Origin of the sequence: Phenylobacterium sp. RIFCSPHIGHO2_01_FULL_69_31 (genome assembly GCF_001824475.1) — a bacterium.
In the GTDB taxonomy this organism is placed as follows: Bacteria; Pseudomonadota; Alphaproteobacteria; order Caulobacterales; family Caulobacteraceae; genus Phenylobacterium.
Genome location: NZ_MHXN01000033.1, coordinates 54,787 through 108,864, shown reverse-complemented (window position 1 = coordinate 108,864; position 54,078 = coordinate 54,787). Strand labels below are relative to the sequence as shown.

The following is a 54,078-nucleotide window of genomic DNA, read 5'->3' as shown; positions in this document are numbered from 1 at the left end:
CCCCTCCCCCTACGGGTGAGGAGAAACCGCCGATCGCCTCAGCCCCCCAACAACCCCTAAGACACCCGCCTCACCGCCCGGTCGGCAGGTCCTTGAACGCCACGTCCTTGTCGACGCGGATGTCGCCCGGCAGGCCCAGGACCCGCTCGGCGATGATGTTCTTCAGGATCTCGTCCGTGCCGCCGGCGATCCGCAGGCCCGGCGCGCTCATCAGCGAGGCGTGGAACGCGCCCTGCAGCGGCGACAGGGCCGGGTCGTTGATGATCCCGTACTGATCCAGCAGCTCCACCGCCGCATTGCCCAGCTCCTGCATCTGCATGGCGCTGACCACCTTGCCGATCGAGCTCTCCGGCCCCGGCGTCTGGCCGCGGCTGAGCGCCGTCATGGTGCGGTTGCGGGTGTGCTCCAGGCCCTTGGTCTGCACGTACCAGTCGGCCAGCTTCTCGCGCACCGCCTGGTCCTTGAGGGCCGGCCGGCCGTCCATCCCGGTGATCCCGCGCGCGGCCTCCAGGAACTGGCTCCAGCCCGCCCCTGATGGCCCCCCCACCGCCAGCCGCTCGTTCATCAGCGTGACGAGGCTGACCTTCCAGCCGTCGTTCACCGCCCCAAGCCGCTGGCTGTCCTTCACCCGGACGTTCGTGAAGAACACTTCGTTGAAGCCCGACCCGCCCGACATCTGGTGGATCGGCCGCACCTCGATCCCCGGATCGCTCATGTCGACCCAGAACATGGTCATGCCCTTGTGCTTGGGCGCCTCGGGGTCGGTCCGGGTGACGACGATGCCGAAGCTCGAGAACTGCGCTCCCGTCGTCCACACCTTCTGGCCGTCGATGATCCAGTCGCCCGAACCGTCCGGCGCCCGCACTGCGCGGGTCCGCGCCGCCGCCACATCCGAACCGCCGGAGGGCTCGGAGAACAGTTGGCACCAGATCTCTTCGCCGCGCAGGGCCGGGCCCACGAACCGCTTCTTGGTCTCCTCGTCCGCGAACGCCATCACGGTCGGCACGCACATGCCAAGGCCGATCTGGAACGGGTTCGGCGGCACGGGATAGCGCGCCTCCTCGGCGTTGAAGATCACCTGCTGGATCGGGGTGCCGCCCGGCCCGCCCCAGGCCTTGGGCCAGGTGATCTGGGCATAGCCGGCGGCCGCCTTCTTGGCCTGCCAGGCCTTGGACGCGGCCATCGACGAGCCGCCGCCCTCCAGGTCGTCGGCCTCGCCCTCGCGGGTCTTCGGCGCGTTGGCTTCGAGCCAGGCGCGGACCTGGGCCCGATAGGCGGCTTCTTCGGGGGAGTCGTTGAAGTCCATTTCCGTATCTCCCTAGGCGGCCATGTTCTTGCGTTCGAGTTGGCTGACCAGCCGCTCCTTCCAGACCCGCGGCGCCCCGGCCACCAGGCCCAGCTGGCGCGAGCGACGGTAGTAGAGGTGGGCGTCCACTTCCCAGGTGAAGCCGATCCCGCCGTGGGTCTGGATGTTCTCCTTGGCCCCGAACCAGAACGCCTCGCTGGCCGCGATCCGCGCCGCGCTGGCCGCCACCGGCAGCTCCGGCGCATTGGTGTTCAGCGCCCAGGCCCCGTAGTAGGCGTTCGAGCGCGCCAGCTCATTCTTCACGTACATGTCGGCCAGCTTGTGCTTGATCGCCTGGTAGCTCGCGATGACCCGCCCGAACGCATAGCGCTCCAGCGCATAGGCCTTGGCCATTTCCAGGCAGCGGTCGGCGCCGCCGCATTGTTCGAACGCCAGCAGCACCGCCGCCCGGTCCGTCACCTGCTCCAGAAGGGAGAACCCTTCGCCCGCGGCGCCCAGCCGCTCGGCCGCGGCGCCGCTGAAAGTCAGCTTCGCCGCATCGCGCGTGGGATCCAGGGTCTGCAGCGGCTCGCGCGTCACGCCTTCCTTGGCCGACAGGTCGACCAGGAACAGGCCCGCCTGGCCGTTCTCCTTGGCCAACACCAGGGCGTGGGTGGCGATGTCGCCGTCAGTCACCGGCAGCTTCACGCCCGAGAGCTTGCCGCCGGACACGGTGGCCTGCAGCCCGGCCGCGGTCAGCACGCCCGGCCCTTCCGAGGTCGCCACGCAGCCGATGACCTCGCCCGCCGCGATCTTCGGCAGCAGCGCCGCCTTCTGCGCCTCGCTGCCCGCCAGCATCACCGCCTCGGCCAGGAAATAGACCGTCGAGGCGAAGGGGATCGGCGCGACCACCCGGCCCAGCTCCTCGGCGATGGCGCAGAGCTCGATGTGCCCCAGGCCCAGCCCGCCGTGTTCCTCCGGGATCGCCGCGCCCAGCCACCCCTGCCCGGCCACCGCCGTCCACAGGCCCTCGTCATAGGCCTTGGCCTCGTCGTCCAGCACCTTGCGCACCCGGCTCGTGGGGCAGTTCGCCTCCAGGAACTTGCGCGCCTCGTTCTTCAGGAACTTCTGGTCGTCGGAAAAATCGAAATTCATGGCCCTGTCCTGCCGGATTCCCGGTCTGGCGTTTCGCTCCGGCCAAGCATTGCGCGCCCTGGCCGGGCAAGAAAAGCGTGACCTCGCGTCAGGCAGGGGGCGGCCCGCGAAGCCCCGCGAGGTGCAGCGATCGTCGACGCGGGCTTTTCGGCCGTCCGGGCCCGGTTGGCTTGTCTAGGGCCGGTGCGCTCCGCCCTGTGGGGTGAGATTTGATTCCTGCTGCGTCCGCATCTGACGCAGCGGCGTGTTTCACTCCCGGCATGGACGCCACGCTGCCCGATATCGACGCCGCGGAAGCCATGCTGGCCAAGCTGGCCGCCATGGACTTCGCGCTCGCGCAGCACCTGCATACCTGCGCCATGAACACCGACGATGCGGCCGAAATGGTCGAGCTCTCGCGGGCCTACCAGCGCATCGCCCGCTCCACCCGCCAGAGCCTGGCGCTGCATGCCCGCATCAAGCGCGACCGCGGGCGTGACGCCCGCGAGAACCCGCCGCCGCCCGCGGCGCCGCCGCCGACGCCGCGCCGCGACCCACACCGCATCGCCGAGCGCCGGGACGCCCTGCGCGCGCCCGTGCAGCGGGTGATCTGGTCCGAGCACGAGCCATTGGACGCGGACGATCCGGACGAAGCCGGCTACTACTTCGACCTGCTGGAAGAGCGGCTGGCGCTCGGCGTCCGCGACAACACCTTCGGCCTCACGGTCGAGGACGGCGCCTGGACCGTCGAGCCCTTCGACGAGCATGTGGTCCGGGTCTGCCGGAGCCTTCGCCTTCCCGAAGTCGCCGCCCGCGCTTGGCGCGACCTGCCCGATCCGCCGCCCGAGGCCCTCCGGCCGGAGGACCCGGACGAGGACGCCGATGACGGCGATCGACCGGCCCGCCTGGATTCCGCCTGACCCGCGGCCAGGCCCGCCCCTCGCGACATCGATAGAGCGACCCGGCCCCCCTTCACCCGGGGTCGAACTGGTGCGCCTTGGAGAAACGGCCGGCCCTTCGGCCGCCTTGCCACAGCTCGGCGGCCTCTCCCGGCGACAGCAGTGGACGGGCCTTGATCACCGCATCGTCGTCCCCGGCGGCGAGGACGGTGTCGCCGACACGCAGCCGTCCGCCGGGCCCGACGTGATAGATCCTGTAACTCTGCAACGCTCCGGCCCCACGCGACACGCAACAACTGTTGCATGGGATAACATGGTTCTCTCCGCCGTCGAGCCCGGGCGCGGCGAAAGTTGCGCGCCGATGCCTTGGCGCCGCCTAAGTGGGACGCCTAGATGAGCGGATGCGCACCGACACGCCCCAGCCCATCCGCCTTTCCGAGTACCGTCCGCCCGCGTTCCTGGTGGACGAGATCCACCTGACCTTCGACCTGGCGCCCAATACCACCCGGGTGAAGGCCAAGCTCTCGGTGCGCCGCAACGGCGACCATACCGATCCGCTGGTGTTCAACGGCGAGCGTCTGAAGCCCCTCTCCGTGGCGATCGACGGCCGCACGCTGACCGCCGCCGAGCACACCATCGACGATGAGTTCCTGACCATCCCCGGCGCGCCGGACGCCTTCACCCTGGAGACCGAGGTCGAGATCGACCCGGAGAACAACAAGGCGCTGGAAGGCCTCTACATGTCCGGGGGCCGCTACTGCACCCAGTGCGAGTCCGAGGGCTTCCGCAAGATCACCTTCTGGCCCGACCGGCCGGACGTGCTGTCCAGGTACACGGTCCGCATCGAGGCCGACAAAAAGGTCCGCCACCTGCTGGCCAACGGCAACCTGATCGACAAGGGCGACCTGCCCGGCGGGCGCCACTTCGCGGTCTGGAACGACCCCTTCCCCAAGCCCAGCTACCTCTTCGCCCTGGTGGGCGGCGAACTGGACGTGCTGGAGGACACCCTCACCACCATGAGCGGGCGTGTCGTCGACCTGCGGATCTACGTCGACCCCGGCATGGCGCCGCGCGCCGCCTACGCCATGGACGCCCTGAAGCGCTCCATGAAGTGGGACGAGGAGGCCTACGGCCGCGAATACGACCTGGACCTCTTCATGATCGTGGCGGTCCGCGACTTCAACTTCGGGGCCATGGAGAACAAGGGGCTGAACGTCTTCAACTCCTCGCTCCTGCTGGCCGACCCGGCCACCGCCACCGACGTGGACTACGAGCGTATCGAGGCCGTGGTCGCCCACGAGTACTTCCACAACTGGACCGGCAACCGCATCACCTGCCGCGACTGGTTCCAGCTCTGCCTGAAGGAGGGCCTGACCGTCTTCCGCGAGCAGGGCTTCTGCGCCGACATGCGCGGCGAGGCCGTGGCCCGCATCAAGGCCGTGAAGGCCCTGCGCATGCGCCAGTTCGCCGAGGACCAGGGCCCCCTCGCCCACCCCGTGCGCCCTTCGGCCTACATGAAGATCGAGAACTTCTACACCGCGACGATCTACGAGAAGGGCTCCGAGGTCATCGGCATGCTGAAGACCCTGATCGGGGCCGAGGCGTTCCGAAAGGGGATGGACCTCTACTTCGACCGCTGGGACGGCCACGCCACCACCGTCGAGGCGTTCATCGAATGCTTCGCCGAGGTCTCGGGCCGCGACCTGTCGGACTTCTTCGCCTGGTACGAACAGGCGGGCACCCCCCGGGTCTCGGTGGCCGGCCGCTACGACGAGGCCGCCCGGTCGCTCGAACTGACCCTAACCCAGGCCAACCCGCCCACCAACGGCCAGCCCGACAAGCGGCCGGTGCCGATCCCGGTGACGGTGGGCCTGTTGGACCACGAAGGCCGCACCCTGGCCTTCGAGCGCGACGGCCAGGCCCTCGACGAGACGGTCATCGTCCTCGACAAGCCGGAGCTCAAGGTCACCCTCACCGGCGTCGACTCAAACCCGGTGGTCTCCGCCCTGCGCGGCTTCTCGGCCCCGGTGGTGCTGACGACCGACGCCGAGCCGAAGGCGCGCTACGTCCAGCTCGCCTCGGACCCCGACCTGTTCAACCGCTGGGAAGCCGGCCAGGATCTGGCCGCGGACTTGATCCTCAGCCGCGCGGCGGGCAAGCCGAACGAGGTGGGCGAGGAACGCTATGCCGAGGCCGTCGGCCGCGCCCTGGTGGACCAGGCGTCCGACCCCGCGTTCAAGGCCCTGCTGCTCGCCCTGCCGTCCGAGAACGACCTGGCGCTGCTGCGCAGCCCGGTGGACCCGGCCGCAATCCACGAGGCCCGGGACGCCCTTCGCCTGCGCCTGGCGCTCCACCTGGACGGCGAGCTGCGCCACATCCACACCGGCCTGCAGGACCTCGGCGAGTTCTCCCCCGACGCCGCCGGCGCCGGACGCCGGGCCCTGCGCAACGCGGCCCTGGAGCTGATGGCCGCCAACCCGCGAAGCGAGGTCGCCGACATCGCCCACGGCCACTACCGCGCCTCGGTGAACATGACCGACATGATCGGCGGCCTGAACGCGCTGATGCTGATCGGCGGGCCGCTGTACGATGAGGCCCTGGCCGACTTCTACAACCGCTGGAAAGCCGAGCCGCTGGTGATCGACAAGTGGTTCGCCGTCCAGGCGCGCGACCCCAGCGAAGAGGCGCTGGGCCGCATCCTCGGCCTGACCGCCCACCCGGCGTTCGACGTGCAGAACCCGAACCGCCTGCGGGCCCTGGTCTCCAGCTTCGCCAACTTCAATCCGGCCCGGTTCCACGACCCCAGCGGCGCCGGCTACCGGTTCCTGGCCGACCAGATCATCGCCGTGGACCGGTTCAACCCGATGACCGCCGCGCGCCTCGTGGACCCCCTCGGCGGCTGGAAGCGGCTCCGCCCGGACCTGGGCAAACTGATGAAGGCCGAGCTTGAACGGATTGTCGCGGTCGAGGGCTTGTCGAAGAACGTTTACGAATTGGCCACCCGCGCACTCGACTGATTGCGACGATTGCCCGCGATGACCGCGGGCGGCGGATCAGCTTAGACTTCCGCGTCGGTTCGGTGCGCCGGACGGCGGGAGACGGAGGGAGCGGCGGCCTTGGCCGGACGCGGGGGGCAGAATCTCGCAGGCGTGACGCCCGAAAGGCGCGGTCGCAGTCGCGTGCCCGGATCGCCCCGCTACTCGCGGCCGGCGATCCTCTCGGTCGTGGTCGCGCTGGGTCTGATGGGCGTCCTGGCGCTGCTGCGGATCTGGCTCTTCGCCCCGGGCCGGCTCGAGCTGGCCATCTGGCTGGTCTCCGCCATCGCCGCCGCCATCACCCTCGGCGTCCTGCTGATCCAGGAGATGCGCCGCGTCGACCGGGTGCAGGCCGCCCGGATCGATTCCGAGCAGCGCTTCCGCATGGCCGTGGAGGCCGCGCGCTGCGGCATCTGGGAATGGGACCTGGCGGCCGACAAGATCTTCATGTCCGAGGTCACCGCCTCGCTGTTCGGCTGGCGCAGCGGCCTGGTCGACGGCCAGCAGGTGCTGGACCGCGTGGCGCCCGGCCACCGCGACGACATGCGCGAGGCGCTGTCGACCGCCGCCATCTACGGCGACTTCGACGTCTCGTTCCGGGTGCCGCCGATCGCCGGCGCCCGTCCGGTCTGGATCGACTTCCGCGGCCGCGGCTTCGGCGACAGCCCCGAGGGCGGCTTCGCCCGGATCATCGGCGTCGCCCTGGACGTCACCGAGGAACGCCTGGCCCAGGCCCGGGCCCAGTCCGCCGAGAGCCGGCTGCGCGACGCCATCGAAAGCACCTCCGAGGCCTTCGTCCTCTGGGATCGCAACGGCCGTCTCGTGATGTGCAACAAGAACTTCCGCAGCTACTTCCAGCTCGACGCCGAGATCCTGAAGGCGGGCGTCGGCCGCGAGCAGGTCGAGCGCGCCGCCCGCCTGGCCATCCGCCAGGAGTATCCGGCGCCGGGCGGCCGCCGCGGCGTGCGCGAGGCCGAGCTGTCGGACGGCCGTTGGGTGCAGATCTCCGAGCGTCCCACCGCCGAGGGCGGCCTGGTCGTCACCGCGGCCGACATCACCGTGCTGAAGACCCAGGAAGAGGCCCGCCGGATCAAGGAGGAGGAGCTCCGCCGCGCGGTCATCAACCTGGAACAGAGCCAGGAACAGCTCTCCGAACTGGCTCGCAAGTACGAGGCCGAGAAGATCCGCGCCGAGGGCGCCAGCCAGGCCAAGAGCGAATTCCTGGCCAACATGAGCCACGAACTGCGCACGCCGCTGAACGCCATCAACGGCTTCTCCGAGATCATGGCCGGCGAGATGTACGGCCCGCTGGGCGACAGCCGCTACCGCGACTACTGCCGCGACATCCTCAGCTCCGGCCAGCACCTGCTGGCCCTGATCAACGACATCCTCGACATGTCCAAGATCGAGGCCGGCAAGCTGACCCTGCGGTTCGAGCCGGTCTGCCTGGAAGAGATCGCCGAGGACGCCCTGCGCCTGGTCCGCAACCGCGCCGAGGCGGCCGGCCTGAACCTCATCCTGGACTTCGTCGACCTGCCCGACGTCGAGGCCGACCACCGGGCCGTGAAGCAGGTGCTGCTGAACCTGCTCTCCAACGCCATCAAGTTCACCCCCCGCGGCGGGCGGGTGACCGTCCGCGGCGAGCGGCGCGACGACCCGCTGGGCGAGCGGGTGCGGATCAGCGTCCAGGACACGGGCATCGGCATCTCGCCCCAGGACCTGGAGCGGCTGGCCCGCCCCTTCGAACAGGTGGAGAGCCAGCACTCCAAGACCACCCAGGGCACCGGCCTCGGCCTGGCGCTCACCAAGTCCCTGGTCGAGATGCACGGCGGCCTGCTGGACCTGAAGAGCGCGCCCGGCCAGGGCACGGTCGCCAGCTTTGCGCTACCGGTCCGGCAGAGCGCCCCGGCGGTCCTGGCCGGCGCCGCCGCGGCCTAGGCGCGGTCGGGCCAGGGCCTGCCCCAGTTGTCTCCGCTCATCCGGCGGAAGGGTGGCGGCGAAATCCACCAGCCGCCGGTCCATGGCCTCCCGCACCTCGTGCTCCAGCCCCCGCGCCCGCGCCAGCCGAGCGACCGCGGCGTCCCTGTCGAAGGGCTCCTCCTCGAACGACCGCATCGCCTCGCGTGCCAGCCGCCGCGCCTCGCGCGCCTTGGGGCCATAGGTGCGGGCATGCTCCGGCCCGCCGTCGCGCCATGCCGCCTGGCGCTCGGGCGGCAGGGTCCTGATGGCCGCTGTGACCGGGTTACGCTGAACGGAGGCCGGCTCCATCGCCGCGGCCGCCGGCGGCGTCCTGGCTTTCTGCAGCTGCGCGCCGACGAAGGCGCCGCCGATGAACACGTTGAGCGCCACGGATGCGAACAGGGCGCCGAGCAGGATCCGACGGTCCATCAAGCGTCCTCGTCCAGATAGAGGCTGAAGTCGTCGTCGCTCACCGCCGTCACCAGAGCGTCCGCATCTGACGCAGCCGGGGTGGATGGTGAGGCATGGAACTGCGCGCCCGCCACAATCCCCGCCGCACAGGCGGCGGCCAGTCCCACGCCCATGCCCGCGGGCAGCAGCCAGTCGGCCCACCGCCGCGGGCGCGGACGTGGCGCGCCGGCAGCGATGCGCGCCGCAAGACCAGCCGAGCCGTGCGGCCGTTCGAACGTGTCCAACAGGGCGTCCAGATCCGCAGCGCGCGCCAGGACATCGCGCGTCCACGCGGGCCGGGACGCCATCACCTCGGATGCGGCCTCGCGCTCGACCTCGGGCCAGCGGGCGACGTCGCCGCCATAGGCCTCCGCAAGGGCCTCGAAACGATCAGGAGTCATCCCGTCCCTCCTTCAGGTCCGCCAGCGCCGCTCGCAAGGCCCGGCGGCCGCGACCCAGCAGGCTTTCCACCGCCTCGACGCTTATCCCCATCACCGCGGCAGTCTCGATGTTGCCGAGCTCTTGGTAGTGGCAGAGCACGACGGCCTCGCGCTGGCGTTCCGGCAAGGCCTGAAGCGCCTGGGCCACGCGGCGGCCTGTGTCCGACGCCTGGAGGCCACGATCCGGGCCTGGGCCCTCGTCCACCCGCTCCGGCGGCTCCGCGAAGGCCATCTCCCGCCGGCGCCGCAGTCGGTCATAGCAGAGATTCAGCGCCACGCGGTGCAGCCAGGTGTCGAAGCGGGCGGCGCCCGGCGTCCACTTCGGCGCGTGCTTCCAGACCCGCAGGAACGTCTCCTGGGCGACATCCTCGGCCTCGCCGCTGTCCCCCAGCATGCGGCCGGTCAAGGACAGCAGGCGCGGCAGCTTGCGCGCGACGAGGGCGCGCACCGCGGCGGGATCGCCCGCCGCGACACGCAACACGAGCTCCTCGTCGGGATCCCGCAAGCCTGACCTCGCCTGGGGCGGCGGCGGTCTTATTGAGCGCCGGGACCGCCACGCCGTTGCCGCATCATGGGCAACTCCTCCTTCGAGAGCCACCCATCCTTGTTGCTGTCCGCCATCTGGAAGCGGCGCTCGGTCATCGCGGTCAGCTCGGCCTCAGTGACAGCGCCGTCCTTGTTGAGGTCCATCCGCGTGACCATGCCGCCCCGTTGACCGCCCTTCCCACCCTTGTGCCCGGCGGTGTGTCCCGGCTTTGGGGCGGCGTCGACCTCGGCCTGGGTGATCTTGCCGTCCTTGTTCGCGTCCATGCGGGCGAACATGCGGGTGTGGCGTTCAGCGCCCGCCGCCTTGAACTCGGCGAGTGTCACCTTGCCGTCGCCGTTGGCGTCGGGGTTCGGCGGCTGGCGTTGGCCCATCGGCTGGGCGTGCACGGCGCTCGCCATCAGGGCGGCGGCGGCGGCGGCGAGAAGGATGCGGTTCATGTGTCCTCGGGAGTTCGACTACTGGGCCCCGAACTGTTCCACGCCGCGCGGCGCTCATTCCGTCGCTCAAGCTTTCACCACCGCCAGGTAGGCGGTCCGCGCCGCTGCCTGCGCCGCCTTCAACCGCGTCTGCAGCGCCTTGAGCGTCTTCGCTTCGCCGGCCCGGGCCAGGAGGGCCTGGAAGGCCTTGGGTTCCTGGCCGGGATCGGGATTGTCGTCGAGGGCCACCTTCAGGAGCTGGGTCAGGTTCTGCTGCAGCCGCCAGGCGCTCTGCAGGGCTTCCAGCGGCTCCGGCGCGGCCAGACCGGCGGCCCCGAGCGCCGCCAGCGCTTCGGCGGTGTTGGGCGACAGGGGCCCGCCGTCCGCGGCGTGGACGAGCTGCAGGAACTGGGCGGCGAACTCGATGTCGACCAGCCCGCCTGGCGAGAGCTTCAGGTCCCAGTCGCCCTTGGGCGGACGCTCCTCTTCCAGCAGCTTGCGCATGTCGCGCACGTCGCGCGCCGTCTTCTTCGGGTCGCGCGGCCGGCGCAGCGCCGCCTCGATGGCCGCCTGCGCGTCGGCGGCGAACGCGGGGGACGTGGCCCACGCGACCCGCGCGCGGGTGAGCGCCAGCAGCTCCCAGGTCTCGGCCTCGCCCTCGTAGTAGTGGTCGAACGCCGCGAAGCTCACCGCCACCGGTCCCTTGGTGCCGGACGGGCGAAGCTGCATATCCACTTCGTAGAGCTGCCCCTCGGCCGTGGGGCTCGACAGGGCTGCGATCAGCCGCTGGGTGAAGCGGCCATAGAACGCCGAGGCGTCCCAGCCCTTCACGGCGGAGGCGGCGGCCGGGTCGGTGGCGCGGTAGAGGGTCATCAGGTCCAGGTCGGACGAGGCGCTCATCTCCCGCGACCCGCACTTGCCCAGGGCGACCACCGCCACCTCGCCCGCAAACTCGCCACCGAGGCGGGTGGTCTCGGCCAGGGCGGCGGGCGCCAGGCTCTCGATGCACAGGTCCGCGAGGTCGGCGAAGGCGCGCCCAGCCGCCTCGGCGGTCGCCGCGCCGCTCATGACCTGGACGCCGACCCGGAAAGCCTGTTCGCGGTGGAGGCGGCGAACCACGTCCATGGCCGCCTCGAAGCCGCCGGCCCGGGCGACGGCACTTTGCATGTCCGCGCGCTCGGCGGCGATCTCGATCTCGCTGAAGAAGTCGGGGTCCACCATGGCGTCGATGGCCGCAGGGCGACGGGCCAGGGTGTTCGCCAGCTTCGGCGCGAAGGCCAGCACCTGGACCACCAGCTCGAACAGCTTCGGCTGGGCCAGGAACAGCGACTGCAGTTGCACCCCGCTGCTAATGCCGCCGAAGAAGTCGCAGAACCGGTTGAAAGCGACGTCCGGCGCGCCGGTGGCGTGCGCGGCCTCCAGCAGGCGCGGCGCCAAACGGGTGAACAGCTCGCGGCCGCGCTCGGTGCGGGTGGCCGCCACGTGGCCATGGTGCCACGCGCGGATGGTCTGCGACACGCGGGCCGGGTTGGAGAAGCCCATGCGGCCGATGGTGGCCAGCGTCTCCGGATCGTCGTCGACGCCGGTGAACACCAGGCTGCCGAAGCGCGACGACAGGGGCTCCTCGTCCGGGAAGAGTTCGGCGTAACGGGCGTTCACCGCCTTCAGGGTGCGGGTGATCTCGGCGTCGAAACTGCGGAGCGGCGCGGGGCCGGACAGCGCGGCCACCCGGCGGCGGTCGACGTCGGACTCGGGCAGCTTGTGGGTTTGCTCGTCTTCCAGCATCTGGATCCGATGCTCGACGGCGCGCAGGCGTCGGTAGGCGTCCGTGAGTTCCGCGGCGGTCGCCCGGGTGACGTGGCCGGCCTGCGCCAGGGCGGCAAGCGCGTCCAAGGTCCGGGAACTGCGCAGCTCCGGGTGGCGGCCGCCCAGGATCAGTTGCTGGGTCTGGACGTAGAACTCGATCTCGCGAATGCCGCCCCGGCCCAGCTTCAGGTCGACGCCCTTGGCCGACACCCGCTCGTCGACCTTGTGGGCGTGGATCTGGCGCTTGATCGAGTGGATGTCGGCGATGGCCGCGAAATCGAGATTCTTGCGCCAGATGTAGGGCGAGAGCTCGGCCAGGAAGCGCTCCGCCGCGGCCATGTCGCCGGCGCAGGCGCGGGCCTTGATGAAGGCGGCGCGCTCCCAGTTCTGGCCGACGGTCTCATAGTATTCGAGCGCGGCGGGCACCGGCACCGCCGGCGGCGTCGAGGACGGGTCGGGACGCAGCCGCAGGTCCATGCGGAAGACGTAGCCGTCGGGCGTCCGCGCCTGCATCAGGTCCGACACCCGCTGGGTCAGCCGCACCGCGAAGGCCTGCAGTTCGACGCCCTCGGCGACCACCTCGGCCAGCGGCTCCGGCTCGAAGAAGACCGAGACGTCGATGTCGCTGGAATAGTTCAGCTCGTAGGCGCCCTGCTTGCCCATGGCGATGCAGAACCAGCCCGGCACGGGCCCGCCGTCGCCCTCGCCGAGGCGGGCCAGGCGGCCGGCCTCCAGCTCGCCGCGCGCGGCCGAGGTCAGCGCCGCCGTCACCGCGGCGTCGGCGAAGCGGGTGAGCGCCGAGGTTACCTGGTCCAGGTCCCAGACCCCGCCCAGGTCGGCGAGGGCGGTCAGCAGGTGAAGCTCCTGCTTGAGCAGCCGCAGCGGAGCCTGGGCCGCTTCGGGCAGCACATCGGCCACGGCCGCGGTGCGGGCCAGGATGTCAGCCAGCCGGGCCTCGGGATCGTCCGCCAGCAGCGCGGCCAGGCGCTCGGGGTCGCGCCGGGCGAGACCCGCGAGATAGGGCGATGCGCCGAACACCGGCGCCAGCGCCGGCCACGCCTGATCCAGCTCTGGCGTCCAGATCCGGTTGGCCACGACGCCGCGCAGCCGTTCGGCAGCCTTGGCGTCGAGCAGGGGGCCGCAGGGCTGTAGGCGGGCGGCCAGGCGTTGCGTTCCGGTTCCGTCGGGACTCATGTCACCCATCATCAGGACGTCGGAGGGCCGCTGCAATGAACCGTCTCATCACGCTTCCCCATCTCGCTGCCGGAACCGACCTCGCCTTCCTGGCCCTGCGCCTCGGCGTGGGCGCGTTCCTAGTCTGGGGCGTCTGGGACAACATCACCAGCGCCGAGCACATGGCGACCTTCGTCAAGTTCCTGGATCAGTTCGGCTTTCCCATGCCCGAGCTGCTCGCCCCCTTCGATGTCTGGCTGCAACTCGGCATCGGCGTGCTGTTCATCCTGGGCCTGGCGACCCGCTGGGCCGGCCTGGCCTGCGCGCTGAACTTCGTCGTCGCCATCGTGATGGTCGATCATCTGCAGGGGTGGCGCGGATCATTCGGCTCGCAATGCCTGGTGCTCATCGGCCTGGTGCTGGCCACCCACGGGCCGGGGCGATTCTCGGTAGATCGCGTGCTGGAGCGCCGTTAGGCGCGGGGCAGGATGAAGGCCACGCGCAGGCCGGGGCCCATCTCGCCAACCTTTCCCGGCCCCTCGGACAGTTCCAGCCGCCCGCCGTGGGCCTCGGCCACGGCCGCCACCAGCGACAGGCCAAGGCCCGCCCCCGGCTCGTTGCGGCTGTTCTCCAGGCGGACGAAGCGCTGGATCACCCGTTCGCGGTCCTCGTCCGGCACGCCCGGTCCGGTATCGGTCACGGAGAACTCCACCTCGCCCGACGACCGACGCCGCACGCGCAGCATGATGGCGCCGCCCGCCGGCGTGTACTTCACGGCGTTGTCGAGGATGTTGGCCAGCGCCTGGGCCAGGAACTCGCGGTTGCCCCGGACGGTCAGGTCCTTGGCGATTTCGGCCGCATACTCGATGTCCTTCTCTTCGCAGAAGGGCTCGTAGAGTTCGCTGATGTCGGCGGCCAGGTCCGCCGGGTCGAAGAGGGTGGGGTTGGGTGCTTGGCCGGCGGCCTGCAGGCGGGCGATCGACAGCACCGCGCCGAAGGTCTTCAGCACCCCGTCCGTGTCCTCCAGCGCCTGGGCCAGGGCCTCCTCGGCGTTGCCCTTGCCCGCCTCCACATCAATGTAAGCGGTCTCAAGCCGCGCGCGCAGGCGGGTCAGCGGAGAGCGCAGGTCGTGGGCGATGGCGTCGCCGGCGTGCTTGTGCCCCTGCATGGAGCGTTCGAGCCGGTCCAGCATCTCGTTGACCCCCTGGGCGAGCTCGTCGAACTCGTCCCGCGCGCCCCGGACCCTGGCGCGCACGCCCTGTTCGCCGTTGCGGACGCGCTCGACGACGCTGATCAGGTCAACCATGGTCCGCGACACGTTGCGACTGACCAGCAAGCCGCCCGCCAGACCCAGCAGGACCACGAGGGCCACCGACGCCCAGAGGGCGCGGACCACCCGGGCCACATAGGCCTCGTCCTCGCCGGCGTCGGCGCCCACGAAAAGGATTTCTCCGCCGCGGAGCTTCTGCTGCAGGCCTCGCGCTGGATGCTTCACCTCCCGGCCCTGGGCGTCGACGTCCGTGACCTGGAAGGTGGCCCAGGCCGGCTCCCCGGCGAAGTCCTCCACCGGGCTCTCCTCGATGGAGCCGGAGATGCGCCGTCCGTCCTTGGTCAGCAGCAGATAGAGAAAGGGCTTCTCGCTGGCGGCGCGCTGAATCAGCGACTGGTTCACCGCATCGATTCCGGCGCGGTCGTAGACGTCGACCAACGAGCGCATCTCGCGCCGGATCTCTTGGTCGGTCCGACGTGTCGCTTCGCCGGCAGTCGCCACATAGATGTAGGCCAGGAAGGCGAACGCGGCGCTGGCGAACAGCAGCACGAACAGCAGCGTCAGCCGGAAGGGCGCCGTCCGGAAGATGCGCGGCATGCGCACGGCCACGCGCCGCGCTCCCTAAGCGTCGAGCCGGTAGCCCGCGCCGCGCACCGTCTGCAGCATCGGCCGGTCGAACCCTTTGTCGATCTTGGACCGCAGCCGGGAGATGTGGACGTCGATGACGTTGGTCTGCGGATCGAAATGGTAGTGCCAGACCTTCTCCAGCAGCATGGTGCGGGTCACCGACTGGCCGGCGTGGCGCATCATGAACTCCAGAAGCTGGAACTCCCGCGGCTGGAGGTCGATCTCCTTGCCGGAGCGGTGAACCGTCCTTGCGATCAGGTCCATCTCCAGCTCGCCCACCTTGAGCAGCGTCTGGACCGAGCCGGTGTCCCGCCGCCGGGCCAGGGCCTCGATGCGGGCGATCAACTCGGGGAAGGCGTAGGGCTTGACCAGGTAGTCGTCGCCGCCGGCCTGCAGGCCGTCCACCCGGTCGCCGACCTCGCCCAGGGCCGACAGGAACAGCACCGGCGTGCGATCGCCCTCGCGGCGCAGCGTGCCGACGAGGGTCAGGCCGTCCATCCTGGGCATCATGCGGTCGACGATCATCACGTCGAACTCGCCGTCCCGGGCGGCGGCGAGGCCCTCCTCGCCGTCCGCCCCGCGAACGCAGTCGTGGCCGGCCTCGGTCAGGCCGCGCGCCATGGCTTCGGCCGCTTCGAGATCGTCCTCGACAATCAGGATCCGCATGTGATTCCCGCCCTATCCGTGGCGGAAACTACCCCGAAACCTTGATCGGCAGGAAGGCGGTGCGGCCATTGCGGTACACGCCGACCAGCACGCTGGAGCGGCCCGCCTTCTTGGCCTCGTCGACGATGGCGGCCAGATCGGTCGGCTGCGCCACCGCCCGGCCGTTGGCCAGGGTGATGACGTCACCGCGGCGCAGGCCCTTCGTGCCCGCGTCGGAGGCCTGGTCGACGTTCTCCACAAGGGCGCCACGCACGGTGGCTGGCAGGTTCAGGCGATTGCGGGCCGTGTCGTCCAGCGGGCCGAGCGACATGCCGAGCACCGGCGCACCGGCGCCAGGCGCGGTCCCGGGGGCGCCCGGGCGGCCACCCGGACCGGTATTGTCATTGGCGGCCAGTTCGCGCTCGGACGGACGTACGCCAGAGCGGACATCCACGTTGCGGCGCTTGCCGTCGCGGATCACGTCCAGCCGCAGGTTCTCGCCGGCGCGCACGCGGGCCACCTGGCGGGTGAGGTCGGACGAGCTCTTCACGGCCACGCCGTTCACCGCCACGACCACATCGCCGATCTGGAGGCCGGCGCGTTGCGAGGGGCCGCCCGGCGAGATGTCGGCGACGATGGCGCCCCGCTGGTTCGCGAGGCCCTGGGCCTCCGCCATCTCGGTGGTGAAGTTCTGGATCGTGGCGCCGATATAGCCGCGCTCGATCTTGCCGCCGCTGATCAGCTGCTTGGTGACCGTCTCGGCCACTTCGGACGGGATGGCAAAGCCGATGCCCACCGAACCGCCGGACGGCGAGAAGATAGCGGTGTTCACGCCGATCACGCGGCCATAGACGTCGAACGTCGGGCCGCCCGAGTTGCCCCGGTTGATGGGCGCGTCGATCTGGATGTAGTCGACGAAGGTCTCGCCGATGTCGCGGCCATAGGCCGAGACGATCCCGGCCGTGGCCGTGCCGCCCAGGCCGAACGGGTTGCCCACAGTGATGACCCAGTCACCCACACGCGGCTTGCCCGCGTTCTCGAAGTTCACGAACGGGAACGGCCCGGCGCGGCCCTTCACCTTGAGCACCGCCAGGTCCGTGGCCTCGTCGCGGCCCACGACCTCGGCGTCGAGCTCGGTCTCGTCCTTCAGGACGACCTTGATGCTCTCGGCGTTCTCGACCACGTGGTTGTTCGTGACGATGTAGCCGTCGGCCGAGATGAAGAAGCCGGAGCCCGACGACTGCTGGGTCGGCAGGCGAGGCTGGCCGCGCTCGGTGCGCCCGCCCTGATCACCATCCTCCTCGTCGTCCTGACCGCCGCCGCGCGGTCCCGGCAGAACGAAGGGCAGGCCGGGAATCTGGCGCAGGGCGCTGGTATCCACCCGGCTGGTCACATTGATCGACACCACCGCAGGCGAGACGCGGTCGAAGATGTCGGCGAAGGACATAGGAGCGCCCGGCGGGGGCGCGAAGATGGGGACCGTCGAGGCCTTGATCAGGCCTCCGTTCGGCAATTGGGCGTGGGCGGAGGGAAGCTGTACGCCCGCCCCCGCAACCGCGGCGGCCATGACGCCGGCGCCGGCGACAGCGCCCAGGAGGTAACCGGTCTTCTTTGAAGTCATAAGCCTTCGTTTCCCTGCGCGACCCATTCGAGAATGCGGATCGCGCCCAAACAACCTAGGTCGGATGCACCGAAGTGCAACGCCCCTCAAGTTACGTTTAGGTCACGCCGAGCTCTCCTGTTCCAAACGCAGCAGAAAAGAAGGGCTCGCCCAAACGTCGGTGCGCGCTTTCGGCGTAGTCGGCCTCCACTCTCGCCTACCGCGCTCATGGCGCGGCTTCGCGTCCATTATTTGGCGGGATCGTGTCGGGGTGTTTCCCGCTCGTCCAGGCGACGCAAGCGTTCTGCTTCCAAGGGCGTGAGTTCTGCGTCCAATGTGCGCTTCCGCAGCCGGACGAACAGAAGCGCGACGCCGGCGGCCACCACCAGGAAGGGCACGCCCCACAGGGCGAGGTTGCCCGCCGAGAAGCGGGGCGTCAGCAGCACGAACTCGCCGTAGCGGTCGGTCAGGAACGCCTTGATCTGAGTCTCGCTCTTGCCCGCCTTGACCTGCTCGCGGACGATCTGCCGCAGGTCGCGGGCCAGCTCGGCCTCGCTGTCGTCAATCGACTCGTTTTGGCAGACCAGGCAGCGCACATCGCGGAAGATCTCGCGCGCCTGGGCTTCCTGCGCCGGGTCGGGCAGCCGTTCGGCCGGATCGGACGCCGCGGCGACGCAGGCCATGCCCGCCAGCGCCGCCAGGATGAGCCGCAGCCTCACGCCGCCCGCGCCTTCCGGCGACCGACGCCGAGGCGCAGGCGCCGGTCCGAGAGCGAGATCAGGCCGCCCACGGCCATGATCGCCGGCCCGAGGAAGATCAGGCTGGCCCAGGGGTTCCAGTACGCGCGGACGAGGTAGGTCCCGCCGTCGCGCCGCTCGCCCAGCACCACGTAGATGTGGCTCATCCCGCGGTAGCAGAGGCCGACCTCGGAGGTGGTCTGCCCGCCAACGGTGTAGAGCCGGCGTTCGGGCGCCGCCTCGCATACCGGCCGGCCGTTCCGGGTGACGGTGATCGCGCCGCGGTCAGCGTCGTAGTTCGGACCGGTCACCGGCCGAACGGCCTCGAGCGTGACGTGGTAGGCCCCGACGTCCAGGCTGCCGCCCACCGGCAAGGCCTCGGCAGCCTCGACCTTCCAGGTGGTCTCGAACACCGCGCCGAGCACGAAGACGCCCAGGCCCAGGTGCGCCAGCGTCATCCCCCAGGCGCCCCGCGGCAATCCGGTGAGTCGCCGCCAGCTCTCGGCCGCGGGCGCCCTGAAGGCCCGGGTGCGTTCCACGATCTCGGCCAGGGCCCCGGCGATCAGCCAGCCGCCCAGCGCCACGCCCAGCACCCCGAACGCCTTCTTGGGGTTGACGACGGCCAGCGCCAGCAGGCCCGTGGCCGCGGCGGCCAGGGCCGCGATCCAGAGCCGTTGGACGACGCCCTTGGCGTCCCCGCGCTTCCAGGCCAGCAGCGGCCCGGCCGGCAGCAGGATCAACAGCGCCGCCATCAGCGGGGTGAAGGTCAGGTTGAAGTAGGGCGGCCCGACCGAGATGGCCTCGCCGCTCATCGCCTCGCGGATCAGGGGATAGAGCGTGCCCAGGAGGACGGTGGCGGTCGCTGCGGCCAGCAGGATGTTGTTGAGCACCAGCGCGCTCTCCCGACTCACCGGGGCGAACATGCCGCCCTGCCCGAGGGTTGGCGCGCGCCAGGCAAAGAGGCTAAAGCCCAGCCCGGCCGTGACCGCCAGGATGATCAGCAGCAGGACGCCCCGGGTCGGGTCGACCGCGAAGGCGTGCACCGACGTCAGGACCCCGGAGCGCACGAGGAAGGCCCCCAGCATCGAGAAGGTGAACGCGGCCAGCGCCAGGAACACGGTCCAGCCCGCGAGCGCGCCCCGCTTCTCAGTGACCACCGCCGAATGCAGCAGGGCCGTGGCGATCAGCCAGGGCATGAAGCTGGCGTTCTCCACCGGGTCCCAGAACCACCAGCCGCCCCAGCCCAGCTCGTAGTAGGCCCAGAAGGCGCCGAGGGTGATGCCGACCGTCAGCATGCTCCACGCCGCCAGCGTCCAGGGACGCACCCAGCGCGACCAGGCCGCGTCGATCCGGCCTTCCACCAGGGCCGCCACTGCGAGCGAGAACACCACCGACATGCCGACATAGCCGGCGTAGAGGAACGGCGGGTGGACCGCGAGCGCCGGGTCCTGCAGCAGCGGATTTAGCGAGCGCCCCTCGGCGGGCGGCGTCAGGAGCCGCGCCAGCGGGTTGGATGCGAAGACCGTATAGGCCAGGAACACGGTCCCCAGCAGTCCCTGGGTCGCAACCGTCATCGCCCGCAGGCCGCGCGGCAGGTCGCGCCCCAGCCCCGCCACCGCGGCGCCGAACCCCGTCAAGGCGAGGCACCACAGCAGCATGGAGCCCTCGTGGCTGCCCCAGGTCCCGGCCACGCGGTACAGCAGCGGCTTGGCGGAATGGGAGTTGGCCGCCACGTTCTCGACCGAGAAGTCCGAGACCACGAAGGCGTGCATCAGGGCCGCGAAGGCTGCGGCAACGGCCAGGAAGGCCGCCAGCGCCGCCCCCTCGCCTGCGCCGGCCAGCGGCGCCGAGCGCCGGACGCGACCGGCCACCGACAGCAGGACCTGGGCGATCGAGAGCGCCAGCGCCAGGATCAGCGCAAAAGCGCCGGCTTCGGCGATCATGTGCCGCTCTGCGCCTTGCCGCCATAGGACGGCGGGGGCGCGCCCTCGCCCCGCCACTCGCCCTGTTCCTTGAGCGCGTCGGCGACTTCCTTGGGCATGTAGGTCTCGTCGTGCTTGGCCAGCACGCGCTTGGCTTCGAAGACGCCGTCGGCGCGATAGGCGCCCTCGGCGACGATCCCCTGCCCCTCGCGGAACAGATCGGGCAGGTCGCCCTGGTAGTGGACGCGATCGGACGAGACGTTGTCCTGGACCGTGAACTCCACCCGCCCGTCCGGATGCTTCACCACCGAGCCCGCGCTCACCAGCCCGCCGAGCTGGATGGCCCGCCCGGGCTCAGGCTTGGCCGCCGCGGCCTGCGAGGGCGTGTAGAACAGCGAGATCGAATCCCGCATCCCCCACAGGGTGAGGCCGACGGCGACGGCCACGACCGGCGCGATCACGGAGAGCAGGAGCAGGCGCGTGCGCGCCTTGCGGGACTTGGGCAGGAAGCTCATGGCATCGGCTCCGCGCGTGCGGCCTCGTCGAGTTGTTGCACCACCCGGCCGCGCCCGGCGTAGCGGGCCCGGGCGTTGGCGTAGGCGGCGTCGCGTTTGGCAGTATCGCCCAGGACGGCATAGGCGCGAACCAGGCGCACCCAGCCCTCAGGATCGTCGGGATTGGCCTCGAGCTTGGAGGCCAGGCTGGCCACCATGCCCTGGATCATGGCGAGCTGCTGCGGGTCGCGGGTCGCCGGGACCGGCTTGCCCGCCAGCTTGGCCAGTTCCGCTTCGACGGCGGCCCGGCGCTCGGGCTCTTCCGGCGGCAGGTCGGCCAGCAGCGCACGCAGGTCGGCGGCCGCCTCGTCGGTGCGCCCGGCGTCGGCTTTGGCGGAGGCAAGGAAGTAGCGCGCCGTGGGGCTCTTGGGGTCCAAGGCCAGCAGGCGGGAGAACGCGGCCTGCGCGTCGGCGTCGACCTTGCCCTGGGCTTCGAACACCTCAGCCTCGCCCAGCATCTGCCAGATGTCCGGCCGCTGCGGCGCCAGCTCGGCGGCCCGGCGCAGGGCGCGCACGGCGGCCACGGGGTTCTGCGAGGCCCCCTCGGCCAGGCCCAGCAGGCGGAAGCCCTCGGCCTCGCGCGGCCGCTCGGCGGTGGCTTGGCGCAAGACCGCGGCGATCTCGGGCGCGGTCAGGGTGGAGAGGTCGGAGCCACGCCATTTCTCCAGGCGGGCGGCGAATGGCTGATCGCCGAACCCGGGCGAGCCCAGCGACAGGTAGAGCCCCAGCGCCAGCGCGGGCGCCGCGGCCACCGCCAGCAGGACGGCGCGGCGGGCGCGGGGATCGGCGTTCCAGGCCTGTTGCGGCGCATCGGCGGCGGCCAGCAGGCGCCGCGCAGCCTCGGCATGAGCCGCCTTGCGCTCGGCCTCGCCCATCAGGCCGCGCTCGGCGAGCTCGTCGATCTCGGAAAGCTGGCGGCGATACAGGCCCGGCGCAGGGTCCGCGGCCTCGGCCTGGGCGGCGGCGCCGGCGGCGCGGAACAGGATCAGGCCCGCCGCAACGGCGGTGAGGACGCCGACCACAGCCCAGAAGACGAACATGGCCGGCGTTTAGCCGAAAGCGCGGCGGCGCGCGAGTGAGACTCTTTGGCCGCGGAGCGGCTAGGACCCGTCCGGATGCAGGGCCGCGTGCGCGCGGCGGCGGATGAGCTCGCCCGCCTTGCCGCCACGGATCAGCTGGTCCAGCAGGGCGGCGTGCTCGAGATAGGCCGAGGCGATGCCGACGTCCTCGACCTCGTCGGTCCGGATCAGGTCCAGCACCTCGTCGACATAGTGGTCGACATACTCGCCCAGGCGCTCGACCATCTTGTTGCGGGCGGAGGAGAAGCCCCCGTAGTTGGCCGTCGACCGCAGCTCGTCCGAGAACGACAGCAGGGTCACGGCGCGGTCCACCAGCCGCCGGTCCGGCGCGACGCCAAGGCGCGGGACCTGCCGGCGGATGCGGGGGTTGCGCGGCGGCTGCACCGGCAGCGCGTCCATGGTCGCCTTTTCGGCCTCGCGAAGACGCCCCTCCACCACGCCGGCCAGGCTCGCGCGCTGCTTGTGGACCCGATGGCCCCAGCCATGTTCGCGCTGCAGGTCGACGCAGGTCTCGATCTCCATGATCTGCTGGACGACGAGTTCGGCCAGTTTGGCGGCCGACCGTCCGGCCTGCGGTCCGGCGTCGGCCTTCAGGCCGGCGATCGTGGCGAGGGCAGCGTCGATGTCGGCGAGCAGCCCCTCGCCGAAGCCGGCCATCTCGGAATCGCCCAGGTACCGCTCGGTGGGCTTGTCCATGACCGCCGAAATCACCCGCAGCACCATCCACGGGTGGGCCATCTGGGCCGACAGCATCTCGAAGAAGCGCGGGCCCGCGTCATCGTCGGCGGTGACGGCGTCGCGGTAGGCCACACGCGCGCCGGCCGCGGTCTCCCCACCGGGGTGCGCCAGCCACTCCGGCAGCTTCTGGGTGGCGCGGCGCACGATCGGCGCGATCTCGAGGCAGGCTGCAAGCTGGTCGGCTCCGCCCGGCCGCGCCTGGTCGCAGATCTCCGCCGCGGCGCGGAAGTCCTTCTGTTCCCGGGCGCGCACGCCCGCGGCGGCCAGGACGGTCAGCCGATCCTCTGCCGCGGTCACCACATGGGCCGGCGTGTCGTGCTCGGCGGCGTCGCGCACCACCGTAATGTCCTCGGCGTCGTCCATGGCGCGCACGCCCCGCCAGACCAGGCCGAGGACCCGCGATGGGAACGTGAGCTTATGGGGATCGTCGCCGGCCCCGACGCACATCGGCGCGATCGGCTGGAGGACGGTGTTGCGGAGGTTCCGCTCGTAGACCTCGACCTCGACGAGCCGCTTGACCCCGCCGAGCGCGCTCTCGTCGCTGGTTTCCGCCAAGGCCTGACGCAGGCTTCCGACGACCTTGTCAGGCGCGGATTCCACCAGGGTGCGGACAATCGCGATCTTGCGCTCGGACAGCGCGGCCATGGACCTCAGGCTCCGGCAGAACGCCGTTAGGCGGAAAAGATGCCTCCGGGCCGGTTAAGGCTTTACGAAGTCAGGGCTTTTTACGCCTCGGCGCGCGGCAGTTCGACCGCGACCAATAGTCCGCCGAGCGGAGAATCGCCGAGCGTGAGCGAGCCGCGGTAGGCGCGCGCCAGCTCGTCGACGATGGAGAGGCCGAGGCCCGAGCCCGGCGCGTTCTCGTCCAGGCGTGCGCCGCGGCGGATCACCTCGTCGCGGCGGTCCGGCGGCAAGCCTGGCCCGTCGTCCTCGACCGTAAGGCGCAGGCGTTCCGGCCCGGCGGCCGCCGCGCGGACCCGGATCTTGCGATCGCCGAATTTGCCGGCGTTCTCCATGGCGTTGCCGGCGATCTCCATGAAGTCCTGCCGCTCGCCCAGGAAGTACAGCTCATCGGGCGCGTCCCAGTCGATCTGGACGCCCTTGGCCCGAAAGATGCGCTCCAGCGTCCGGGCCAGCTCGTCCAGCACCTCGGCGACCGAGGTCCGTTCACCCTGCCCCTGGCTGCGGGCGGCGGCGCGGGCGCGGCGCAGGTGATGGTCGACCTGCTGGCGCATCACGTCGGCCTGGCGGCTGACCACCTCGGCCAGGGGGCCTGGGCGCTGGCTCGCCTCGGTCATCATCACCGAGATCGGCGTCTTCAGAGCGTGCGCCAGGTTGCCGACGTGGGTGCGCTGGCGCTCCACGGTCTCCTGGTTATGGGCGACCAGGGCGTTCAGTTCGTCGGTCAGGGGCTTCAGCTCGGTTGGGTAGTCGGCCTGCAGGCGATCGACCTTGCCCCGCCGCACCTCGGCGACCTCCTGGCGCAGGCGGAACAGCGGCCTCAAGCCCACCTGCACCTGCACCACCACCGCCAGGATCAGCCCCAGCCCCAGCAGGGCGAAGGCGATGGCCGTGGTGGTGAAGAAGTTGCGCACGTCCCGGTCGATGGGGCGGCGGTCCTCGGCGGCGATGAACACCAGCGGCGCATCGCGGCCCGGCAGGCTGGTCCAGCGCGCCACGACCCGCAGCCGCTCGCCCGGCTGCACCCCCGGCGCGTCGAAAGCGATCGGCTTGCGCGGGTTGGCCCGCAGCCGGTCCGGCAGGTCGGCGGGGATCTTGAGCGAGGAGTCCCACAGGGATCGGGAGGGCACCAGGCTGCGCACCCCGCCCCCGGCCACGGGCTCGGCGATGTCCCAATAGCGCCCGGAGTAGGCGCGCAGCGCGCGCTGATCGGTGAGCGCAGGGGCCACCACGTCGCCGTCCTCGATGGTCGAACCCGAGATCAGGTTGTCGATGAGGTCCGAGAGACTGGCGTCGAACCGCCGCAGCGCCGCCTGCTGGAACAGCAGGGCCAGCACGACGGCCGCGATGACCAGGGCCGCGAAGCTCCAGCCGACGGCCAGCAGGGCCAGCCGGCGGGCGAGCGACGGACGGGTCAGGCCCGCCGGCAGCTTCACGAGCCGGCGTTCTCCGCGTCCACCTCGTCGGCGGGACAGATGAGGCGATAGCCGAGGCCGCGCACGGTCTCGATCCGATCCGGTCCGATCTTCTTGCGCACGCGGCCGATGAACACCTCGATGGTGTTGGAATCGCGGTCGAAGTCCTGGTCGTAGAGGTGCTCCACCAGCTCGGTGCGGCTGATCACCCGACCCTGGTGCATGATCATGTAATGCAGCAGGCGGTATTCCAGCGAGGTGAGCCGGAGCGGCTCGCCGTTCACGCTGGCGCGCGCGGCACGCGGATCCAAACGCAGACCGCCGCACGCCAGGTTAGGCGTCGCGTGGCCGGCCGACCGGCGCAGCAGGGCGCGCAGGCGGGCCAGCAGTTCCTCGGTATGGAACGGCTTGGTCAGGTAGTCGTCGGCGCCCGCGTCGAAGCCGGCCACTTTCTCGCTCCAGGCCCCGCGGGCGGTCAGGATCAGCACCGGCGTGGTCATGTTCTCCCGCCGCCAGCGCTCCAGCACCGAGACCCCGTCCACCTTGGGCAGGCCCAGGTCGAGGATGATGGCGTCATAGGGTTCGGTCTCGCCGAGGAACTGGGCCTCCTCGCCGTCGGGGGCGTGATCGACCGCATAGCCGGCGTCGCCGAGCGCCAGCTTCAGCTGCCGCGACAGGTCCGGATCGTCTTCAACAAGCAGGATGCGCACGTCCGCGTCCCTTCCTTCCTGGGAAACTTAAAAGAGCTCAGCCGCCCTGGCGACCGATCACCTGGCCCGACTCGGCGTCCACGACGAAGACCACCACCCGGCCGTTCTCCATCTGCCACTGGACATAGTAGGCGGGCCGGCCGCCGGCATCGCCCATGGTGCTGTTCAGGTGGCGGCCGGGATAGCGGGACGCAAGCATGCTCAGAACGCGCGACAGCGGCACCTGGCGCCGCGCCTGGTCCTGGCCGCCGCCGGTCAGCACCATCATGCCGCGGTCGCGCGCTTCCGCGACGACGGGCGTCGTCACGGTCGCAGCGAGCAGGGCGAGGGCGAAGAGGCGTTTCATGCAACCCGTCCTAGACGCAGGCGACTGAACCCGGCCTGAACGCCGGCATCAGGGTTCCTTAGCTTAAGCGCGGCGCTTCGGCGAATAGGGGCGCTTGGCCTTCTGCTCTTCGGCGAACGCTTCGAGCGCCGGATCGGCGCCTTCGGGCAGGGTGACCACCAGGCGGGCAAACAGGTCGCCGCGCTGGCCGCGCGCATCGGACAGGCCCCGGCCCTTCAGCCGCAGGCGCGTGCCGGTGTTTGCGCCCTTGGGCACCGAGACGTTCACCGGGCCGTCCGGCGTCGGCGCCTCGACCTTTCCGCCCAGCACGGCGTCGTAGAAGGTCACGGGGAGGTCCATGACGAGGGCGTCGTCCTCGCGGCGGTACAGCGGGTGCGGCTTGACGTTGATCTCGATGAACGCGTCGCCCGCGCCGGAGCGGCCTGGCGAGCCCTGGCCTTTCAGGCGCAGGGTCTGGCCCGTCTGGGCGCCCTTGGGGATGGTGACGTCGATCGTGCGGCCATCCGAGAAGGCGATACGCTGCTTGCCCCCGCGGATCGCATCCACGAGGTCGATCTCCAGCTTCGCCCGCACGTCGGCGCCCCGCTGGGAGAAGCCGCCGAAGCCGCCGCCAGCGCCGCCGGCGCGGCCGCCACGTCCACCGCCGCCGAACATCTCACCCAGAATGTCGCCGAGGTCGGCGCCCTCGAAGGTCTCGGTCCGGAAGCCGCCGCCCCGTTGGCCGAAGCCACCCCCCGGTCCGCCGCCCCAGGGGCCGCCGCCCGGGAAGCCCTGGGCCGTCTCGCGGCCATCGGCGTCAATCAGGCCGGCGTCGAACTTCTTGCGCTTCTCGGCGTCACCGACGATGTCGAACGCCGCGCTCACCTTCTTGAAACGTTCCTCGGCCGCCTTGTTGCCGGGGTTGGTGTCGGGGTGGTTTTCCTTCGCGAGCTTGCGAAAGGCCTTGCGGATCTCGTCCGCAGAGGCTGTCCGGGAAACGCCCAGCTCCTGATAGGGGTCGCGCGCCAAGCTCTTCAGAATCCTCGAAAGACCGTGCCTAGGGTGTGACTAGTAGATTGGGCCGGCGGTTCCGTCACGCAAGCCGTCATGTGATAAAATTACAACACCCATCGCCCGACGATTTATGAAGCGGGAGCTAGAGCCCGTCCCGTTCGGCCATCAGGTCCCAGGCCGCGAAGTCGAGCGCGTCCTCGGGATCGGCCAGCGCCGTCTCGTTGATGGTCTGCCCGCGCACCGAAATGCCCGCGCGATGCACGCTTTCCGGGTCGCCAGAGATCAGTGGGTGCCACTCGGCCAGGTCGCGGCCCTCGTGCAGGCGGCGATAGGCGCAGCTCTTGGGCATCCACTCCAGCGCCTCTATGTTGTGCGGGGTCAGCTTGATGCAGTCCGGCACATGCCGGTGGCGGTCAGCGTAGTTCGAGCAACGGCAGGCTGCGGAATCGAACAGCTTGCAGTGGACGCGGGTGGGGATGACCTCCCCCGTCACCTCATCCTCGAAGCGCACCAGACAGCAGAGCCCGCAGCCGTCGCACAGGCTCTCCCACTCGGCGACGGTCATCTGCTCGAGGGTCTTTCGCCGCCAGAAGGGTTCGCCCGTCATCGCGCGGATGTAAGCCCGGCAGGCCGGTGACAGAAGCGCGAACTTGCGTCGCAGCCCGCAACCTCTATGTGGAGCGCCTCCATGAGAGCTCCGATACTGGCCTTGAAGGAGGTCCGTCTGGCCGACGGGCCGGTGATGCTGTTCGACGGCGTAGACCTCGCGCTGGATGCGCGAACGCGCGCCTGCCTGGTCGGGCGCAACGGCGCGGGCAAGTCGACGCTGCTGCGCATCCTGGCCGGCCAGATCGAGGCGGACGCGGGCGAGCGCACCGTCACCCCCGGCACGACCATCGCCTATGTGCCGCAGGAGCCCGAGATCACGGGCGCGACCGTGCTGGACCATGCCACCTCGGGCGGTGCGCCGGCGCACCAGGCCGAGGCGGCGCTGCAGGCCTTCGGCATGGACCCTGCCAAGACGGCCCAGGGCCTTTCGGGCGGCGAGACCCGCCGCGTCGCCCTGGCCAAGGCGTTCGCAGAGGACCCCGACGTCATCCTGCTGGACGAGCCCACAAACCACCTGGACATCCTGGCCATCGAGACCCTGGAGGCCGAGATCGCCGCCAGCCGGGCGGCCGCGCTGATCGTCAGCCACGACCGCGCCTTTCTCGAACGCGTGACCCAGCGGTGCTTCTGGCTGGAGCATCGGCTCGTGCGCCGCCTGGACGCCGGGTTCGCCGGCTTCGAAACCTGGGTCGAGAAGATCGAGGCCCAGCAGGCTGAGGAGGCCCGCCGCCAGGACAAGCTGCTGGAGCGCGAGCAGCACTGGATGGAGCGCGGCGTCACCGCCCGCCGGGCCCGCAACGAAGGCCGCCGCCGTCGCCTGCTGGCCCTGCGCGAAGCCAAGTCCGAGCGCCTGCGCGAGACCCGCGGCAGCCTCAACATCGGCCTCGATTCGTCCGGCGTCTCCGGCAAACGCGTGGTGGAGGCCAAGGGCCTGTCCAAGGCCTTTGGCGACCGCGTGATCCTCAAGGGCTTCTCGACCCGCATCCTGCGCGGCGACCGCGTCGCCATCGTCGGCCCGAACGGCGCGGGCAAGACCACGATGGTCAAGCTGCTGCTGGGCGAACTGGAGCCGGATGAAGGCTCGGTGAAACTCGGGACCAACCTCACGGTCACCTACATCGACCAGGCCCGCGCGGCCCTCTCGCCCGAGATGACGCTGAAGGACGTGCTGACGCCCCTGGGCGGCGACCAAGTCCTGGTGCGCGGCCAGCCGAAGCACGTGAACGCCTACGCCAAGGACTTCCTCTTCAAGGACAGCCAGCTGCGCCAGCCGGTGAAGAGCCTGTCGGGCGGCGAACGCAACCGCCTGCTCCTGGCCCGGGCCCTGGCCAACCCGGCCAACGTCATGGTCCTGGACGAGCCGACCAACGACCTCGACATGGACACCCTCGACCTGCTCGAGGATCTGCTGGCCGACTACGAAGGAACCCTCATCCTCGTCAGCCACGACCGCGACTTCATCGACCGCCTGGCCACCTCGACCATCGGCCTTGACGGAAGCGGCCGCGCTGTGGAGACGCCCGGCGGCTGGCAGGACTTCATGCGGCAGAACCCGGGCTTCTTCGGCGCGGTGGCCAAGATCGAGCCGCCGAAGGCTGCGCCGAAGCCGGCGGCCGCGCCCAAGGCGGCGTCCAAGCTCTCCTACAAGGATCAACGGCGCCTCGCGGAGCTCGAGACCCTGGTCGCCGAGATGCCGGGCAAGATGGCCACGCTGGAGGCCGCCCTGGCCGATCCCAACCTCTATTCCCGCGACCCTGCCGGCTTCGATCGCTACAGCCGCGCGCTGGAGGCGGCTCGCGCTCAGCTGGCCGCCGCCGAGGAGGAGTGGCTCACCCTTGAGGAGCGCCGCGAGGCCCTGGAATCCGGGCGCTGAACGCTTTCCTGTGCACAGCTTTCGATGCCTGATTCTCCAGCGGAATTGCGCACCGCGTTAAGACTTATCAACCATTCCGCCACAGCTTTTTGACAGCCCCGCAGCCCGCGGCGTTGTTGGCCCGCTTGCGTCATAAAAGCTTCAGGCGCACCGTCCTCTTGCCGACAGGAACTGCGGCGCGGGCGGACGGAAAGGCCGGCAACGGCGGACCCGAAAACCAGGCGGGCGGAGTGGCTGGTCCAAGGCGAGAAACCGGGGCGACCCGGGATCGAACCGGACGGTTGGTCATCGGCGGTCGAAGACGAAACGGGGCGACCCGCGACAGAACCGACGGTTGGCCTGGAAGGCGCAGATCCCCCAACGGATCTGTATGAGAGGGCGACGCTCCGGGCGACCGGGACGCCGCCCTCTTGCTATGTGCGGTACGCCTCCGTGCCGCGCGTTGCGCGCCGGGGGAGGATGGCCCTACCTTCGCGGCGCTTCACGTCGAGGGTTTCCATGAAAGCGTTGCGCACCCTGGTCCTGGCGGCCGCCGCCCTGCTGGCCGCCTGTTCGCCGAAAGAGGCCGCCAAGGCTCCCGCCGCGGACGCGCCGGTGACGCTGCGCTTCGCCACCGACTGGCGGGCCCAGGCCGAGCACGGCGGCTTTTACCAGGCGCTGGCGTCCGGCGAGTATGCGAAGCGCGGCCTGAAGGTGGAGATCGTCCAGGGCGGGCCCGGCGTGAACGTCCCGCAGCTCCTGGCCTCGAACGCCGTCGAGCTGGGCATGGGCTCGAACAGCTTCATCGTCATGAACCTGGCCCAGGAGGGCGTGCCGGTGAAGGCCGTCGCCGCCTTCATGCAGAAGGACCCCCAGGTCCTGATTGCCCATCCCGGCACGGGCGTGGACAGGATCGCAGACTTGAAGGGTCGTCCGATCCTGCTGTCCGACGCCTCGGTCACCGCCTTCTGGGTCTGGCTCAAGGCCAAGTACGGCTTCACCGACGACCAGGTGCGCAAGTACACCTTCAACCCGGCGCCCTTCCTGGCCGACAAGCGCGCGGCCCAGCAGGGCTATGTGACCAGCGAGCCCTACGTGATCGAGAAGCAGGCCGGCCTGAAGCCCAAGGTCTTCCTGCTCGCCGACGAAGGCTATCCCGGCTACGCCACCATGGTGCTGGCCACGGACGGCCTGATCGCGAAGAACCCGGCGGCGGTGAAGGCCTTCGTCGAAGCCAGCGCAAAAGGCTGGACCGATTACCTGACCGGCGACCCCTCGGCCGCCGACGCGCTGATCCGGAAGGACAATCCGGAGATGACCCAGGACGTCCTCGACCAGGCGCGCGAGAAGATGAGGAGCTACGGCATCGTCAGCGGCGACCAGGGCGCGCCCGTGGGGGCCATGACCGACGCGCGCTGGAAGGCCTTCTACGACGTCGCCGCCGCCCAGGGTGTCTATCCCAAGACCCTCGATTACCGGCGCGCCTACACCCTGCAGTTCGTCCCCCAGTGAGCATCGTTCAGCTGACGGACGTCGAGGTCGACTACGACCGCGGCCGAGCGCTGGGGCCGCTAACCCTCGGCGTGGCGGCGGGGGAGACGGTGGCGCTGGTGGGACCCTCCGGATGTGGGAAGTCCACGGCGCTGCGCCTGCTCGCCGGGCTGGAGGCGCCGACCCGGGGCGCCATCGCCCGAATGACGGGGCGGGGCGAGACCGCCGTGGTCTTCCAGGCGCCGACCCTGGCGCCATGGCTGTCCGCCCAGGCTAATGTCGCATTGCCGCTGGAGCTGGCCGGCGTGGCGAAGGCCGAGGCGCACGAGCGCGCTGCGGCGGCGCTAGCTCGGGTGGGCCTCAGCGGCGCCGAGGCGAAGCGGCCTGTGCAGCTCTCCGGCGGCATGGCCATGCGCGTGTCGCTTGCGCGCGCCCTGGTCACCGAACCGCGGCTCCTGCTGCTGGACGAGCCGTTCGCGGCGCTGGACGAGATCACCCGCCGCGCCCTCGCCGACGACGTGCTGTCGCTATGGGCGGCCTCGAAGCCGGCCATCGTCTTCGTCACCCACAACGTCGAGGAGGCCGTCTACATGGCCTCGCGCGTCGTGGTTCTGACCCGAGGGCCCGGCCGCATCGCCGCCGACTTCGCGGTGGCGGGCCCCATTCCGCGTCCGCCGCACTTCCGCGCCGAGGCGGACTTCCGCGCCACGTCCGAAGCGGTGTCCGCCGCCCTGGCCGAGGGGATCGCCGCATGAGCCGCCTGGCGCCCGTCGTCCTCGCGGCGCTTCTCCTCGCCGCCTGGGAGATCGCCTGCCGGGCGCTGGACGTGCCCGCCTACTTCCTGCCCGCGCCCTCGGCCGTCGCCGTGGCGCTCTGGCGGCACCTGCCGACGCTGGTCGCGGCGGCGGGGCACACGCTGTCCACCGCGGTCATCGCGCTGGTGATTGCGAGCCTCATCGCCCAGGCGCTGGCGATCCTCACGGCGCTCAGTCCGCTGCTGGACCGCGCCATCCGGCCTCTGGCCTCAGTGGTGCAGGTGACGCCGGTGGTGGCGATCGCGCCGCTGCTGCTGATCTGGGCCGGCCTGGACCATCCGGGGCGCGCCCTGGTCGCCCTGGCGGTGCTGGTGGCGTTCTTCCCGATCTTCTCGGGCGCAACGGCGGGCCTGCGGTCGGCCGACCCGGACCTCGAGCGGCTGTTCACCCTCTATGGCGCGGGTCGCTGGCAGCGGGTGACGCGGCTGCGACTGCCGTCGGCCGTGCCCTTCCTGCTGGAAGGCCACAAGGTGGGCGCAGGGCTGGCCCTGATCGGCGCCGTGGTGGCCGAGTTCGGCGCCGGCTCGGGCAAGGTGCAGGGCCTGGCCTGGCAAATGCTCGACGCCGGCAACAAGCTGCAGACCGCGCGGATGATCGCCGCCCTGGTGGTGCTGGGCGCCATGGGCGTCGCCCTGCACGCGCTGTTGGAGGCCGTGGAGCGGGTCGGCCTCAAATGGTGGCGCGGCCGCTAGCTACTTGGCGGCCTGCTGCACGGGCTTGAGGTCGAAGCGGACCGGCACGCGGACCTTGGCGCCCACCGTGGGCATGCCCTCGGCGCTCATGAGTCCCACCTGGAACTTCGGCGCCAGGGCCAGGACGGCAGGCCCGAAGCCCTGCCCCGCCGGCTCCTCGCGATCGACCGCGCAGCCGCTGAGCGAGCCGCCGGCCTGCACATCGCAAACCAGGGTGACGCGGATGTTGTTCGGGCCACCCTCCTTGTGCGGCACGGCGGCCTGCATGTCAGTGACGCTGGGCAGGGCCGTCCACTGCGGGGTCTTCACCGTCACGACACCGCCCTTGGCCAGGTCGGGGGAGAAGGTCACGGGGATCCGCACCTCGGTGTCCTTCGCCACGCCGCTGGCCTTCAGCGAATGCTGGGCGAGCTTTCGGGCGGCGGAGCCGAAGCCATAGCCGCGGGGCGTCTCGCCGAGGATGTCGCAGGCCATCATCGCTCCGCCGCGGCCGGCGGTGCACATCAGTTCGGCGGCGCCCCCGACCCCGTCGGCCTTGGCCTTGGCGGGATAGACGGCCGCCATCTCGGCGGCGGTCGGGGCGGCGGACCACACCGTCTGGGCGGCGGCAGGCGCGGCGGCCCAGAGGGCGATCAGGCAAACAGCGGGCGCAATCGTGCGGGACATGGCGGCTCCTCCTCCGCGCGAGGATGCGCCGTCAGGACAATCCTGAGAAGGCGTCCCGCGTAACCTTGCGACGAACGGTTACGCCCGCGCTACGGCGCGCCCGCCATGGCCTCTTCGAGATCGAACCTCAGCGGAACCCTCACCGATCCCCCGATTACGGGGAGGCCTTCCGGCGTCCACACGGCAACCCGGAACCGCGGCGCCAGCGCGACCGCCGACGCGCCGTAGCCTAGGCCTGCGGGGTCCTCGGATTGCACCTTGCAGGCTCGGAGCGCGCCCTGCTCAGCGACTTTGCAGAGCATCACGACACGGGCCTTGTAGACCTTCGCGGCGCGGGCCGCGGGCGAGACGACACTCGTGAAGTCGTCCATGTCGGGAAACGCCAGCCAGTCCGTCTTGCCGATCACAGGAGAGGTGGTGTCCAGCGTCTCGGCCGCGAAGCTGACCCGAAGGTGGACGCGGCTGCCCGCAACGCTGGCGCCCTTCCCGTCGTCCGTCGGCGTAGCGAAGAGAGGGCTCAGGGACCGAGCGGCCGGGCCGAAGCCATAGCCCTCGGGGGATTCGTGCAACGGCCGGCAGGCGGATACCCGGCCGTCCTTGTCGACCCGGCAGTCGAGGGTCGCGCTGCCGCTCACCTTCTCCGCCCGCGCTTTGGCTGGGTAGGCCGCAAGGACATCCGCATAGGACGGCGCCTGTCGCCAGGGTAGGTCGGTGAACACCCTCTCGCCCCTGAAGTCGGTGTCGGTCACGGGCCGCAGGCGCGAGCCGGTGGCCTTGTCGGGCGTGGGAAAGGCGATGGGAATGCGCACGGTCGCCTCAATCGGCGCACCGCCCTTGAGCGCCGGCTTCATCATGAACTGCGGCGACAGGGCCAGCGCCGCGCCGCCGAACCCGCCGCCTTTCGGCGTCTCTTCGACAACCTGGCAGGCACGCAGCGCCCCTTGCACCGTAACGGTGCAGGACAACGTGGCCTTGCCGCCGTAGCCCTCCTTGAGGGCGCGGGCAGGCCACACGGACTGCAGGTCCATCAAGGACGGGCGCTTGACCCACTCGGGGCCCCGATCCTGGGCGTCAGCGGCCGACGAGACGAGCATGGCCGCAGCCAAGGCCACCGGTTGTAGTTTGATCATGAGAACACCCCCGCTTGAACCTAAAGCGGTTCGGTACGCGCGGGGAAGCGCCTACCCCTGCGACCGCTCGTGCAGGTCGTGGAGGCGGTCGATGGCTTCGTTGGCGACGACGCTGAGCGAGCGCAGGCCGTGCTCGGCGAAGACGTCGAGGGCCGCGTCCAGGGCCATGAGGGCGGCTGCGCGCTCGCCGCGATCCTTGCCCGTCATGCTCATGCGGGCTTCGTACAGCCGCGCCAGATGCAGTTGGGCCAGGGCCCAGCCGACCGGATCGCGGCGGGGCGAGAGGGCCGCGAGCTCGATCTTCATGGCCGCCTCGGCGGCGTCGAGGACGGCGGCATCGCCGGTGAGTTCGGCGTTACGGGCCAGGCAGACGGCGCGCGCGCCGGCCGCCACGCCGCGCAGCGGCAGGGTCGGGGTCTCCTTCAGCACCAGGCCAGCGCGGTCGTAGCAGGCCACCGCATGCTCGAAGGCCCGGGGGTCGTTCGAGGCCTCGCCCAGCGCCTGCAGCGCCTGGGCCAGGGCCACCTGGGTGCGCGCCCAGTCGAGGGGGCTGTGTTCGCGGGTCAGGCTGTCGAGCGCCAGGGCGAGCGCGCCGGCGCCGGCGGCCAGGGCGTCCACGTCGCCGACCGCCTCGCCGCGCAGCGCCAGGGCCTGGCCGTGGGCGATCTTGGAGCGCGCCCACGTGAGCGGCTCGTAGGCGGCGTCCAGGCGCTCGCCGGCGGCGGCGGCCTCGCGGGCGGCCATATCGAGCAGGTCGCCGTCCTTCAGACGGGCGCCCCAGCCGCAGAGCAGGTCGGCGCGGATCAGGCGGGCCTCGGCGGCCAGGGCCCGGGCGGCGGTGACGCGCTTGGCGATGGCGTCCAGGGCGGCGATCGGCGGGTTGAAGCGGAGGGCGAAGGCGCGCGCCTCGGCGGCGTCCATGTGGTCCAGTTCGCGGCGGCCCTCGATGGCCAGCAGGCCCACATCGGCCAGCGGGGCGGCCAGGCCGCCCTTCACGTAACCGCGGGCCTCGCGGAAGGCGACCTCCGCCGCGGCGTTCAGGCCTGGATCGCCGAAGATCTCGGCGCCCAGCAGGGCGCAGAAGGCCTGCTCGCAGCGGGCGCGGGCCCAGCCGTCGCGGCGGTGAGCGCCTTCGAAGCCGGCGGCGGCGGTCTCGGCGCCAGCGGCGGCCTTGCGCAGGGCCACGGGGTCGCCGGTGCGGCGGGCCACCTCACGCCAGACGATAGCGGCCTCCAGCCGGCGGCGCGGCTTGTCCTTGGCGCTGATCCGGCCGGCGGCGATGTCGGCGGCCTTGGCCTCCTGGGCTAGCAGCGGCGAATCCAGCAGCTCCAGCAGCGACGAGTCGCCACCGGTCAGCCCGTCGTTGGGCGCCTTGCCACGATCATTGGCGAAGAAGCGCTTGAGTTCCCGACCCAACTCGAACATCGGCCCGCTCCGGCCTGTTGCGCGTCCCACGTTGGAACGTCCCTCACAGGCTTTGCTGGAACACAGCAAACCCGGAGCCGCGGGCTTTAACAAGTCATTAACTTGCGATGTATGGTTAACAACGGCGCTTTTTCACACGAGTAAAGCGCTGAAGTTTAACAGATTTGCGCTTTCCGGTTGTTAATCTTCGTTAAGCGAACAGGCTCGCCTGCTCCTCTGACCCCAGGATTCGCCAGTCGCCGGGCGCCAGGTCGGCCGGCAGGTCCAGGCCGCCGATCCGGTCGCGGTGCAGGGCCGTGACGTGGTTGCCGACCGCGGCGAACATGCGGCGGACCTGGTGATATCGCCCCTCGGTGATGGTCAGCCGGGCCCGGTTCGGGCCGGTAGGCTCCAGGATCGCGGGCGCCAGAGGCTCGGTCTCGCCCTCCAGCATCAGGGTCCCGGCGGCGAAGACCTCGGCCTCCCCGCCCTCCAGCGGGCGGTCGAGGGTGGCGACATAGCGCTTGGCCACGTGGCTCTTCGGCGAAATCACCCGGTGCAGGAACGGGCCGTCGTCGGTGATCAGCAGGAGGCCGGAGGTCTCCTTGTCGAGGCGGCCGATGGTGGAGAGCGCCGGCATCCGGGCGCGCCAGCGGGCAGGCAGCAGCTCGTAGACGCTGCGGCCGGCCTCCCGGTGCGAGCACACCACGCCCAGCGGCTTGTGCATGACGAGAGTCAGCGGCGCGGGCGGATCGACGGGCTTGCCGGCGATCGTCATCCGCTGGGGCAGGTCGGCGGCGATCGGCACCTTTGCGCCGGTGTCCTTCAGGACCGCGCCGTCGAGGACGATCTGGCCCTTGGCGACCAGCGCTGCGACTTCGCGGCGCGAGCCGTAGCCTAGGTTGGCCAGCAGGCGGTCGAGCCGGGCCATCGGGACCTTGCCGCTCATCGCCGCGCCTCGAAGATCTTGTAGCCGCCGGCGTCGGCGCGGACCTGGGCGCTCTGGAAGGCGGCGGCCAGCGGCGCCTCGTAAGGCAGGTGCCGGTTCGCCACCAGCCAGCAGACGCCGCCGGGCTTCAGCATGGCGGCGGCGGCGCGGAGGAAGGCGACGCCCAGTTCCCGGTCCTCGGTCCCGCCGTCGTGGAAGGGTGGGTTCATGACCACGAAGTCGAGGGCTGAGAGCCGGTCGCCCAGCGCGCGCACGTCTGCCCAGAGCACCCGCGCGCGGGTGTCGTCCAGATTGTGCTCGGCGCAGGCCGTGGCGCGGCGGTCGATGTCCACGCAGGTCAGGCCGGTCACCGCGGGCGAGGCCAGGATCCGCTGGGCCAGGAGGCCGACGCCGCAGCCGAGGTCGGCCCCCTGCCCGGCCAGCGGCGGCAAGCGCTCGATCAACGCCGCGCTGCCCGCATCGAGACGGTCCCAGCTGAAGACGCCGGGCTGGGTCCAGGCCCCGAGGGATGGCGACACCCGCGGGGCGCCCGCGGCGATGGCCTCGGCGAGACCGGCTGGCGCGGCTGGCCGGGTCACGCGGCAGAAGCGGTGATGGCGCCGGGCGTCCTCGACAACCTTGCCGCCGAAGCCCTCCAGCGCCTTCTTCAGGCGGGAGCCGCCCTTGTCCTTGGGCGCGAAGGCCAGCAGCGGCGCGCCAGGCTTCAGGACCCGCAGGGCGTGGGCCAGCACATAGTCGCGCTCCAGAACCCCGCCGGGCGCGAGGACCACGGCCTCGTCCACGCTGGCGTCGGCCGTGGCCGCGAGGTCCTGCGAGCCGACGATCAGCGGCGAGACCTGGACGGCGCCGGCCGGGACGTCGACGAGGCCGGGGGCGGGAGCGCCGTAGACGATGGCGGTCACGACCTCACCTCCCCTACGCCCGCTCCTTGGAGCGTTCGAAGCGGACCTTGGGATAGCGGTCGGCGGCGTAGCCGACGTCCCAGGAGCTCTTGGCCAGGAACACGGGCTGGTCGTCGATGTCGGTCCCCATGGCCGAGCGGTGCTTGCCGATGAAGTCTTCCAGGTCGGCCTTCTCGCCCAGGATCCAGCGGGCCTCGCCGAAGGGGCTGGGCTCGAAGATCACGTCGAGCTGGTATTCCTCGCGCAGGCGGTCGGCCATGACCTCGAACTGGAGCTGGCCCACCGCGCCCACGATGAAGTCCGCGCCGAGGCTGGGACGGAAGAGCTGGGTGACCCCCTCCTCCGCGAGGCTTTCCAGGGCCCGCTTCAGGTGCTTGGCCTTCAGCGGGTCCTTGACCCGGACGCGCTGCAGGATTTCCGGGGCGAAGTTGGGCAGGCCGGCGAAGCGGATCGTCCCGCTTTCCGACAGACTGTCGCCCACCCGCAGCACGCCGTGGTTCGGGATGCCGATCACGTCGCCCGCGTAGGCGTCCTCGGCCAGCTCCCGGTCGGAGGCGAAGAACATCATCGGGGCGTTCACGGAAAGCTGCTTGCCGGTGTTCTGGACCTTGAGCTTCATGCCGCGGCTGAACCTGCCCGAGCACAGCTTCAGGAAGGCGATCCGGTCGCGGTGGTTCGGGTCCATGTTCGCCTGGACCTTGAAGACGAAGCCGGTGACTTCCCGGTCTCCGGGGGCGACGTGGGTGTCCTCGGCTCCCTTGCGAGCGGCCACCGCCTTGGGTGGCGGCGCGTAGGCGCCGAGGCCTTCCAGCAGCTGGTCCACGCCGAAGTGGCGCAGGGCCGAGCCGAAGAAGACCGGGGTCATGTGCCCTTCAAGGAAGGCCTGCGGGTCGAAGGCCTTGAGGCCGCCCATGGCCAGCTCGGCGTTCTCGCTGAGCTCCTCCTGCTCGTCAGGCTCCAGGTAGCGGACGACGGCATTGCCCTTGAACGGGATGGCGGGCGGGTGGCCATCGTCCTCGTCCGGTCCGCCGCCGCCCTTCTTTTGGAACGGCAGGAAGCGGTCGCGGCGCAGGTCCAGCATGCCCTTGAAGCGGCCCCCCGAACCCGCGGGCCAGTAGAGGGGCGAGGGATCGAGCGCGAGCTTGGAGGACACCTCGTCCAGCAGCTCGAACGGATCCTGCGCCTCGCGGTCCATCTTGTTGATGAAGGTGACGATGGGGATGTCCCGCATCCGGCAGACCTCGAACAGCTTCAGGGTCTGCGGCTCGATGCCCTTGGCGGCGTCCAGCACCATGACCGCGGCGTCGGCGGCGGTGAGGGTCCGGTAGGTGTCTTCCGAGAAGTCCTCGTGGCCCGGGGTGTCCAGCAGGTTGAACATCAGGCCGTCGTGGTCGAACGTCATCACCGAGGCCGAGACGCTGATCCCGCGCTCGCGCTCGATCTTCATCCAGTCGGAGCGGGTGCGGCGGTTCTCGCCGCGGGCGCGCACGGCGCCGGCCGCCCGGATGGCGCCGCCGGCCAGCAGCAGGTTTTCGGTCAGGGTCGTCTTGCCGGCGTCGGGGTGGGAGATGATCGCGAAGGTGCGCCGGCGGGCGGCCTCGGCGGCGGGAGAGGTGCTCATGGCCGGCGCCTATCACGCGGGGGCTCGTGGCGGAAGCGAGCACGATGGCGCGCGGGGCTGGGGGAGGAGAAGCGCAGAAGACGCGGAAGGGCGTCGGAGGCGGCGGCCCGCCCCCGGTGATTCAGCGTCGTCTGCGTGTCCTGGGACGGCGGTCGCGGACCGGCGTTCGGCGTCTGGGATGACGACGGGGAGGCGTGTATTATGCCCCCACATCATCTCGGGGGAGATTCCAAAGATGGCTACGGTCGCCGAGAGCGCGCCACCGATCGGCGGGCGCGACGAGGGCTTCTTTCTGGGCGGCGCCATCGCGATGGCGGTGGTGCTGATCGCAGGCTTTTCGCTGCAGTTGGCGATGGGCCGCTCGAGCTTCGCCGCGCCGCCGCTGGTCCACGCGCACGCCGTGGTGTTCATGGGGTGGATCGGCATCTACGTGCTGCAGAACGCCTTCGTGGCCACGGGGCGGATGGCGCTGCACCGCCGCCTCGGCTGGCTGGCCACCGGCTGGGTCGTGGCGATGCTGGTGCTGGGCTGGCTGGTGACGGTGGCCATGGTCCAGCGCGGGCAGGTCCCGTTCTTCTTCCGGCCGCTGCAGTTCCTGGTCTTCGACCCCATGACCCTGATCACCTTCGCCGGGCTGACGGCGGCGGCGATCCTGCTGCGGCGGCGTACCGACTGGCACCGGCGTCTGCACTTCAGCGCCATGGCGCTGCTGCTGGGGCCGGGTTTCGGCCGGCTGCTGCCTATGCCGCTGCTGATCCCCTGGGCCTGGGAGGCGACCCTGGCCGTGTCGCTGATCTTTCCGCTTGCGGGCATCGTCTGGGACCTGCGGCGCAGCGGCCGGGTCCATCCGGCCTGGGGCTGGGGCCTCGCCGCCATGGCCGGGTGCCTGGTCCTGACCGAGGCCATCACCTACAGCCCGGTCGGCGCGGCGCTCTACGAGGCGGTCACCGCCGGGTCGCCGGGGGCCTCCGTCGCGCCGCTCGATTTTCCGCCGCCACCCGCAGGCCCGCCACCGGCCTAGGCGCTGCGACGCCGCCGCGCGGGAGCCTTGGGCTCGGCGGCCTTCGGCGTCGAGACCTTGGGTGCGGCCGCCAGGGCCTCGTCCGGCATTTCGATGTCGATCTCCAGGGTGGAGACCTGTTCGCCGCGGTCCAGCTTCACCAGCACCCGGTCGCGATCGATGGGGATGTGGCGGGCGATGACCTCCAGGATCTCCTGCTTGAGGACGGCGGCCAGGTCCGCGCCGCCCGTGAGCGCGCGCTCGTGCGCCAGCAGGACCTGGAGCCGCTCCCGGGCCACGGGCGCCGAGGTCCGGTTTCGGGTGAAGAAGTTGAGGATGCTCATCCTACTTCGCTCCTTTCAGGAGCTTCGAAGGACCGATGACGGCGCTCCGAAGCCTTGGCGGAGGAGGGCTCATGCCGCCGCCCTCTTGCCGAACAGGCGGGTCATGAAGCCCTGCTTTTCCGGGCGCGGCGTGCGGACCGGCAGCGTCTCGCCGAGGAGACGGCGGGCGGCTTCGTCGTAGGCTCGCGCGGCGGGCGAGCCGGGGTTGTGCAGGGTGATCGGGCAGCCGAGGTTCGAGGCCGTCAGGACGTCCGGACTTTCCTGAACGATGCCCAGGAGGGGGATCGCCAGGATCTCCAGCACGTCTTCCACCGTCATCATCTCGCCGCGCGCGGCGCGCGCGGCGTCGTAGCGGGTGAGCAAGAGCTGCTTGTCGATGCGGCCGCCGCCCTCGGCCAGGCGGGTCTTGGAATCCAGCATGCCGATGATGCGGTCGGAGTCGCGGACGGACGAGACCTCGGGATTGGTCACCACCACGGCGGTGTCGGCGAACCGCATGGCCAGGGTCGCGCCCTTCTCGATGCCGGCGGGGCTGTCGCAGATGATCCAGTCGAAGCTTTCACGCAGCTCGTCGATGACCCGGCCGACGCCGTCCTCGGTGAGGGCGTCCTTGTCGCGGGTCTGGGAGGCGGGCAGCAGGGAGAGGTTCTCCAGCCGCTTGTCGCGGATCAGCGCCTGGGGAAGCTTGGCGTCGCCCTGGACGACGTTGACCAGGTCGAAGACCACCCGCCGCTCGGCGCCCATCACCAGGTCGAGGTTGCGCAGGCCGACGTCGAAGTCGACGACCACCACCTTGTGCCCGGCCCGCGCCAGGGACGCACCCAGGGAGGCCGACGAGGTGGTCTTGCCCACCCCGCCCTTGCCGGACGTGACGACGACAACCTTGGACATACTACTCACCGTTCCTTCCCCCGCCTTGCGGCGAGACCTTCAATCGAGCGTCGCGAGGCGGAGCGCACCGCGGTCGCAGCGGACCTGGACGGCCCGGCCGTGCAGGTCGGGACCCCAGTTCTCGGCGGTGCGGTAGAGCTGGTCGACGCCCACCAGCTCGGCTTCCAGGCGGCGGCAGAAGATCCGCGCACCGCCGGTCTTCAGTCCGGCGATGGCCCGGCCGCGGAGCGGGCCGTAGACGTGGATCGAGCCGCCCGCGATGACCTCCGCCCCCGAGGCGACGGAGCCCACGACGATAACGTCGCCGTCCTCGAACACGATCGACTGGCCCGAGCGGACCGGCCGCTCGATCAGGAGGGACGCGGCCGGCGGCGGCGCGACGGCGGCGGCAGGGCGTCCAGGGCGTCCGTCGACGCTGACGTCGCGGCCGTGGAGATTGGTGGGCAGGTCGGCCCAGGGCGTGCCGGCGAGCTGGGCGGCGGACGCGCCCTCGACCCCCACGATCCGCATGCCGCGGGCCGCGAGGCCTTCCATGGCCAGCGGCAGGCCATCGGCGCCGAGCACGTCGACCACGCCGGAGAGGTCGACCACCACCGGGCGGTCGGCGAACAGCCCCGGCGCGCCGTTGAGCTGGCGGTCCAGGGCGGCGAACCAGTCGGCGAACGGGGCCTCGGGCGCCAGGACCAGCGCCATGAAGCTGCGGCCCCGAATACGGACCCAGGGAAGCGTGTTCGCCTCGCCGTCCATGGCGCCCTCCGACCAATGGGAACGGGCGCCGCGATCCGCGCCCCCTTGGCCCCGGAGTCGGCGAGTCGTGAGGCAATCTTGCGGCCCGGCACAGCCGCAGAAAAGCCGTCATGAGGCCAAGCTTGAGGCCCCTCAGCGCGGCCGGATCTGCTCCATCGTGCATTGGCCCGGCGCCTTGTCCGGCCGCCAGCGGACGAGGCGCGTGCCGTGCCGGAAGCGGCCGCCGGTGACCTGGTCGTAGCGCACCTCCACCACCAGTTCGGGCGCGAGCGGGACCCATTGGGCCGAGCGTTCCGAGCTCCACCGGCTGGGCCCGCCCGGCGCGTCGCCGGTGAACCCCTGGCCTTTCAGCGCCAGCAGCTTGCGGGTGAGCGCCGGTCGCTCCGCATGCTTGATCGTCGAGGTGAACCCCACGTGGTTCAGCCGGCCGGCCGCGTCGTAGAGCCCGAGCAGGAGGGAGCCGACCTCCTCGGTCCCCTCAGCATAGCGGAAGCCGCCGACCACGCAGTCGGCGGTGCGGATCTTCTTGATCTTCAGCATGGCCCGCTCGCCGGGGACGTAGGGGCCGTCCAGGCGCTTGGCGACCACGCCGTCCAGGGAGGAGCCCGTGTCCTCCAGCCAGGTGCAGGCCTCCTCCCGCTTGGTCGAACCGGGCGAGAGGCGTAGCGCCGGGGCTTTTCCGAGCCGCTTGAACAGCGCCTCCAGCGCCTTCCGCCGGTCGGTGAGCGGCGCCTCCAGCAGGGGAGCGCCGTCGGCATCCATGAGGCAGTCGAACAGCATGAAGGCCGCCGGCTGCTCGGCCGCCAGCTTGCGGACGCGGCTCTCGGCGGGATGCAGGCGCATCTGCAGGGCCTCGAAGGACGGCTCGCCGTCCACGGCGATGGTCAGTTCGCCGTCGAGCACGAAGCGGTCGATTGGCAGGGCCGCGAGCGCGGCCACCATGTCGGGAAAGAAGCGGTTCAACGGCTTGCCCGACTTAGCCTTGAGCAAGACCTCGTCGCCGTCCCGGTAGGCCAGGCAGCGGAAGCCGTCCCACTTGGGCTCGAAGCGCCAGCCGCCGTCGCGCGGGATCTCGTCGACCAGCTTGGCCTCCATCGGGGCGAGGTCGAGCGGGACCGGAAGATCGCGGAGCATGGGGCGTGAAGCCGCCAGCGTCAGCCGCGTTCCACGGGCTCCACCAGGAAGTGGCGGCCCTCGCGGTCCTCGATCTCCACCACCCAGACGTCGGGATCGATGCGGACGGCGCGCTCGATGTAGCGGTCGAGGTCCGGCTCCTCCCGCGAGGCGGCCGGCTCCATCCAGATGCGCTCGCCGTCGCCGCGGGTCGCCTCGGACAGCAGGCGGGCGGTGCCGTCGGTGCGGTTCAGCACCTTGACCAGCACGGCCCCGGCCCGGGGATCGCCCTTGCGCGCCACCACGGCGAAGCCGCCGCCGATCTCGACGCGGCGGATGAGGGCGCCGACCCAGATGTCGGTGGAGAGCAGCATGGCTGGGACATTGCGGGGCGCGCCCGGGTCGTCAACCTTGGTTCAACACTACCGGCGTACAAGCGTCCGCTCAGACGGCCGGAACAAGGCCGCGCCAGATGGTGGACGCATGACGAGCACGCGCAGAAGCGCGAGGCCGGCGTCTCGGTGGATGGGGTTGATGGGGCTGGCGCTCGCCGCCGCGCCCGTTGCTGCGGCCGGGCAGCCGTCGGACCTGTTCTTCGAGCGTACGGTGATGACCGCGGCCGACGGACGCTGTCGCCTGTTCACGCCCGAGGTGTCGGCCGCCCTGGCTGCGGGCGCCGCCCAGGCGCGGGGCGCGGCCCTGCGCGCCGGCGTCGACCAGAAGACCCTGGCCGCCCGCGAGGCCGGCGCCCGCCGCTACGCCGCCCAGCTGAACTGCGCGAGCCCCCAGGTGCTGGCCGAGGCCGCCCGGGTGCAACAGGCGTTCTCCGGCTATTCGCGGGTCACCCGCATGACCTATCCCGGCGACGTGGCCGACTGGCGCGCCGACCGCGGCAGCGGCCGTAACGCCCGCTGGCGGCTGGCCCAGGACGCGGCCTTCGGCGGCCATCGCATGACCTTCGGACTGGCGGGCCGCGAGGGCGCTAACGCCCTGCTGGCCGTGGCCGACTTCACCGACAGCCAGAGCCCCTATGCCGCGCGGCTCGTGCTGCGCGACGCCAGCCGCACCATGGGCCCCTATCTGGACGCCCGGACCAAGAGCGCGCCGCTCAGCCGCAAGCTGCCGCCCCGCGGGGCCACGCGCACCTTCATGGCCGAGGCGCGCAGCGAGGCGGACGAGGGCCTGCTGCCCAAGGGCTCGGACGGGGGCTGGGCGTTCCGCTTCCCCGCCGCCGCGGCCCAAGCCCTGGCCGAGCTGGACCCGCGCGAGGCGATCGCGGTGGAGTTCCTGTTCTCTGGCGAGCGCGTGCGCACGGCCTACGTGGAGGTCGGCGACTTCGCGGCCGGCCGCGCCTTCCTGCAGGTGGCGTCCCGCTAGCCTTTCCGGCGCAGGGGCTCTTCGATCAGGGCCGACAGCACCGGCATGCGGATGGTGACGGTCGTCCCCTCGCCCACCGCGCTCTCCACCGTCATGTCGCCGCCGTGCAGGCGGGCGAAGGCGCGGACCAGGGACAGGCCGAGGCCCGAGCCGGCGGCCCGCTGCTCGGCGTCGCCGGCCTGCTCGTAGGGGCGGCCCAGGCGGTGCAGATCGTCCTGGGCGATGCCGACGCCGGTGTCGGCGACCACCAGCTCCAGCATGTCGCCGGCGCCCTGGACGGTGACGGTCACCGAGCCGCCGCGCGGGGTGAACTTCAGGGCGTTGGAGATCAGGTTGAGGGCGATCTGCTTGACCGCCCGCTTGTCGGCGTCGGCGTAGAGCGGGCCGATGGGCAGGACGCCGCGCAGGTTGACGCCCGAGCGGTCGGCCTGGCCGCGCATCAGCCGCAGGACGGCCGAGACGGCGTCGCGGGCGTCGAAGGTCTCGATGCTGAGCTCGAAGCGCTCGGCCTCGATTTTCGACATGTCGAGCACGTCGTTGATCAGCTCCAGAAGGTGCGTGCCGCTCTCGTGGATCAGTTCGGCGTATTCGGCGTAGCGGTCGCCCAGCGGGCCGAACAGGCGTTGCCGCATGATGTCGGAGAAGCCCATGATGGCGTTCAGCGGCGTGCGCAGCTCGTGGCTCATGTTGGCCAGGAAGCGGGACTTGCCGGCGTTCTGCTGCTCGGCCGTCACGCGTTCGGCCTCCAGGCGCCGTTCGCGCAGGGCCTGGTCGTGGGCGTCGCGGACCGCAGCCACCAGCCGGTCGGGGCCGGCCACGCGCAGGGTGATCTCCAGCGAGCCCTCGCCGTCGTCGGCGGGGATGACGTAGACGCTGGCCTTGCCGTCGCGGGCCGCGGTGTGGAGGGCGGTCGCCAGCAGGGGCAGGTCTTCGTCGGCCACCAGATGGCCGAGGCTGCGGGTGGCGAGATGGTCCGGCGTCTGGCCGGCGATGGCGGCGCCGGCGGCGTGCAGGACGCGGCCACTGCGCTCCACCAGGGCCAGGAGCATCGGCTGGCCGTCCAGCAGGGCCAGGACCTCTTCGGCGCGCTCGCGGCGGCGGACGTCGCGCTGGGCGGCGCCCTGGAAGCCGACGAGGCCGACGGCGAAGCCGAGCGCCACGGTGCCCAGCGACAGGAGGCCGAGCCAGGGCGCCAGGGCCGGGGCGGCGGTGGGAAGGGGCAGGAGAATGGCGTCGAGGGCGGAGACGGCGGCGGCGGCCAGAGAGGCGGCGGCGCCCAGAGCCAAAGTGTCGCGGGTGCGGAAGGCGGTGGCGGCCGCGGCGGGCGCGAGGCACCAAGCGGCGAGCGGACCGGCGGTCCCGCCGGTGAGGTGACAGGCGGCGGCGCCGGCGGCGCCCCAGATCAGCACACTCGCCATCTGGCCCGGCCGCCCCATCAGCGACAGCAGCGCCCCCAGCATGGCGGCGAGGCCGCCCGCGGCGAGGGCCAGAAGCTCGGGGCCGGGCGGAAGCATGCCCTGGATCGCCAGCCCGCCGGTGGTGGCGGCAACGGCGAACGCCCAGGCGGCGTGCCACAGCAGGCCGGGCGCCGCATCGCTGCGGCGGCGCGCTTTCGTCGATGTGGCGCGGGCCCCGACCATGGCTCGTCTATGAACCCCCGTCAGGTTCGGAGGGCGAGCGTACTGGCCCCAGGGGATTCGCGCGAGTGGGCGCGAGCCCTTTGTGTCGGCCGCAAGACTTTCGTAAGCGGCATCGACGACCCTGCAAGCTCCGATCGACCAGGCGTATCGCCGTTACATGCCTCAAGAGGCCACTCCTTCCGCCGCCGCGAAACAGCGCGTCCACGTCCGACACGAGGCGGCCATGGACGAACGGAAACGTTCGTTCCTGCGAATGGTCAGCCACGAACTGCGCACGCCTCTGAACTCCATCCTGGGGTTCTCGGAAATTCTCACTGCGGAACTGTACGGCCCCTTGGGAGCCTCGCAGTACAAGGAATATGCCGCGATCATCCATGGCAGCGGCCAGAAGCTGCTGAAACTTGTGAATCAGGTGCTGGAGATCGCGCGCCTGGAAGGCCGCACCATCGAGTTCGACGCCGACCTCGAGCCGCTGGAGCCGGCCCTGGACGACGCCCTGACCGCGCTGAAGCCCGACCTGGCGGCGCGGCGGGTGAGGGTCGAGGTGGCCGGACGCGGCGGCCTGCCCGCCGTCACCGCCGACGGGCGGGGCCTGCGCTCGGTGCTGACCCACCTGCTGCACAACGCCATCGTCTTCTCGCCCGAGGGCGGCTGCGTGCGCGTGAGCGTGGCGGCCGACGGGACGAACGTGGACATCCAGATCCGCGATGAGGGCGACGGCGTCGATCCTGCAGAGCTGCAGCGCCTGATGGCCCCGTTCGAGCAGGGCGAGAACGCCCTGACCCGCAAGGCCGAAGGCGCGGGTCTGGGCCTGCCCATCGCCGACATGACGTGCGCCGCCATGGGCGGCCGGCTCAGGTTGGCCTCCGCGCCCGGCGAAGGACTCATCGCGCAGGTGCGCCTGCCCGCCGGCTGATGCCGGTTGCCAGGGAGCCCCGCGCTCCCTAAGTCGCGCCCATGGCCATCGACGACGCGCTAGCCGAGCTCAAGGACGAGTTCGAGCTCCTGGGCGACTGGGAAGAGCGCTACCGCTATGTGATCGAGCTGGGGAAGGACCTGGCGCCCCTCTCCGACTCCGAGCGGACCGAGGCGAACAAGGTGCGCGGCTGCGCCAGCCAGGTGTGGCTGGTCACCGAGCCCGGCGCGAACGGGACCCTGGGGTTCCGCGGCGACTCCGACGCCCACATCGTGCGCGGCCTGATCGCCATCGTGCTGCGGCTCTATTCCGGCCAGCCGCCCGCCGACATCCTGGCCTTCGACGCCAAGGCGGCGTTCGAGCAGCTGGGCCTCAGCGGGGCGCTGTCGTCGCAGCGGTCGAACGGCCTAGCCTCGATGGTCGCGCGCATCCGCCGCGACGCGGAGATGTCGCAGGCCGCGTGAGGCCTACTGCCGGGTTAGGGCCCGCTGCAGATCCAGCTCCAGGCGATCGAAGCCCTCGTTCGTGCCGTGGATGCGCTCGTCGCGCTCGTCATGGCCGTCGAGGAAGGCGACCTGTTCGGTGAACACCATCGTCGTGCCGCGCCCGCCGGGGCTGAACTCCACCGTGACCAGGGAGGCCGAGGTGCGCTGCCCGCCCACCCGGTAGTCGTAGGCGTAGATGATGCGCTGGTCCTTGAGGATCTCGATGAACCGGGCCTCGACCAGGAAGACGGCGCCGTCCGGCCCGGTCATGCGGTTGACCTCCAGGCCGCCCGGCCGGAAGTCGAGGTCGTGCTCCCGCGTCATGTCGGGGTGGCAGCCCGTCCAGCGCCGCTTGGCCTCGGGATCGGACCAGGCGCGGAACACCTCGGCCGGCGGCGCGGGCATGTCGCGCGCGATCGTGAAGCTGGTGTGGGCCGCCGAGCGCACGCTCATTCGCCGTCTCCTTTAGCCGAGGTTTCCGCAAGGAACTGCTCCAGGCGGTCGAACTGGGCGTTCAGCGCCGCCTTGCGGTCCGCGGCCCAGTCCTCCACCCGGCTCAGGGCCGCGGGGGCGAGGCGATAGGTGCGCACCCGGCCGGCCTTGTTGGACGTGACCAGCCCGCCCGCCTCCAGCACCGCCAGGTGCTTCACCACCGACGGCAGGGCCATGGGCAGCGGCTGGGCCAACTCGGACGCCGAGGCCGGTCCGCGACTCAACCTGTCGATCATCCCGCGACGGCTGGCGTCGGAGAGGGCGTGGAACAGGCGGTCGAGGCCGGCGTCGTCGAGCATGGCGCGAGCTTAGCCCGTGGACGCCTCGCCCAGGAAGCGCGGCTCCAACCGGTCCCGATACGGATACATGTGGAACCACGGCCGGGCCTCGACCAGGGTGCGCGCCACCGACGGACGGGCGATCAGCCGCTCGAAATAGGCCGCGATCGCGGGGTGATCGTCGGGGAACGGGGCGACGACCCGCGCATAGAAGAGCGCCGGCGCCGCCGCGCAGTCGGCCAGGCTGAACGTGGACCCGGCGGCCCACTCGCGGCCCGCCATGTGGGCCTCGATCTGGCGGTAGGAGGCGAGCAGCGCTTCCGCGTGTTCGGGGATCCGCTCGGGCTCCCCCCTGATGGTCGCCATCACCGCCGCCCCCATGGGGCCCTGGACGTAGAGATCGAACACCCGGTCCCAGAGCCGGGCTTGAAGCCGCGCGTCCTCATCCGCCGGCAGGAGCGGGTGCGGCCCCGGATAGTGGCGGTCGAGGTATTCCACGATGATGGAGGTCTCGAAGACGATCTCCCTGCGCGCCTTATCCTCTAGCGCCGGCATCTTGCCCCAGGGCGAGATGGTCATGAACTTCGCCCGGGCGGCCGGGTCGCCCAGGTCGACATGGCGCGACTCGAAGGGCGTCCCCGCCTCGTAGAGAGCGATCAGCACCTTGTGGCAGTACGAGGACAGCGGGTGGGCATGGAGGATGAGAGTCATGGGGCCGCCAAACAGTTTCCAAAGCGGCGAAGTGTTACGCCAAAGACCCGTCGGCGCAAGATAAACTTTCCGAGTTGGCTAAGTGTAGGCGCGATCAGGCGGCCGGGCGGATGCCGCTCTGCACGGCGCTGAGGCCCACGACGGCGTCGTAACCCAGGATCATGTCGACCTCCGAGCCCTTGGTGGCCAGCGGCAGGCGGATCCAGATCAGCGACAGGTGCGAGGCCCCGCGCCAGGCGAGGTTGTGGACGCCGACGCCCGGCCGGCGGTCGCGGACCACCCGGCCCAATTCGTGGCGCCAGTACTCGGCCGCCGAGCTGTTGTAGATCTCGGAGAAGCGGCGGCCGGTGATCTCGCGGCCGTAGACGTTGTAGAGGCCGGTGCCGGCCAGGCGCACCCGGTAGTCGCCGCACTCGCCCGGCGCCTCGATCAGGCTGACGGTGGGCAAGAGGCGCTTCATGTCGGCCGGGTCGAGCCGCTTGCGCGGCGGCACCGGGGCGTCGGCGCGCAGCGAGCTCCAGTAGGCGAACAGTTCTTCGTGCGCGCGGATCGCCGCAGCCGGGGGTGACATGTGAGCCGCCATCTTCAGTTACTCGAGCAACGGCTTGGATTCATGATGAATCACATATCGCCTGACCCGCGAATCGGCGGCAAGCGGGAAACGCGTTCCGGCCTGTAAAAATGGTTAACGGCACGGCCGAAAGCAGAACGCCCGCCGGAGGTCGGCGGGCGTTCGAACATCGTCGGTCGCTGGAGGCTTAGCGCTTCTTGCGCGGCGCCTGGCGGCCGCCCTGGCCCAGGCCCATCTGCTTGGCCAGATCCGAACGCGCCTTGGCGTAGTTCGGCGCGACCATCGGGTAGTCCTTCGGCAGGCCCCACTTGGCGCGGTATTCTTCGGGGCTCATGTTGTACTTGGTGCGCAGGTGCCGCTTCAGCGACTTGAACTTGCGGCCGTCCTCCAGGCACACGAGGTAGTCCGGCGTGATCGAGCGGCGGATCGGAACCGCCGGCTCCTTCGGCGCGGCTTCGACGGTCTCGGTCCCCGAAGACACCCCCGCCAGCGCACGGTGCACGCTCTGGATCAGCCCGGGAAGGTCCGCCGCTGCGACAGTGTTGTTGCCGACATAGGCGGAAACAATGTCCGCGGTCATCTCAATGACTTCCGACTTCTCGTCCATTTCTCTTGATTCCGAAGGTTGGGCGACAACAGCGCCGTGCAGCGATTCATAAGATCGGTGTGCCGTCATTATCCATATCGTCCGCTGCACACAACAGAGAAATAGAGCAACACCGTCACGCGTATTACGAGAACAGAAGACGAGCGCACCCGAGAACAAGAGCTGTCGCGGCGTTGGAGTTGGGCGGCTCCTCTACCTGCGAAGATGGACCTGCGCCGCCACATGCCTTTCCAGGTCAGAAAACGAAACGGCGCCCACGAGGGGCGCCGCCGTGAAGATTGTCATGTGATCGCCGTTCAGCTGAACGTGGGCGCTGTCCAGTGCGGCCAGATGTCGGGCAGGTCCGCCGAGACCTTGTCCGGGTAGTTCGGGGGGCGCTTCTCGAGGAACGATGTGACCCCTTCCCGGGCGTCGGCGGCCCGACCGCGAGCCTGGATGCCCCGGCTGTCGGCCTTGTGCGCCTCCATCGGGTGGCTGGCCCCCGCCATACGCCAGAGGAGCTGGCGGGTGATGGCTACGGAAACCGGCGCGGTGTTGTCCGCGATCTCGCGGGCGATGGCCCGGGCAGCGGGCAGGAGGTCATCCGGCGCGTGGACCGAGCGGACCAGGCCCCGCTCCGCCGCCTCCTGGGCCGGGAAGATGCGGCCGGTGTAGCACCACTCCAGCGCCGTCTGCATGCCGACGAGACGCGGCAGGAACCAGGACGAGCAGGCCTCGGGATTGATGCCGCGGCGGGCGAAGACGAAGCCGTACCGCGCCGTGTCGGAGGCGAGGCGGATGTCCATGGCGAGTTGCATGGTCACGCCCACCCCGACCGCAGCGCCGTTGCAGGCCGAGATCACCGGCTTGAGACTGTCGAAGATGCGCAGGGTCAGGAGGCCGCCCCCGTCGCGCTGCACGCCGTCGCGGGTGCGGGCGTCGTTGTCCTCGGCGCTGCGCTTGTCGTAGTCGAAGGTGGCGCCGCCCGCGGAGAGGTCGGCCCCGGCGCAGAACGCCCGGCCGGCGCCGGTGATGATCACCGCCCGGACGTTGTCGTCGCCGTCGGTCTCGTCGAAGGCGGCGATCAGGTCCTTCATCATCTGGGTGTTGAAGGCGTTCAGCTTGTCGGGCCGGTTCAGCGTGATCGTCGCGACGCCGTCCTCGACGGCATAGAGCAGGGTCTCGAAGCTGGGCATGGGTCGTCTCTTCCTCATCCTTGTTCGCCGCCAGTTCGGAGCGGTTGACGGATGGGAGGTCAAGAGGCGTTGGGGCGGCGGTCTCTCGCCACCCAGCCCATGAGGCAGGATCTACTTCGGGGCCGCCTCAGCCACCTGCGCGGCGTCGGTCGGGTCGCCCTGGGCGACGTCCTCGACGATCTTCCGCGGACAGATCTTCTTCTTGATGGTGCTGCCGACCACGGTCTCCTTGCGGCAGACCGGCTTGGCGGCCTTGGCGGCCGCCGCGCTGGGCGAAACAGCGGTCGAGGCGGGTGCGGCGCTCTGGAAGAGGGCGGCAAGCAACAGGGCGAGCATGGAACCTCCTGAAGGATCGGTCCGGTAACCCTGATCGGCGAGCGGCGGCGTCGCGAGGACCAAGCCTTGCAAAGTGACGGATGCGTCACACGTGACGCGCGTTCGGGCAGGGGCCGGCCACTTCGCCCGATCGGCGGGCGCCAGAGGTCGCGCGCGCTTGGCCTCGCCCCCGCTTGACGCACCTGACGTCAGGTCTGCAACTCGGGTGCGACAGGGCGGCTCCAGACCGCCCCAGGGAGTGACATCATGCATCCGGCGACCCACGCCAAGACCCATTCCGACCGCGCCGCCTACATCATGGCGGGGTCCGGCGAGACCGTGACCTACAGGCAGTTGGACGAGCGCTCGAACCAGGGGGCGCACCTGTTCCGCTCGCTGGGGCTGAAGCCGGGCGACGTCATCGCGCTCCTGATGGACAACAACCCCCGCTATTTCGAGATCGCCTGGGCGGCGCAGCGGTCTGGGCTCTACTTCACCTGCATCTCGTCCAAGCTGACGGCGGGCGAGGTCGAGTACATCGTCGGCGACTGCGGCGCGAAGGCCCTGATCACCTCGCCGGGCGTGGGCGCCGTGGTGGACGAGCTGCCCGGCGTGCTGAAGGGCGTGAAGCTCTACATGGTGGGCGAGGCGCGGTCGCCGTACGAGAGCTTCGAGGCGGCCCGCGCGGGCTTTCCGACCACGCCGATCGCCGACGAGACCGCCGGCTCGGACATGCTGTATTCCAGCGGCACCACCGGGCGGCCCAAGGGCGTGAAGCCCGCCCTCACCGGCGCGGCCATCGACGAGCCCAACGCCCTCGTGATGATGACCCAAGGCCTGTTCGGCTTCCCCGAGGGCTGCACCTACATCTCGCCGGCGCCGCTCTACCACGCCGCGCCGCTGCGCTGGTGCATGAGCGTCCACAAGCTGGGCGGCACCGTGATCGTGATGGAGAAGTTCGATCCCGAGGCGGCCCTGGCCCTGATCGAGAAGTACAAGGTCAATGTGGGCCAGTTCGTGCCCACCCACTTCGTACGGATGCTGAAGCTGCCGGAGGAGGTGCGGAAGAAGTACGACGTCTCCTCGATGGTCTCGGCGGTGCACGCGGCCGCCCCCTGCCCCGTGCCGGTGAAGGAGCAGATGATCGCCTGGTGGGGCCCGGTGATCTACGAGTACTACGCCGGCACCGAGGGCAACGGGTTCTGCTTCATCAAGTCGGACGAGTGGCTGACCCACAAGGGGTCCGTCGGCCGCGCGGTGCTGGGCGAACTGCGCATCTGCGACGAGGACGGCGAGCCCCTGCCGCCCCGGGCCGAGGGCGTGGTTCACTTCGCCAACGGCCCGCCGCTCAGCTACCACAACGCGCCGGAGAAGATCGCCGAGGGCACAAACAAGCACGGCTGGACCACGCTCGGCGACGTGGGCTGGATGGACGAGGAGGGCTATCTCTACCTCACCGACCGCAAGAGCTTCATGATCATCTCGGGCGGGGTGAACATCTATCCGCAGGAGATCGAGAACCTGCTGATCGGCCACCCCAAGGTCGCCGACGCCGCGGTGGTGGGCGCGCCCGACGAGGAGATGGGCGAGAAGGTGGTGGCGGTGATCCAGCCTATGGACTGGGCCGAGGCCGGCGACGCGCTGCGCAACGAGCTGATGGCCTATGCGCGCCAGAACCTCAGCCACGTGAAGTCGCCACGGATGCTGGACTTCATGCAGGAACTGCCGCGGCACCCGACCGGCAAGCTCTACAAGCGCCTGATCCGCGACGCCTACTGGGGCAAGGAAGGCTCCAAGATCGTCTGACCCCAATTCGAACGCCCCTCACCCCCTCGAGGGGGTGAAGGGATGGGCGGGGCGGGTGGCGCCCTGGTTGCAGCCTCGCATCCCATGGAGAGGGCGCTGTGCGGAAATCGCACAGCGACCAGGGAAGTGGGGACTTGGCGATGACGTTCAGCAAGATGGTGGCGGCCCTGGCGTTCGGCGCGAGCCTGGCGGTCTCGGCGACGGCGGCGCAGGCGGAGACGGTGATCCTGGACGTAGGGTCGATGGATCACGCGCGGACGGTACGGATCGCGGGCCTGGGCAGCGTCTATGCCGCCCCCATGCAGTTCAAGGCGAACTATGGCGGCCAGGCCACCAGCCTGCTGGCCTGGTGCGTGGACGTCTATCACCAGATCACGACGGCCAACTATGCGCCGGACCTGACCTATACCGACACCAATACCCTCAGCACCGATTTCAACGGCAAGCCGCTGGACGAGGGCGACGTGATGAAGATCGGCCTGCTGGCCAACTACGGCCAGTCGCTGTTCGACGAGGCGCCGGTGGCGCCGGCCGCTTTCACCGAGAAGGCCCCTAAGCGCAGCGACTATCCCTGGGGCTCGGCCGGCACGGCCGCCTACAACGCCGCCAAAAGCGGCTACGACGCGCGCAAGGCCGCCTACAACCAGGCCCTGGCCGACTACAACGCCGCCGCCAATGCGCGCTATATGCGCCTGTCCGCCGTGCAGAGCGCCATCTGGCAGGTGTCGTCGAACCGCGACGTGACCTCGACCAACGGCGACAGCGCGTTCGACCAGCTGGTGGACAATCTGTCCGGCTCGCAGCTCACCAACTATTTCGTCGGCGGCAACGGCTCGCTCGACTACGGCATCACCCTGATCACGCCCGTGCAGCAGTACGGCGGCAAGTACGGCACGACGCCGCTGAAGCTGACGCAGTCGTTCGTGTTCGCCACGGGCGCGGTGCCGGAACCCTCGACCTGGGCCCTGCTGATCGGCGGCTTTGGCGCGGTGGGGGCCATGCTGCGCCGCCAGCGCCG

At 70.7% G+C, this 54,078-nt stretch carries 54 protein-coding genes (1 of these 54 only partly in view); 14 read left to right on the top strand and 40 right to left on the bottom strand.

The features are described from left to right. Positions 1 to 70 precede the first annotated feature (70 nt). Both A2790_RS18035 and A2790_RS18030 read right to left on the bottom strand, forming a co-directional pair. Positions 71 to 1,306, bottom strand: coding sequence for an acyl-CoA dehydrogenase family protein (locus tag A2790_RS18035; protein ID WP_293394442.1), 1,236 nt, complete (start codon positions 1,304 to 1,306; stop codon positions 71 to 73). 12 nt (positions 1,307 to 1,318) lie between these two features. After that, entirely contained in the window at positions 1,319 to 2,440 is a 1,122-nt protein-coding gene (locus tag A2790_RS18030) for an acyl-CoA dehydrogenase family protein (protein WP_293394440.1), read from the bottom strand. A 260-nt stretch (positions 2,441 to 2,700) separates the two neighbouring features. On the opposite strand from A2790_RS18030, the gene A2790_RS18025 reads away from it, so the two are divergent. Continuing rightward, on the top strand, positions 2,701 to 3,339 hold the full coding sequence (locus A2790_RS18025) for a hypothetical protein (RefSeq protein WP_293394438.1): 639 nt from the start codon (positions 2,701 to 2,703) through the stop codon (positions 3,337 to 3,339). Between the two features lie 52 nt (positions 3,340 to 3,391). Here the strand turns inward: A2790_RS18025 and A2790_RS18020 are convergent, their stop codons facing one another. Beyond that, positions 3,392 to 3,586, bottom strand: coding sequence for a hypothetical protein (locus A2790_RS18020; RefSeq protein WP_293394436.1), 195 nt, complete (start codon positions 3,584 to 3,586; stop codon positions 3,392 to 3,394). 133 nt (positions 3,587 to 3,719) lie between these two features. On the opposite strand from A2790_RS18020, the gene pepN reads away from it, so the two are divergent. Together pepN and A2790_RS18010 are read left to right on the top strand one after the other, a co-directional pair. Further along, positions 3,720 to 6,335 (top strand): aminopeptidase N, encoded by a 2,616-nt coding sequence (gene pepN / locus A2790_RS18015; protein ID WP_293394434.1) that lies wholly within the window; start codon positions 3,720 to 3,722, stop codon positions 6,333 to 6,335. A 162-nt stretch (positions 6,336 to 6,497) separates the two neighbouring features. Beyond that, on the top strand, positions 6,498 to 8,291 hold the full coding sequence (locus A2790_RS18010; protein ID WP_293394431.1) for an ATP-binding protein: 1,794 nt from the start codon (positions 6,498 to 6,500) through the stop codon (positions 8,289 to 8,291). Here A2790_RS18010 and A2790_RS18005 read toward each other — a convergent pair. The 5 genes from A2790_RS18005 to A2790_RS17985 form a co-directional block, all read right to left on the bottom strand. Next, positions 8,238 to 8,741 (bottom strand): periplasmic heavy metal sensor, encoded by a 504-nt coding sequence (locus tag A2790_RS18005; protein WP_293394428.1) that lies wholly within the window; start codon positions 8,739 to 8,741, stop codon positions 8,238 to 8,240. The genes A2790_RS18010 and A2790_RS18005 overlap by 54 nt on opposite strands. Further along, positions 8,741 to 9,163 (bottom strand): hypothetical protein, encoded by a 423-nt coding sequence (locus A2790_RS18000; protein ID WP_293394425.1) that lies wholly within the window; start codon positions 9,161 to 9,163, stop codon positions 8,741 to 8,743. Before A2790_RS18000 ends, A2790_RS18005 begins: the two co-directional genes overlap by 1 nt. Then, positions 9,153 to 9,680, bottom strand: a complete 528-nt coding sequence (locus A2790_RS17995) for an RNA polymerase sigma factor (RefSeq protein ID WP_293394422.1) — start codon at positions 9,678 to 9,680, stop codon at positions 9,153 to 9,155. The genes A2790_RS18000 and A2790_RS17995 overlap by 11 nt, the downstream gene beginning before the upstream one ends. A 56-nt stretch (positions 9,681 to 9,736) precedes the next feature. Then, positions 9,737 to 10,186, bottom strand: a complete 450-nt coding sequence (locus tag A2790_RS17990) for an EF-hand domain-containing protein (RefSeq protein WP_293394419.1) — start codon at positions 10,184 to 10,186, stop codon at positions 9,737 to 9,739. A 66-nt stretch (positions 10,187 to 10,252) separates the two neighbouring features. Next, complete coding sequence (locus tag A2790_RS17985) at positions 10,253 to 13,165, bottom strand: bifunctional [glutamine synthetase] adenylyltransferase/[glutamine synthetase]-adenylyl-L-tyrosine phosphorylase (protein WP_293394416.1); 2,913 nt, start codon at positions 13,163 to 13,165, stop codon at positions 10,253 to 10,255. 35 nt (positions 13,166 to 13,200) lie between these two features. Between A2790_RS17985 and A2790_RS17980 the strand changes: the two genes are divergently transcribed. Beyond that, positions 13,201 to 13,620 (top strand): DoxX family protein, encoded by a 420-nt coding sequence (locus tag A2790_RS17980; protein WP_293394414.1) that lies wholly within the window; start codon positions 13,201 to 13,203, stop codon positions 13,618 to 13,620. On the opposite strand, the gene A2790_RS17975 is transcribed toward A2790_RS17980, so the two are convergent. The 13 genes from A2790_RS17975 to A2790_RS17915 all read right to left on the bottom strand — a co-directional run bounded on the left by A2790_RS17975 (position 13,617) and on the right by A2790_RS17915 (position 27,068). Beyond that, positions 13,617 to 15,017, bottom strand: a complete 1,401-nt coding sequence (locus A2790_RS17975) for a HAMP domain-containing sensor histidine kinase (protein WP_293394644.1) — start codon at positions 15,015 to 15,017, stop codon at positions 13,617 to 13,619. The genes A2790_RS17980 and A2790_RS17975 overlap by 4 nt on opposite strands. Before the next feature lie 18 nt (positions 15,018 to 15,035). Further along, entirely contained in the window at positions 15,036 to 15,707 is a 672-nt protein-coding gene (locus A2790_RS17970; RefSeq protein WP_293394411.1) for a response regulator transcription factor, read from the bottom strand. Positions 15,708 to 15,735: 28 nt separating this feature from the next. Beyond that, the gene (locus A2790_RS17965; RefSeq protein ID WP_293394408.1) at positions 15,736 to 17,307 is read right to left on the bottom strand and encodes a Do family serine endopeptidase; all 1,572 of its coding nucleotides are present in this window, start codon (positions 17,305 to 17,307) and stop codon (positions 15,736 to 15,738) included. A gap of 227 nt (positions 17,308 to 17,534) precedes the next feature. Next, positions 17,535 to 18,005 carry a cytochrome c-type biogenesis protein gene (locus tag A2790_RS17960; protein WP_293394405.1) on the bottom strand — a complete coding sequence of 157 codons (471 nt, stop codon included), beginning with the start codon at positions 18,003 to 18,005 and terminating at the stop codon, positions 17,535 to 17,537. Beyond that, positions 18,002 to 19,966, bottom strand: a complete 1,965-nt coding sequence (locus A2790_RS17955) for a heme lyase CcmF/NrfE family subunit (RefSeq protein ID WP_293394402.1) — start codon at positions 19,964 to 19,966, stop codon at positions 18,002 to 18,004. Before A2790_RS17955 ends, A2790_RS17960 begins: the two co-directional genes overlap by 4 nt. Next, complete coding sequence (ccmE, locus tag A2790_RS17950; RefSeq protein WP_068876120.1) at positions 19,963 to 20,460, bottom strand: cytochrome c maturation protein CcmE; 498 nt, start codon at positions 20,458 to 20,460, stop codon at positions 19,963 to 19,965. Before ccmE ends, A2790_RS17955 begins: the two co-directional genes overlap by 4 nt. Further along, positions 20,457 to 21,539, bottom strand: coding sequence for a c-type cytochrome biogenesis protein CcmI (ccmI, locus tag A2790_RS17945; protein WP_293394398.1), 1,083 nt, complete (start codon positions 21,537 to 21,539; stop codon positions 20,457 to 20,459). The genes ccmE and ccmI overlap by 4 nt, the downstream gene beginning before the upstream one ends. Positions 21,540 to 21,599: 60 nt before the next feature. Next, positions 21,600 to 22,961 carry a hypothetical protein gene (locus tag A2790_RS17940; protein ID WP_293394395.1) on the bottom strand — a complete coding sequence of 454 codons (1,362 nt, stop codon included), beginning with the start codon at positions 22,959 to 22,961 and terminating at the stop codon, positions 21,600 to 21,602. Positions 22,962 to 23,041: 80 nt separating this feature from the next. Further along, the gene (locus A2790_RS17935; RefSeq protein WP_293394392.1) at positions 23,042 to 24,433 is read right to left on the bottom strand and encodes an ATP-binding protein; all 1,392 of its coding nucleotides are present in this window, start codon (positions 24,431 to 24,433) and stop codon (positions 23,042 to 23,044) included. Continuing rightward, positions 24,430 to 25,122, bottom strand: coding sequence for a response regulator transcription factor (locus A2790_RS17930; protein ID WP_293394389.1), 693 nt, complete (start codon positions 25,120 to 25,122; stop codon positions 24,430 to 24,432). The genes A2790_RS17935 and A2790_RS17930 overlap by 4 nt, the downstream gene beginning before the upstream one ends. A 37-nt stretch (positions 25,123 to 25,159) precedes the next feature. Beyond that, the gene (locus A2790_RS17925) at positions 25,160 to 25,468 is read right to left on the bottom strand and encodes a hypothetical protein (RefSeq protein WP_293394386.1); all 309 of its coding nucleotides are present in this window, start codon (positions 25,466 to 25,468) and stop codon (positions 25,160 to 25,162) included. Between the two features lie 63 nt (positions 25,469 to 25,531). Further along, positions 25,532 to 26,476, bottom strand: a complete 945-nt coding sequence (locus tag A2790_RS17920; protein ID WP_293394383.1) for a J domain-containing protein — start codon at positions 26,474 to 26,476, stop codon at positions 25,532 to 25,534. Positions 26,477 to 26,603: 127 nt separating this feature from the next. Further along, a complete protein-coding gene (locus A2790_RS17915) occupies positions 26,604 to 27,068 on the bottom strand; it encodes a YcgN family cysteine cluster protein (RefSeq protein WP_068878192.1) in 465 nt (154 codons plus the stop codon). 81 nt (positions 27,069 to 27,149) lie between these two features. On the opposite strand from A2790_RS17915, the gene A2790_RS17910 reads away from it, so the two are divergent. From A2790_RS17910 to A2790_RS17895, 4 genes are all read left to right on the top strand, one after another. Further along, the gene (locus A2790_RS17910) at positions 27,150 to 28,943 is read left to right on the top strand and encodes an ABC-F family ATP-binding cassette domain-containing protein (RefSeq protein ID WP_293394380.1); all 1,794 of its coding nucleotides are present in this window, start codon (positions 27,150 to 27,152) and stop codon (positions 28,941 to 28,943) included. Between the two features lie 498 nt (positions 28,944 to 29,441). After that, complete coding sequence (locus A2790_RS17905) at positions 29,442 to 30,434, top strand: ABC transporter substrate-binding protein (protein WP_293394377.1); 993 nt, start codon at positions 29,442 to 29,444, stop codon at positions 30,432 to 30,434. Then, positions 30,431 to 31,168 carry an ABC transporter ATP-binding protein gene (locus A2790_RS17900; protein WP_293394374.1) on the top strand — a complete coding sequence of 246 codons (738 nt, stop codon included), beginning with the start codon at positions 30,431 to 30,433 and terminating at the stop codon, positions 31,166 to 31,168. The genes A2790_RS17905 and A2790_RS17900 overlap by 4 nt, the downstream gene beginning before the upstream one ends. Further along, the gene (locus tag A2790_RS17895) at positions 31,165 to 31,920 is read left to right on the top strand and encodes an ABC transporter permease (protein WP_293394371.1); all 756 of its coding nucleotides are present in this window, start codon (positions 31,165 to 31,167) and stop codon (positions 31,918 to 31,920) included. The genes A2790_RS17900 and A2790_RS17895 overlap by 4 nt, the downstream gene beginning before the upstream one ends. Here A2790_RS17895 and A2790_RS17890 read toward each other — a convergent pair whose 3' ends face one another. From A2790_RS17890 to A2790_RS17865, 6 genes are all read right to left on the bottom strand, one after another. After that, positions 31,921 to 32,586 (bottom strand): hypothetical protein, encoded by a 666-nt coding sequence (locus A2790_RS17890; RefSeq protein WP_293394368.1) that lies wholly within the window; start codon positions 32,584 to 32,586, stop codon positions 31,921 to 31,923. It abuts the gene before it with no gap. An 89-nt stretch (positions 32,587 to 32,675) separates the two neighbouring features. Continuing rightward, positions 32,676 to 33,716: a TonB family protein gene (locus A2790_RS17885; protein ID WP_293394365.1), complete on the bottom strand. Its 1,041-nt coding sequence runs from the start codon at positions 33,714 to 33,716 to the stop codon at positions 32,676 to 32,678. Between the two features lie 51 nt (positions 33,717 to 33,767). Beyond that, complete coding sequence (locus A2790_RS17880) at positions 33,768 to 35,141, bottom strand: hypothetical protein (RefSeq protein ID WP_293394362.1); 1,374 nt, start codon at positions 35,139 to 35,141, stop codon at positions 33,768 to 33,770. A gap of 190 nt (positions 35,142 to 35,331) precedes the next feature. Then, positions 35,332 to 36,069: a pseudouridine synthase gene (locus A2790_RS17875; protein WP_293394359.1), complete on the bottom strand. Its 738-nt coding sequence runs from the start codon at positions 36,067 to 36,069 to the stop codon at positions 35,332 to 35,334. Next, positions 36,066 to 36,971 (bottom strand): class I SAM-dependent methyltransferase, encoded by a 906-nt coding sequence (locus A2790_RS17870; RefSeq protein ID WP_293394356.1) that lies wholly within the window; start codon positions 36,969 to 36,971, stop codon positions 36,066 to 36,068. Before A2790_RS17870 ends, A2790_RS17875 begins: the two co-directional genes overlap by 4 nt. 13 nt (positions 36,972 to 36,984) lie before the next feature. Continuing rightward, on the bottom strand, positions 36,985 to 38,592 hold the full coding sequence (locus A2790_RS17865; RefSeq protein ID WP_293394353.1) for a peptide chain release factor 3: 1,608 nt from the start codon (positions 38,590 to 38,592) through the stop codon (positions 36,985 to 36,987). A 235-nt stretch (positions 38,593 to 38,827) separates the two neighbouring features. Here A2790_RS17865 and A2790_RS17860 point away from each other — a divergent pair, with 235 nt between their 5' ends. Then, positions 38,828 to 39,613, top strand: coding sequence for a hypothetical protein (locus A2790_RS17860; RefSeq protein WP_293394350.1), 786 nt, complete (start codon positions 38,828 to 38,830; stop codon positions 39,611 to 39,613). On the opposite strand, the gene minE is transcribed toward A2790_RS17860, so the two are convergent. From minE to A2790_RS17835, 5 genes are all read right to left on the bottom strand, one after another. Then, the gene (minE, locus tag A2790_RS17855; protein WP_293394347.1) at positions 39,610 to 39,936 is read right to left on the bottom strand and encodes a cell division topological specificity factor MinE; all 327 of its coding nucleotides are present in this window, start codon (positions 39,934 to 39,936) and stop codon (positions 39,610 to 39,612) included. The genes A2790_RS17860 and minE overlap by 4 nt on opposite strands. 69 nt (positions 39,937 to 40,005) lie before the next feature. After that, entirely contained in the window at positions 40,006 to 40,827 is an 822-nt protein-coding gene (minD, locus tag A2790_RS17850; RefSeq protein WP_293394344.1) for a septum site-determining protein MinD, read from the bottom strand. A 39-nt stretch (positions 40,828 to 40,866) separates the two neighbouring features. Further along, a complete protein-coding gene (minC, locus tag A2790_RS17845; RefSeq protein WP_293394341.1) occupies positions 40,867 to 41,574 on the bottom strand; it encodes a septum site-determining protein MinC in 708 nt (235 codons plus the stop codon). Positions 41,575 to 41,706: 132 nt separating this feature from the next. Further along, a complete protein-coding gene (locus A2790_RS17840; protein WP_293394338.1) occupies positions 41,707 to 42,708 on the bottom strand; it encodes an ATP-dependent DNA ligase in 1,002 nt (333 codons plus the stop codon). 20 nt (positions 42,709 to 42,728) lie between these two features. Further along, positions 42,729 to 43,061 (bottom strand): DUF1491 family protein, encoded by a 333-nt coding sequence (locus A2790_RS17835; protein WP_293394335.1) that lies wholly within the window; start codon positions 43,059 to 43,061, stop codon positions 42,729 to 42,731. A gap of 160 nt (positions 43,062 to 43,221) precedes the next feature. Here A2790_RS17835 and A2790_RS17830 point away from each other — a divergent pair, with 160 nt between their 5' ends. After that, the gene (locus A2790_RS17830) at positions 43,222 to 44,064 is read left to right on the top strand and encodes a hypothetical protein (protein WP_293394332.1); all 843 of its coding nucleotides are present in this window, start codon (positions 43,222 to 43,224) and stop codon (positions 44,062 to 44,064) included. Here A2790_RS17830 and A2790_RS17825 read toward each other — a convergent pair. Continuing rightward, complete coding sequence (locus tag A2790_RS17825) at positions 44,061 to 45,704, bottom strand: HAMP domain-containing sensor histidine kinase (protein WP_293394329.1); 1,644 nt, start codon at positions 45,702 to 45,704, stop codon at positions 44,061 to 44,063. The genes A2790_RS17830 and A2790_RS17825 overlap by 4 nt on opposite strands. A gap of 223 nt (positions 45,705 to 45,927) precedes the next feature. On the opposite strand from A2790_RS17825, the gene A2790_RS17820 reads away from it, so the two are divergent. Together A2790_RS17820 and A2790_RS17815 are read left to right on the top strand one after the other, a co-directional pair. Next, a complete protein-coding gene (locus A2790_RS17820) occupies positions 45,928 to 46,620 on the top strand; it encodes a HAMP domain-containing sensor histidine kinase (protein ID WP_293394326.1) in 693 nt (230 codons plus the stop codon). A 41-nt stretch (positions 46,621 to 46,661) separates the two neighbouring features. Then, entirely contained in the window at positions 46,662 to 47,084 is a 423-nt protein-coding gene (locus A2790_RS17815) for a SufE family protein (protein ID WP_293394323.1), read from the top strand. A 3-nt stretch (positions 47,085 to 47,087) separates the two neighbouring features. Here A2790_RS17815 and A2790_RS17810 read toward each other — a convergent pair whose 3' ends face one another. From A2790_RS17810 to A2790_RS17780, 7 genes are all read right to left on the bottom strand, one after another. Next, positions 47,088 to 47,558 carry an SRPBCC family protein gene (locus A2790_RS17810; protein ID WP_293394320.1) on the bottom strand — a complete coding sequence of 157 codons (471 nt, stop codon included), beginning with the start codon at positions 47,556 to 47,558 and terminating at the stop codon, positions 47,088 to 47,090. Then, a complete protein-coding gene (locus tag A2790_RS17805; RefSeq protein ID WP_293394317.1) occupies positions 47,555 to 47,896 on the bottom strand; it encodes a metalloregulator ArsR/SmtB family transcription factor in 342 nt (113 codons plus the stop codon). Before A2790_RS17805 ends, A2790_RS17810 begins: the two co-directional genes overlap by 4 nt. Positions 47,897 to 47,905: 9 nt before the next feature. After that, positions 47,906 to 48,586 carry a glutathione S-transferase family protein gene (locus tag A2790_RS17800; RefSeq protein WP_293394315.1) on the bottom strand — a complete coding sequence of 227 codons (681 nt, stop codon included), beginning with the start codon at positions 48,584 to 48,586 and terminating at the stop codon, positions 47,906 to 47,908. A gap of 94 nt (positions 48,587 to 48,680) precedes the next feature. Then, positions 48,681 to 49,157 carry a PAS domain-containing protein gene (locus tag A2790_RS17795; RefSeq protein WP_363081207.1) on the bottom strand — a complete coding sequence of 159 codons (477 nt, stop codon included), beginning with the start codon at positions 49,155 to 49,157 and terminating at the stop codon, positions 48,681 to 48,683. A 187-nt stretch (positions 49,158 to 49,344) separates the two neighbouring features. After that, entirely contained in the window at positions 49,345 to 49,764 is a 420-nt protein-coding gene (locus A2790_RS17790; RefSeq protein WP_068878216.1) for a MucR family transcriptional regulator, read from the bottom strand. A 296-nt stretch (positions 49,765 to 50,060) separates the two neighbouring features. Further along, positions 50,061 to 50,939 (bottom strand): crotonase/enoyl-CoA hydratase family protein, encoded by an 879-nt coding sequence (locus tag A2790_RS17785; RefSeq protein ID WP_293394307.1) that lies wholly within the window; start codon positions 50,937 to 50,939, stop codon positions 50,061 to 50,063. Between the two features lie 111 nt (positions 50,940 to 51,050). Continuing rightward, the gene (locus tag A2790_RS17780) at positions 51,051 to 51,275 is read right to left on the bottom strand and encodes a hypothetical protein (protein ID WP_293394304.1); all 225 of its coding nucleotides are present in this window, start codon (positions 51,273 to 51,275) and stop codon (positions 51,051 to 51,053) included. Between the two features lie 246 nt (positions 51,276 to 51,521). On the opposite strand from A2790_RS17780, the gene A2790_RS17775 reads away from it, so the two are divergent. After that, complete coding sequence (locus tag A2790_RS17775) at positions 51,522 to 53,060, top strand: acyl-CoA synthetase (protein ID WP_293394301.1); 1,539 nt, start codon at positions 51,522 to 51,524, stop codon at positions 53,058 to 53,060. Positions 53,061 to 53,200: 140 nt separating this feature from the next. Further along, positions 53,201 to 54,078 carry the 5' portion of a PEPxxWA-CTERM sorting domain-containing protein gene (locus tag A2790_RS17770; protein WP_293394298.1) on the top strand. 22 nt of this gene lie beyond the right edge of the window, so only the first 878 of its 900 coding nucleotides appear in the window; it begins with the start codon at positions 53,201 to 53,203; the stop codon falls past the right edge of the window.

Bases quoted from the DNA above. Each gene is read 5' to 3' on its own strand.
- A2790_RS18035 (WP_293394442.1), bottom strand. From the start codon at position 1,306: ATGGACTTCAACGACTCCCCCGAAGAAGCCGCCTATCGGGCCCAGGTC.
- A2790_RS18030 (WP_293394440.1), bottom strand. From the start codon at position 2,440: ATGAATTTCGATTTTTCCGACGACCAGAAGTTCCTGAAGAACGAGGCG.
- A2790_RS18025 (WP_293394438.1), top strand. From the start codon at position 2,701: ATGGACGCCACGCTGCCCGATATCGACGCCGCGGAAGCCATGCTGGCC.
- pepN (WP_293394434.1), top strand. From the start codon at position 3,720: ATGCGCACCGACACGCCCCAGCCCATCCGCCTTTCCGAGTACCGTCCG.
- A2790_RS18005 (WP_293394428.1), bottom strand. From the start codon at position 8,741: ATGGACCGTCGGATCCTGCTCGGCGCCCTGTTCGCATCCGTGGCGCTC.
- A2790_RS18000 (WP_293394425.1), bottom strand. From the start codon at position 9,163: ATGACTCCTGATCGTTTCGAGGCCCTTGCGGAGGCCTATGGCGGCGAC.
- A2790_RS17990 (WP_293394419.1), bottom strand. From the start codon at position 10,186: ATGAACCGCATCCTTCTCGCCGCCGCCGCCGCCGCCCTGATGGCGAGC.
- A2790_RS17985 (WP_293394416.1), bottom strand. From the start codon at position 13,165: ATGAGTCCCGACGGAACCGGAACGCAACGCCTGGCCGCCCGCCTACAG.
- A2790_RS17980 (WP_293394414.1), top strand. From the start codon at position 13,201: ATGAACCGTCTCATCACGCTTCCCCATCTCGCTGCCGGAACCGACCTC.
- A2790_RS17970 (WP_293394411.1), bottom strand. From the start codon at position 15,707: ATGCGGATCCTGATTGTCGAGGACGATCTCGAAGCGGCCGAAGCCATG.
- A2790_RS17965 (WP_293394408.1), bottom strand. From the start codon at position 17,307: ATGACTTCAAAGAAGACCGGTTACCTCCTGGGCGCTGTCGCCGGCGCC.
- A2790_RS17955 (WP_293394402.1), bottom strand. From the start codon at position 19,966: ATGATCGCCGAAGCCGGCGCTTTTGCGCTGATCCTGGCGCTGGCGCTC.
- ccmE (WP_068876120.1), bottom strand. From the start codon at position 20,460: ATGAGCTTCCTGCCCAAGTCCCGCAAGGCGCGCACGCGCCTGCTCCTG.
- ccmI (WP_293394398.1), bottom strand. From the start codon at position 21,539: ATGTTCGTCTTCTGGGCTGTGGTCGGCGTCCTCACCGCCGTTGCGGCG.
- A2790_RS17940 (WP_293394395.1), bottom strand. From the start codon at position 22,961: ATGGCCGCGCTGTCCGAGCGCAAGATCGCGATTGTCCGCACCCTGGTG.
- A2790_RS17925 (WP_293394386.1), bottom strand. From the start codon at position 25,468: ATGAAACGCCTCTTCGCCCTCGCCCTGCTCGCTGCGACCGTGACGACG.
- A2790_RS17915 (WP_068878192.1), bottom strand. From the start codon at position 27,068: ATGACGGGCGAACCCTTCTGGCGGCGAAAGACCCTCGAGCAGATGACC.
- A2790_RS17910 (WP_293394380.1), top strand. From the start codon at position 27,150: ATGAGAGCTCCGATACTGGCCTTGAAGGAGGTCCGTCTGGCCGACGGG.
- A2790_RS17905 (WP_293394377.1), top strand. From the start codon at position 29,442: ATGAAAGCGTTGCGCACCCTGGTCCTGGCGGCCGCCGCCCTGCTGGCC.
- A2790_RS17895 (WP_293394371.1), top strand. From the start codon at position 31,165: ATGAGCCGCCTGGCGCCCGTCGTCCTCGCGGCGCTTCTCCTCGCCGCC.
- A2790_RS17890 (WP_293394368.1), bottom strand. From the start codon at position 32,586: ATGTCCCGCACGATTGCGCCCGCTGTTTGCCTGATCGCCCTCTGGGCC.
- A2790_RS17885 (WP_293394365.1), bottom strand. From the start codon at position 33,716: ATGATCAAACTACAACCGGTGGCCTTGGCTGCGGCCATGCTCGTCTCG.
- A2790_RS17880 (WP_293394362.1), bottom strand. From the start codon at position 35,141: ATGTTCGAGTTGGGTCGGGAACTCAAGCGCTTCTTCGCCAATGATCGT.
- A2790_RS17875 (WP_293394359.1), bottom strand. From the start codon at position 36,069: ATGAGCGGCAAGGTCCCGATGGCCCGGCTCGACCGCCTGCTGGCCAAC.
- A2790_RS17865 (WP_293394353.1), bottom strand. From the start codon at position 38,592: ATGAGCACCTCTCCCGCCGCCGAGGCCGCCCGCCGGCGCACCTTCGCG.
- A2790_RS17860 (WP_293394350.1), top strand. From the start codon at position 38,828: ATGGCTACGGTCGCCGAGAGCGCGCCACCGATCGGCGGGCGCGACGAG.
- minE (WP_293394347.1), bottom strand. From the start codon at position 39,936: ATGAGCATCCTCAACTTCTTCACCCGAAACCGGACCTCGGCGCCCGTG.
- minD (WP_293394344.1), bottom strand. From the start codon at position 40,827: ATGTCCAAGGTTGTCGTCGTCACGTCCGGCAAGGGCGGGGTGGGCAAG.
- minC (WP_293394341.1), bottom strand. From the start codon at position 41,574: ATGGACGGCGAGGCGAACACGCTTCCCTGGGTCCGTATTCGGGGCCGC.
- A2790_RS17840 (WP_293394338.1), bottom strand. From the start codon at position 42,708: ATGCTCCGCGATCTTCCGGTCCCGCTCGACCTCGCCCCGATGGAGGCC.
- A2790_RS17835 (WP_293394335.1), bottom strand. From the start codon at position 43,061: ATGCTGCTCTCCACCGACATCTGGGTCGGCGCCCTCATCCGCCGCGTC.
- A2790_RS17830 (WP_293394332.1), top strand. From the start codon at position 43,222: ATGGGGCTGGCGCTCGCCGCCGCGCCCGTTGCTGCGGCCGGGCAGCCG.
- A2790_RS17825 (WP_293394329.1), bottom strand. From the start codon at position 45,704: ATGGTCGGGGCCCGCGCCACATCGACGAAAGCGCGCCGCCGCAGCGAT.
- A2790_RS17820 (WP_293394326.1), top strand. From the start codon at position 45,928: ATGGACGAACGGAAACGTTCGTTCCTGCGAATGGTCAGCCACGAACTG.
- A2790_RS17815 (WP_293394323.1), top strand. From the start codon at position 46,662: ATGGCCATCGACGACGCGCTAGCCGAGCTCAAGGACGAGTTCGAGCTC.
- A2790_RS17810 (WP_293394320.1), bottom strand. From the start codon at position 47,558: ATGAGCGTGCGCTCGGCGGCCCACACCAGCTTCACGATCGCGCGCGAC.
- A2790_RS17805 (WP_293394317.1), bottom strand. From the start codon at position 47,896: ATGCTCGACGACGCCGGCCTCGACCGCCTGTTCCACGCCCTCTCCGAC.
- A2790_RS17800 (WP_293394315.1), bottom strand. From the start codon at position 48,586: ATGACTCTCATCCTCCATGCCCACCCGCTGTCCTCGTACTGCCACAAG.
- A2790_RS17795 (WP_363081207.1), bottom strand. From the start codon at position 49,157: ATGTCACCCCCGGCTGCGGCGATCCGCGCGCACGAAGAACTGTTCGCC.
- A2790_RS17790 (WP_068878216.1), bottom strand. From the start codon at position 49,764: ATGGACGAGAAGTCGGAAGTCATTGAGATGACCGCGGACATTGTTTCC.
- A2790_RS17785 (WP_293394307.1), bottom strand. From the start codon at position 50,939: ATGCCCAGCTTCGAGACCCTGCTCTATGCCGTCGAGGACGGCGTCGCG.
- A2790_RS17780 (WP_293394304.1), bottom strand. From the start codon at position 51,275: ATGCTCGCCCTGTTGCTTGCCGCCCTCTTCCAGAGCGCCGCACCCGCC.
- A2790_RS17775 (WP_293394301.1), top strand. From the start codon at position 51,522: ATGCATCCGGCGACCCACGCCAAGACCCATTCCGACCGCGCCGCCTAC.